This is a genomic window from Vibrio sp. 10N.261.51.C6 (assembly GCF_041471785.1).
Taxonomy (GTDB): domain Bacteria; phylum Pseudomonadota; class Gammaproteobacteria; order Enterobacterales; family Vibrionaceae; genus Vibrio; species Vibrio crassostreae_C.
The window spans coordinates 1-52,074 of record NZ_JBFRPB010000018.1; the positions used below are offsets into that span (position 1 = coordinate 1).

A 52,074-nucleotide genomic window follows, 5' to 3' on the forward strand; every position below is an offset into this window, starting at 1 on the left:
GAGATCTAAATTTAAACGATCTGATTATTTGGGATAGGAAGTGGAGAGGCTACTCAACAAGTACTAAAAAGGGCTGCGAGTGCAGCCCTTGTGATGTTTATTGGAATAGCCTATCTATGTGTTAAGCCGCTTTAATGTGCGTTGTAATGTACGGTTGCCATGCTTGTTGGTAAAGCTCTAAAGATTGGCGTCGTAGGCTATTGATTTGTGCCGCTTCGATATCGTTGATTGGGCGATGTTCTGCAATTGCGTGACGCTCAATACCTTGGATAATTTCGTACAGCTCGTGCTCAGGACCACTTTTCACATCAGCAATCGCTTTTAAGTGAAGTTGAACCTCTGCAATGATGTTGGTTTTAGGCAAACGAACCAACAAGTTAAGGTCACGGTAGCCAGAGTCAGCTGGTGATTTAAACTTGTTTTTCAGCTTAACAACGTCTGCTTCACGGCTTAACGCTTCGTAAACTTCAACCAAGCTCTCTACATCGTTCGCGATGATAGTTGCACGGGCTAAGTCGGTAATTTTTGTCACATCACCATCAAGCTCAAGGGCGATTTTTTCTTCTGCGCGAGCTTGAGATTTAACGCCAGCAAATAGCGCTTCAGAATTGGTGAGTAGGGCAGTACTTTTACAGATAGTTTCTAGTTCAGCTTGGCCTTGATGCGCTTTGCTGTACAAAATATCGAAGTCGGTGTAAGGCTGAGTCGGGCGTGAGTCGAAGGCTTTGATGCCGTAAAGGCCGCTCAAACTATGACGGAATACGTTTGAAGATACTTGGTTTTGCGCAGGAGTGCGCGTTTGATCTGTTGAACTTGTTGAAACAGGTGCTGCTGCGAATGCAGGCGCTCGGCTCAATACCAAAAGCATTAGGGCCGTCGTACGGAGAAATACACTCATTCAAACTCCAAAATACAAGGTTACAAAAAACGGGTAGTCAAAAGGGGTAACCAGTAACGCACAAGAGTAAAAACAGCTTAACTAATTTCACTACATATTAAATGAGGCTAGCTAAGACAGAAACCAATTCTAACGTTTAATATTGCTTTAAAATGTGAAGATATAGCCAAATAACCCAACCGTTAGTTCCGCAATTATCAGAACTTTGAACTTAGCCAGTTTCTGATTTTATCGAAATCAATTTAGTACTTTAAACCAAGCTAAGGTTGCTCTTACCTCTCTATACTGTACCCTTGCATTATGACTGTTTAACATGAACGAAAGATGAATAATCCTGAATTTTGGCACAATAAATGGGCAGCCAACCAAATTGGTTTCCACCTCGAAGATGTAAACCCACTTCTGATTAAATTTTGGGAAAAGACTGAGCCTAGCTACGAGAAGAGTGTGTTTGTTCCACTTTGTGGCAAAAGTGAAGATCTGATTTGGCTAGCTTCAAAGCATGAAGATGTTCAAGGTGTCGAGTTAAGCCAGATTGCGGTTCGCGCATTTTTTGCAGAGCACCTTTATACCCCGACTGTGACTCAAATTAGCGGTCAGCACGAGCTCTACCAATTCGATGAATTGAGTGTTTACACGGGAGACTACTTCACAGCGCCTATTCAGCCTGTTGACATTATTTATGACCGAGCTTCTTTAGTGGCATTGCCTGAAGAGATGCGAGTGCAGTATGTCGAGCGTTTGAAACAACTACTGAAACCGGGTGGTAAGATTCTTTTGGTAACACTGGATTACGACCAAAACGAAATGGCTGGGCCTCCGTTTAGCGTGCCTAAGCTAGAAATCGATCAGTTGTTCGCAGGTTATAAGATCACATTGTTGAATCAGGACATCGCAGACGATGAACATCCGAAGATTGCTAAGAAAGGCTTGTCTCGCTTCTGTGAAGAAGTGTATTTGATTGAGTCAGACGCTTAAGTTCAGTCTGCTTAGTTAAGCGAACAGATAACACCAACAAAAAGACGGGCTCGATAGCCCGTCTTTTTATGGTTCAGATTTGAACTCGTGATTGTTCAGAATTGAATAGCAGGTTAGTAAATCACTTTTACTTTTGACGCGCTCTCAATTGCATCTTCAATCGCTGTCTCAGTGCTGTTGCGACGAGTAAGCGCCACACCAAGACGACGGCGACCATCGATATCAGGCTTACCAAACAAGCGAACTTGCGTTTGTGGTGCGTCTAGCGCTTCTGCAAGGCCTTCAAAGCGGATATTCGTTGATGTGCCTTGACCAAGGATTACGGCAGAGGCACAAGGGCCGTATTGCGTGATGGATTTGATCGGCATACCCGTAAAGGCTCGTACGTGCAGTGCGAATTCCGATGAGTCTTGAGACATCAATGTTACTAGGCCTGTATCGTGTGGGCGAGGGGATACTTCGTTGAAGATAACGTGATCGCCTTTAACAAACAGCTCTACGCCGAAGATACCGTGACCACCTAGTGCATTAACCACTTGTTCAGCCGTGTATTGCGCCGCTTTAAGTGCGTTGTCTGACATCACTTGTGGCTGCCATGATTCACGGTAATCACCGTCTTCTTGGCGGTGACCGATAGGTGCACAGAAGTGAACACCGTCGACTGCGCGAACGGTTAGAAGCGTGATCTCGTAATCAAAGTCGATGAAGCCTTCAACGATCACACGACCCGCACCAGTACGACCGCCTTCTTGTGCGTAGTCCCAAGACTTCTGAATGTCTTCCTCTGTTTTGATAACGCTTTGACCTTTACCTGAAGAGCTCATTACTGGCTTAACAACGCAAGGCATACCGACGAATTCAACAGCGGCTGAGAAATCTTCAAAGGTGTCTGCAAAGCGGTAAGGAGAAGTGCTCAGTTTTAGCTCTTCTGCGGCTAGACGACGGATACCTTCGCGGTTCATCGTTAGCTTGGTCGCATTCGCAGTTGGAACGACATTTAAGCCTTGCGCTTCTAGCTCTACCAACTTGCTGGTGGCAATAGCTTCAATTTCAGGAACCACATAATCTGGCTTTTCTAGTTCAATGATCGCTTGAAGTGCATCGCCGTCTAACATGTCTAATACATGGCTACGATGCGCAACTTGCATTGCTGGTGCGTCTGCATAACGATCACAAGCAATAACTTCCAAACCTAAACGTTGGCACTCGATAGCAACTTCTTTGCCGAGTTCACCTGAACCTAATAGAAGTACACGAGTAGCATTTTCACGAGTAGCAGTACCAAACATAGAAATTCCTTCCGATCTTTTGAACGATTGATTGAAAACGGGGTGATCATACTTATTTCAATGACAAAAGCAAACGTTTGCGCAAGTTGTTGCGTTAATTACAGGCATAAAAAAAGCAGCCCTGTTAAATAGGGCTGCTTATTTAAATTTTTGTTAATCAGATGTACTTATATTGCTAAGTAAGTCACTGGAATGTCGGGATTAATCGCTTCTAATGTAGATTGCGTATCCGCTAGGTGACTGATGCTACCTTCTGCGATTTCAACCAAAGCAGCACTTTCAATTTGTTCGAAATCGAAGCCAGCCAGTTTAAGTTGAATTAACGCGACTTGCAGAGGTGGTAGGCTCGGGTTGAACGCTGCATTTTCAGCGTAAGCACCGGTGAAAACCTCACCCGACGTCAGTTGTAGTGAAACACCACTTAGGTTTTTGGTGTAAGGAGCATGGCTGCGGTTTAGTGCTGCTAGCGCTTCTACAACAATAGGCGTTGTTTCTTCGGTCGTGTATTTATGATCAAGCTTTGTCATTAAGCCCGTTGTCACACCTAAATCAGCAGGGCCGAACGAGTCTGGCAGGTACTCTTGCAGAGACATTTCATCACGTTGTGGAAGCTGAACTTTAAGTTCTTTTGCTGTTGTCAGTTCGTTCATGAATTGACGACAGTGACCACAAGGACTGAAGTTGATGGTGATATCTGAGATACCTAGTTCGCCTTTCATCCAAGCGTGGCTGATTGCAGATTGCTCAGCGTGAACGGTTTGACCAAGTTGAGCACCAGCGATTTCAAGGTTTGCACCAAAATACAGAGTACCAGACAAACCACGCACGATTGCACCAACATAAAAGTCAGATAACGGAGCGTAAGAATACGCTGCGGCAAAAGGAAGTAGCGCAATACGTAGTTCGTCATCCGCTAGACCACTTGCTTGCAGTAGGCTAGCAAATTGTTCTGGAGACAATGTCGCGTCAAAGTTGTCTGCTAATACGATGTCACTCAAAAGCGCTTTCATTGCTGATGGAGCACTTTCCAGCGCCAGGGTAATACGACTGTTCATGTTGAATCCTTAATTGACCTTAGGCTTTAAGTTTATGCATTGCTCAGGAATTTTCTGTGATAAAGGTCACTATTGAATTGTTGTTGTTACATTGGTTTGCATAATTAGAGTGAGGTCACACTTGAAATCGATTACAAGAGCCATTTATACAGCTGATATCGCACTTATTGCTCGTAAAAGACCGTGACTTGACTGCTATTGCTAAATAAATGCGAATAAAAAGCCCAAACAGACACTGTAATAAACAGCATTCTGGTTGGGCTGAATCGCGTAGTGATCGTTTAGGTTAAGAGTAGAACCAAACCACGAGCGAAAATATACTCGGTGCGATGATTGAGGTAATGACGCCACAAAGCACAAGAGCCAAAGAACTGAATGCTGCATCTTCCTGATTCTTTTCCGCACAAGTCGCGGTGCCTAAAGCGTGAGACACGGTACCCATGGTTAAACCACGGGCGATCGGGCTCTTAATACCAATGAGGTTGTAGATTGGGTAAGCAAAAATTGCCCCAAATAGACCCACAATCAATACCAGTATTGCCGCAATCGCTGCTTCACCACCTAAATGGCTCGATACTTCCATTGCAATTGGCGTGGTGACTGATTTGCCTAACAAGCTCGCAATCAAAGTTAAGTCCGCTTTAAATGCTACTGCGATCACTGCCGTTGTTGTCATCGACATCACACTGCCTAGCGTGCACGCAAAGGTAATGATGCGCCAGTTGGCTCTGATTTGAGGTAGCTGCTCATAAAGTGGGTAAGCAAGTGCAACAACCGCAGGCTGCAGCATGTAGGTAATCCAAGTGTTGTCAGCATAGTAAGTCTCAAACGGTACTCTAAAGAACGTGAGAATCGGAATGATGATACCAATGCTGATAAGCAGGGGGTTACACAGCGGCGAGTTTACTTTTTGACTTACCCAGCGAGCAAATAGGAATACCACGATGGTGAGTAGAATCCACATGATCAGTTACCTCTCGAAAGCAAGCGGTCTAAGAACCATGATAAGGATACTAACACCAATAATGTGCCACCAACGGCGCTCGCCATAATTGGCAATGCGTTCGCGATGAGCATGTCGAAATGATCCATCAACCCAACACTGATCGGAACAAACAGTAAGATCATTAGGCGGATAATCAAGCTTGCACCGGGCTGTACCCAGTGCGAAGGAACAATACCAATCACCATGGCGGCAAACAGAATCAACATGCCAAAAATACTGCCTGGAATTGAGGTATCCAAAAAGTGCTGTAACGCGTTACCTGCTGTAAGTGCACCTATGATTAAGGTGAAGGAGATTAAGCAGTAAACCAGTTGGATCAATCTTTCTTTCAAAGTGTTACGTCTCTTGATAATGGAATTAGCTAGCTAACTTTTCTACGTATTGATAAACCGCCTTCAAGATAGCCATTTTCTTCTCGTCACTTTCATGTTCGTGCGCGAGGTTTTCAAGGTTGAGCATGTACTCTTCTAAACGGCACTCATAAAACTCACGACAATGGTTCGCCCATTTCAATTGCTCAGCTTCGTCGAGCGTCCATGGGAAGTTACGCGCACGGTAACGGAACAGTAACGGTTTAATTCGTTCGTCACTGAAGGTGATATCCAAAGCCGCCAAGTTGTTCGGGTCAGTTTCGCGAATGATGTTCATCGCTGTTTTATCAGCAGGTGAAAAGAAACCGTCGTAAAGGTGTGTATCAACATCATCACTCTTTTCGTACTCGCGCTCTTGTGAATACAGGCCGATCAGTTTTTCGCGGATCTCTGGGTGTTCGCGCAGCAGTGCCAAGTTTTTCAGGCATTGTTGGCGATCGATACCGATGGTTTCAGCATTTTCAGCCGTTAGCGTTTTGGCTGGAGCAAGAATAGGGCACTTGTTTAGCTGAACCAATTTGATGGGTACGGGTAGTTCGTCTTCACCCAGTTCACTGCGTTTGGTATAGAGCCTTTCTCTGAGTTCATCAGCGTCCAGTTCTAACAGTGGGCTTGGATCTTTGGCTAAATCAACCACGATAACGGCATTTTGATTGGTTGGGTGCCAAGCCATAGGCACAATCCAGCTGGTGTAGTTGCAGTCACGGCCAAACATGCCTGAAACGTGCATTAATGGTGTCATGTTTACGATATCAACCAGATCATTCAGCTTACGCTTATGACGCATGTTGTAAAGGTAATCGAACATCTTAGGTTGCGCAGCTTTCAGCTTCTTCGCTAACTCGATGGTCGCAATAACATCGGCCATCGCATCGTGCGCGTTCTCGTGTTCAATGCCGTTTGCCACAGATAGGTGTTCCAGTTTGAAGCTTGGGTAACCTTCTTCGTTCTCTGGCCAAACAATGCCTTCAGGACGCAGTGCGTGAACAGCGCGCATTACATCTAATAAATCCCAACGAGAGTTGCCATTCTGCCAGCTCCACGCATATGGGTCGATGAAGTTTCGGTAACAGGTGTAACGCGTTACTTCATCATCAAATCGAATACTGTTGTAGCCAAGGCTTGTGGTGTTAGGTTTCGCTAACTCAGCATGGATCTTAGCGATAAACTCTGGCTCAGGGAGACCTTGTGAAGCCGCTTTTTGTGGTGTGATACGGGTGATCAGTGCAGCTTCAGGCGCAGGGAGGTAATCAGCGGGAGGTTGGCAATAGATAACCAGAGGCTCTCCAATAACATTGAAATCTTGGTCGGTACGAACACCCGCAAACTGACTCGGACGGTCTTTTGCTGGGCTAACGCCCCACGTTTCGTAATCGAAAAAGAAGTAGGTTGGCTGATTATCTGAACTCATTGAATTTCCTGAACAGCAAGCGCGGAACGTTTACTGTGGCTGAAGGTTAGTTTTGTTCAGTATCTGATAGTATGCGGTACGCGTGCAACCCAGATCACAAATAAATTGCTGGAAAACGGTGCTTTACTATTCAATCGAGTCAGTGGGGAAGGTTTTGAAACCAATTGAGGCGGTTTCTTAGTTAATACAATCTGTCTATCGTCCGTTTAATCCGATGGAGGCGAGAGTATCAACTGGATTTTATGCTTCATGGTTAGCTCTCGGTTCCTCAAATCTTTGAATATGGCCTTCCACTCTTGAAAGGTCACCGTTATCGGATTGAAACTATTTACAGGTTTGGTGACGCCGTAACGTACGGTTTCAACTTCCGGTTCGAACGTACTAAACAACTTATCCCAAATGATCAAAACACCGGCGTAGTTCTTATCGATGTATTGCGGGTTTTTGCCGTGATGCACACGGTGGTGTGATGGGGTGTTAAAGATGTATTCAAGTGGTCCTAAGCTTCGTATCCATTGAGTATGTACGAAGAACTGCAAACCTAGATTGAGAAGCACCACAAAGATGACCCATTTAGGGTCGAAACCTATGATGACGAGCGGCACCCAAAACAACCACATGCCTGCGAATGGGTACATTAAGCTTTGACGGAAAGCCGTACTGAAGTTCATCTGTTCTGAGCTGTGGTGCGCGACGTGTGCTGCCCACATCCAGCGAACACGATGGCTTGCTCTATGGAACCAGTAATAGCAAAAGTCTTGCAACATCATCAACACAATGAAACTCAGCACGCCCATTTCAATGTCCATTAAACGCCAACTAAACATCAAGAGATACAACTGCACGACCAATAACCCGGTGATCAAATCGGAGAGTTGATGCATTCCCGCAAGCGTGAAGTTACACATCACTTCTGAAAGTTTATAGCTGGAATTATCTGGCAATCGACCTTGCTTCTGACCGATAAAATACTCAGCCAACATGCACACCACGAATAAGGGCGCTAATACCAGCAGTAGCCATTCTGGGTGATTGATTAATGGGTCGATATTCATGTTTTATCCTTCTTGAGACGCCATACGCGTTCTTAGTATCAAGTTTACTTCGACTTGCTCGCCTGAGATTCAATCAGCAGAATTTCGCTACCAGCGGGCAAAGTGATCTTCAGTTAGGCCAAGAACACCATCGAGTTGATGTTTCACTCCATTGTTGTCTTCAATCGAGCCAGAAAAGTGACCAATGAACTGACGAAAGTTACTCTTTAACAGCCATAAATTGAGCTTTTCGCTGCGGTTATTGAGGGGTGTAAAGGTCAGGTCTATACGCCCATCTGGTGATGTTATCTGCCAAGGCAAGTTCGTGTCTTGGCGACTGAACGTAAACTGTACCGGGTTAAGCAAGTGTCTGGTTCCATTGACCCATAACACGTTTTCGCAGCCTCCGGTTTCATTCACGCCCGCCGCGAGGTTTAGGCCAATATCTGTGCCATTGGATTGCGTGTTGATGCTTGCCCAGCGCCAACTGGTTTCACGCCTCATGTAACCCGCTGAAAAGTCATATCCGGCACGAGCTTGTTCGAGACCGAGTGATTCTCCTTTGATTTGGATGTCGCCGCTGATGTGCAAAGCATTGTGCTTTTGGGTGTAAGTCCAACCTGAATACCCCGTTGGGCTGCACATCGCCAAGGGCAAGCTATCGGCTTCAGGCTCTAAAGCGATATCGGCCTTGATGAGTTTGGTATTCAATCGAACTTGCCATTGCCCGCCTTCAATATTAAAGGTGATGCTTTGGCCTGCAATGTTTGTCGTTCCGTCAAATGGCGAAGCGGTAACTTGTTTATCAAACCCTAATGGCCTCAACCAAGATGACTCTTCTAGATGGTTGTTTTCAATATCGTACAGATAACAAAATGCCGAGCCTAAGTAGCGAATATCCGCGATTGCCACGCCGATAATGTGCGTTTCGGTGACGATGCTGACAAATTGAAATTGCTTGTAGTGGAAGTGCTTTTGCCAAAGATTTGCTTTTGAATCCATCGAGTTTCGGTAGTCAAAGCTCTCGATGTTCAGGTGCTTGGGGATGCCATCGAAATGTCCAATGATCGGCTGACCATTAGAATCAATCAAACTGTGTGGAGCAGGATTCGTTTTTATCATTGCGATAGTTCACATAAATTTAACAACTAAAGCCATTGTGCGATGAGTAGCGTAGAATTGGGAGGTCATATTCGGACAAGAGCGCGTTACCAATCACGATTTTGTCAACGTGTGTTGCTGAGGCTGAGTAGCCAGGTTTATGGGAATGGGCTCGATATAAGGAGATACTATTGGAGATTATCGCGGAGTATAAGCCAACCGGACATAGGCATCAGTTGGGTACATTAGATATCGCGCTGCTGTTGAATACGTTAGAGCAACGAGGTCTCGATATTGAAAGGCTACTCAATGATGTGGGTTTGCCGAACATGGATTGGCGAGACCCGAATGGAAAGCTGACTTACGCTGATAAACTTGCGTTATTTAGCGTGGCGAATCAGAGCTTTCCTCACGATGGTTTGGGGCTTTGGTTGGGAGAGCACGCTAGCTTGAGCCACTTTGGTGTGTTGGGTTATGCGCTATCAACCAGTCAAAATGTCGGGGAGGCCATCAAGTCGGGCTTCAAGTATTTGCGCCTGAACGGTCCTATCTTCTCGGTTAAATTGTTTCTAGATTCCGAGCAAGCAGTGATTCAGATTGAGAACACATTGGAAGTGGGCGATCTGCTTCCTTTCTGCAGTGAATATTTCTTGAGTTCAATCGTCTCTTTATTCAAAGAGCTGACTGGTCATGAGTTGGATATTCATATTTTGGCTTTGCCTTATACACGCACTAATTACGCCAAGCTCTATGACGATCGTTTCCAGTGCCCTGTAGTTTTTGAGCAGAGCCATTGTGAACTGCGTTTTGATGTATCGGTTTTGTCGCAAACCTTATTGACTCATGATGCAGCGACACTGAAGCGCTATCTTGCGTCTTGCCAGTCGATAATGGAAACGTTGGACTCTGAGCATCTGCTGACTAACCAGATCAAAACGATCTTTTATCAAACCGCAGGCAGTTTCCCGAATATTGAACAACTCGCGGATGAGTTTGGTTGTAGCTCTCGTACACTCAGGCGAGAGCTAGTGACCCATGCATCCAGTTACCAAATATTGCTTACCGAAGTTCGAGTGGAGCTGGCCAAAGAGCTATTACTCGGCACAACCATGAGCATTGATGACATCGGTGAAAGGCTCGGTTATAGCGACCCAGCAAATTTCAGAAGGGCGTTTAAAGGTTGGCTCAATAAAACGCCCGCTCAGTTTCGTGATGGTTTAAGTTAAGGCGTTACTTGCTAAAGAACTGCTCCCTGAAATCGGTGACTTGCTGTTGATAATAACTGTCCCAATCTTGTTGAGTCCAAGTGGCATAACTTGATGAGTGCTGAGAGTCTAAGGTTGCTTTGAGCTGATCCAGTTGCTCGTGATAACTCATCACGGTTTGTTGCTGTTGTGCGACTTGTTGTTCTCGCGCGGCAATGTTGCTGGCCTGCGCTTCATCTAAGTAGGCATCTTGAAGGTCGGCTTTGACTGATGCTACTTCAGCAGGGCTATAGCTGCTGGGTATCAAAGATACTGCCAGTTCATATTTTTGAAGCTGTGTTTCGGCGTTTAACGTGCCCGTATTGTTTTGCCATTCACTAAGCAAATCTTGATAGTTGGCCAAAAACTGGCTCGCTTCGTTCTTTTCAAGGGTGTTAGCGTCAAGCGTAAAATCCAGATGAGCAAACTGGTCAGCGAATAACTGGTGGGCCAACTCTCCCCATACTTGTTGTGCAGATTGCTTGAATAAGGCAACACGATCTTCAAGAGTCTCTATGGATTCAAGTGGGATAGTGCTTTGTGTTAATTGCCAGTCAGCCGATAGCTGCGGATAGTCGCTCAGTAACTCAAACCATATGCCCGGCAATTCTGATTTCAATCGTGCGAGTTGCTCTGCGCAGTCATCGCGTTGTTGGCAAAGCTTCCAGAACCCATCGAGTTCATCGAACAAAGCCTTGCCTTCAAGCTCACTCAAGTTTTCAGCAAGAATTTTACCGTCCAGTGCTCCAGCTTGGGCTTGATTGCTGTGCGATGCGGAGTTTTCCGAACTAGCGGTTGCAGTAGGCGTGGAATTATCGTCATTAGTTGTCGTAGAAACACGCGGCTTAGGTTCTGTGTGTTGAGCAGAAGATAGCGCTGTTTCGTTCGTTTTTGATGACCACGAATAGCCAATAATGCTAGCCGTTAAGACGAGCATTAGGATTAATATAACTCGATGCATTATTGGTTCACCGAGTTACTTGATCACGGCGCTAACAGGGAAGTGGTCTGAAAGGTTGTAGTGCTTCCATAACTCACTGCTTGTTGATCTTGGGACATCCACGCGATTGTAGTTATGCGCTTTAGCGGCATACTCTGAGCTCACTACCACATAATCGAGATACTCAACGTTCTCGCCACCCGACATAGGCTCTCCCGCAAAGTTGTTGATGCGTGGGTCAAAGGTAGAAGCGGTGTAACCTGAGTAGGTTGGTTCGTCAGCTTGCAGGTTAGCGAACATCTGTTGGTAGTCGTCTGGGAACTTGAGCTTGTTCACGTTGAAGTCACCGCTGTAAACCACAGTTTCTGATGCCGGGATATTCAGAGACTGCGCCAGTGCACGCATCTGCTTGAATTGACGTTGTCGGTAATCACGAGCGGTGTCCGTATCGAATGATGCCGTGTGGGTACCGAAAACATGGTAAGCCTGACCATTCTTGATCACTTCCGCGTAGTTAACACCTTTATCAGCAAAGCAATCTGTGCCCGTGCAATCAGGGAAAACATACTGCGCTTCATTAACGATAGGATAGCGGCTGACAATGATCACACCACCGTCGTATATGTTAATCCCATCTTTATCGAGCATTTTAGTTTGATAAGGATACTCTTTCGCAAGCTCACGCAAGAACTCATCTCTGCCGTTAGCAAACACCTCTTGAAGCGCCAACACGTCATAGCCCTTTACATATTGAGGGAGTAGGTCATAGCGGTCACCAATATGTGAAGCGATGGCAGGCAGCGCCCAGATGTTGTAAGTCATGACCTTGAGTGTATTGGCATCCGGCTCTGGTTGCTCATCCACTTTTGGTGGGGTGATGGTGTAATAAATATCATCATAGCACGCTGTAGAATCGGCTTTGAGGGCTAGCTCTGCATTGACCCCGAACGCATCGGTTGTGCTGCGATGAATATTACGATCGTCATGCAATGTTAGGTTGACGTCTGCGGCACTCAAACCATGTTGCAGTGTCGAGTTATACCAATGTCCCTTCATGGTTTGGTTGAGCGTGACACTTTCGCCCACAGCGTTTGATACCACAGTGTCAAACTCATAGGTCTTCCCAGATTTCACACCAGTCCAGCGGTTGAAACTTATCAGCTTCTTCGTCTCCCAAGGACCAATCTGTTCAACATGCTGTTGCCACTCATCACCGAGTTGAAGCAGGTCGGTACCAGTGTGGTTGGCTTGAATGGTCATCACTTGATTGGTGTTATTGGTGAGATACACGTCGGTGTCTGCGATCGCAGAGGTCGAAGCGATTGATGTGGATGCCACAAGTGCAGCTAACCAAGTCCATTGAGTTTTCATCGTTTACGTTATCCTTATTGATTGATGTCTAGAATAACGTAGTCAAGAGTTATGACATTGGAGTTATAACTCTATGGCATTTATTCAAATATGAGATATATGCCAAGGTTTTATAAAATTGATTAACCATTGAAAATTAACATATTGTCTTATCGGAATGATAAGTGGTACGCGCGCGAATAATAGGGTCAGTTAATGCTTTCGAGTCGGTGGAACAGCCAATATTGGCGTGCTTAAGTGAAAACTGTGTGTCGCGGTAAAGTGGAGGTTGTGAGCAACAAGAAGGGAATATGGACACAGCTTAGAGCTATCAGCATAAATTTTGCGATTGTTCTGTAATTTACTCTTGTTCAGTAAACAGAAACCTCAAAAACAGGTATGATAGTGCCGTTTTTAATCCTGAACTGGGAAAGTCATGGCAAAGTTAACACTCCAAGAGCAGATGCTTAAAGCTGGCTTGGTAAATGAGAAAAAATTAAAGAAGGCGAAGAAAGGCTCTAAAAAGTCTCGCGTTCAGTCTCGTGAAGCAAAAGCGGCAGCTGAAGAAACTAAACTGGCGCAGCAAGCGAAAGACAAAGAGCTAAACCAACAGTTGAAAGAACAACAGTTGAGCAAAGAAATTAAAGCTCAAGTGAAGCAACTGATTGAGATGAACAAGATCGAACAGAAGAACGGTGAAATCAAATACAACTTCACCGACGGTACGCTAGTTAAATATCTTTACGTAGAAGAGCTGACTCAAAAGCAACTAAGTAAAGGCATTCTAAGTATTGCTCGTCAAGGCGAGAGCTACGTTGTTATTCCAACAGCAGTAGCGAACAAGATTGCTATGCGCGACGAAGAATCTATCGTTGATACGCAGGCAGGTAGCACAGACGAAGTAGACGAAGATGACCCGTACAAAGACTTCGTGATCCCAGATGATCTAATGTGGTAATCCGTTTTACCTAGCTCCATTTTAATGGTTAGCTAAGTTTACAGGATCTAAGAATGCAGCGAACAATCACTCGATTGGCGCTGCATTTTTTTTGGCGCGAAATGACTTCAACAAATCTTTAATAACGCTTAGTGTTCTGACATGCCGTAAACAAGGCTATCGTTGGCACTTGCATGATCGATAAAATCGGTATTAGCGCGCTGTTCGTGTTGGTCATAGCCATCGAAGTAACAGTCGCCAATTTCATTGCGCGGGCAAACGTGAATGTGGTCTTTGATGACCAGTTCGGTAGAGCAGCATGGGCAGTGTTTTACATGTCCAGTGAGTACCGTAGATCGATTTGGTTTCATACATCCTCCTGATAGGCACTGTAATATGATTGCCTATTTGCACCCTAAGTTACGCAAATTAGTGTGTCGTTATGATTTCATTTTTAAGTCAATAAAAAACGATTCGTAGAGTGAATGTTTAGGTATTAATGTAAATGTAAGAGCAAGAAAAAATAAAAGAACTAGGACGAGTAGGCTTGAAAGTAGATCGGCCATATAGTCGACTTTCACTGGTATCACATTCAGCCGAAGAGGTTGAAGTAGAGCTCGCTACGACGAATATGTTTGGCCAGATGAAACCAACAAGCCCTAGTGAGCTGTGCATCATTTTATCGACTTAAGCTTTCAAAGTAATTCTGAACAAATTTAACGAACACTTGGTGTTTCTTTGCCGGATAAATAACTTGCGGATAGAACAGATAAATACTGTTGCCTTGTTGCAGACATTCATCAGGCAGCACTCGCTCTAATTCTCCCAGTTCGACCTCTTTCGCAACGTAGTAACTTGCAATACGGATGATGCCACTGCCTGCCATAGCTTGTTGCTTAAGCAGGTGGTTGTCATTACTTGAAAGCCAGCCGGACACATCAATATTTACCGATTTTAAAGGCCACTCGGTTTGGTGCAGAGTTGCTAAGCATTGATGATCACTTAAGTCACTCACATTGGTAGGGCGACCAAATTGGTTAAGATAACCGGGAGTCGCGACTAAATCATGTTGATAGCTAATCAAGTGTTTCGCCACCATGTTGTCAGGTGGCGTATTGGTGGCACGAAACGCGATATCGATATCATCTTGATTGAGATTAAAGTTGGTGTAGCTACTGTTTATCTCGAAACGAATCTCAGGGTATTGCTGCCTAAACTGTTGGCAGATATCGAATAGATATACCTCAGTAAACATCTTTGGCGCAGTGAGGCGTAATAGGCCTTTGACGATGTCGTGTTGCTCAGAAACACTGCGTTCAAGCTGTAAGACTTGCGAGCGAATCGTTAAGCCTTGTTGTAACGCGCGTTCGCCTTCTTGGGTTAAACGAACACTGCGAGTGGTTCTGACCAAAAGCGGGCACTGTAAATCGTTCTCTAAACGTTTGATCTGTTCAGAAAGGTAGCTCTTAGAGATACCGAGCTTTTCGGCTGCCTTGGTAAAGTTGAGTTGCTGAGCAAGTTCTACAAACAGGATCAGTCGTTCAATTCTTTTGTGTTCGTTCATTCGCGCATTCCTACTAATCTATTGTTCGTCATATCAAACAATCATTTCGTTACTAGCATATTCTGTTTTTTAAAAAGAACAATATGATAGAGGCATATTTATTGGCATCAAACCTTCTAAGCGAGATCAGGTATGACGAACAGCATTGATTCAACGAACAAAAATGATAATCAAAAGAACATCCCACTATCAAACCATCTAGACGGTGTTGGGCAAATCGCCTACGGATGCATGGGGCTTGGAGGTGGCTGGAACGACAACCCGGTAACGAGTGCTGATGTTGCTCAAACACGAAGCGTAATCGGCACCGCACTAGAATCGGGCATTAACTTATTCGACCATGCGGATATCTATACCTTCAGCAAAGCTGAGCAAGCCTTTGGTCAAGCATTACAACAAGCGCCTGATCTGCGTGAACAGATGTTCATTCAATCTAAGTGTGGGATTCGTTTTGAAGGCGAGGGCAATGTTGGTCGTTATGATTTCTCGGCTGATTGGGTAGGCCAATCGGTAGACGGTATTCTCAATCGATTGAATACTGAAAAGCTTGATGTGCTGTTATTGCACCGCCCTGATCCTTTGATGGAACTCGATGAGCTAGCAAGAACGTTAGAGAACTTAAAAGCGCAAGGTAAGGTCGATTATTTTGGTGTGTCGAACATGAACAGCCATCAAATTCAGTACCTGCAATCTGCGCTTGGGCAACCCATCGTCGCGAATCAAGTTGAGATGAGCTTAGCCAAATTGGATTGGTTGAATGATGGGGTGATGATTAACTCGCAAGGGCACCATCAATCAGACTTCGCCGCAGGCACTCTTGAACATTGCCAATTGAATAACATCCAACTGCAAGCTTGGGGCTGTTTGGCACAAGGCCGATTTGCTGAGCAAGGTTTGTATTCAGAACATGAAAACGTGAAAAAGACAGCGCACTACGTGGCTCAGTTAGCGAACCAATATGGCGTAGAAAGTGAAGCGATTGTGTTGGCATTTTTGCTTCGTCACCCTGCTCGTATCCAACCTGTAATTGGCACCACAAATCTAGAGCGAATCAAAGCTTCGGCAGTCGCGACTCAGATAAACCTGTCTCGTGAAGAGTGGTACAACCTATACGTGTACTCACGTGGTCAAGCACTGCCATAAGGAATGAATATGTTGAATCAAAAGATCGCGCAACAACTGGTGTCTAACGCTCTAGACATTGCTGAGCGTAATCAACAAGCAATCGCGGTGAGCGTGTGTGATACGCACGGTGAGTTACTGGCGTTTATTCGCATGGATAATGTGAGTGTTCAAGCCGGATTGTTAGCACAGAACAAAGCTTATACATCTGCAAGAGATAGACAGCCAAGCGGTAACTTAGGTGCTTGGGCGAGAGAAACTGGTAAAGACTTAAGTTACTGGACTGACCCAAAGATCACTGGCTTTAAAGGCGGTGTTCCCATTGAATTAAATGGGCAGGTGATTGGCGCTATTGGTGTCAGCGGATTAAGTGAAGACGACGATGAAGCACTTGCCGAAAAAGTCATTCAACTTGTGTTCTAAGCTGTTGCTCGTGAAGTAATGGAAGTTAGAAGTAACAGATAATAAAAAACCGATGCATGTGCATCGGTTTTTTTGTTTAACGAGACTCAAGTGCTTGAATCAATCGAACCCATTAAGCGTTCGCTTGTTCCAGATCTTGTTGCTTGTCTTTCTTGCCTAATAGGCGGCTTGTGATCGTACCGGCTGTCATAGCACCAGATACGTTAAGCGCCGTACGTGCCATATCGATAAGTGGCTCGATAGAGATAAGCAGTGCTGCAATCGTTACAGGAAGACCCATAGCAGGAAGTACGATAAGCGCCGCGAACGTTGCACCGCCACCTACGCCAGCAATACCGAATGAGCTCACTGTGATAATAGCAATCAGAGACAGAATGAAGTTGATGTCCATTGGGTCGATGCCAACTGTAGGCGCAACCATGACTGCTAGCATTGCAGGGTAGATACCCGCACAACCGTTTTGACCAATCGTCGCACCGAAAGAGGCAGACAGGTTAGCAATCGCTGGTGGCACGTTTAGCTTAGTGATTTGAGCTTCAACGTTCAGTGGAATTGTTGCTGCAGAACTACGAGACGTGAAAGCGAACGTCAGTACAGGCCAGATCTTTTGGAAGTACTCTTTCGGGTTTACACCAACAAAAGAAACCAACACACCGTGTACGACGAACATCAGTAGAATCGCAACGTAAGATGCAACGATGAAACCCAGTAGGCTGAGGATGTCAGAAGCACTTGATGTTGCAACTACCTTCGCCATTAACGCTGCGATGCCGTATGGCGTTAGTGCCATGATCATCTTAACTAAGCGCATAACGATAGATTGTGACGCTTCAACGAAAGTACGGATTGGAGATTCTAGTTCTTCTTTCTCTGCCATCACTTTACGAGCAGCGATGCCCGTTAGCACACCAAAGATAACAACCGCGATGATAGACGTAGAGCGAGCCCCCGTTAGGTCTGCAAATGGGTTAGTCGGAATAAAGCTGATCAGCATTTGTGGAATTGTTAGGTCTGAAACGCTACCGATGCGGCTTTCAAGTGTTGCGATACGTGCTGTTTCGCGAGCGCCTTCTGTTAAACCTTCAGCAGACAGGCCGAATGCTTGCGTTACAACAATACCAACAATCGCAGAAATCGCGGTTGTTGCTAACAGTACAGAAATGGTGATACCAGAAATCTTGCCCAGTGAGCCGCCTTTTTCAAGCTTCACTACTGCTGCAATCATTGAAACCAATACTAATGGCATGATCACCATTTTCAGTAGGCCAACATAACCACGGCCAACAATATTTACCCAGTCTAGTGTTTCGTTGATGACCGGATTGCCTTCACCAAATAACAGCTGTAGACCAAGACCAAATGCGCTACCAAATACTAAACCGAGTAAAACGAGGCGAGAAAGTGTGTTTTCTTTTTTCTGCTGTCCGTAGAGAAAAAAGAGGATACCAGTGAATACCGCTAAGGCAGCGATAGCTGAAAATGACATTTGTTTTCCTTATGAATCTCTTTAAATCGATAGGGCGCTTAGATATATGGGCGCAAATACTGTTAGCTACAGTAGCGACCTGTAACAAAACTTAAAATAAGGAAAAGTAATTTATTAGAACGATTAGTAATATCCACTCAATAGGATGGGTGGATATTCAACATTGTGATGAATAGGTGAGCTTTTTAGCGATATTTTGCCAATAAATTGAGCATGTCACTTGACGAGTAAATTTCGATATTTTGGAAATTATTTTCGAATAACCGGAACAACATTGCTTTGGCTACGTCTTCCGACTGAATAGGGCGTAGGTTTTTGAACTTACCAAGCATAAATGGAGACAGCAGAGGAAAGACACTTTGCAGGAGTTTTTCATCAGCTCTAGGTTCATCACGCTCACCCACCAGAGGCCCAGGGCGTGCGATGAAAAGCTGCTTGAAGCCAATACGTTTTAAATTTTGTTCCATTTGTCCTTTACAGCGAAGGTAGTGCGAATAGGAATCTGGTGAAGCGCCATAGCTAGAAACGACCGCTACGCGTTGAACCCCAAGAAACTTCATCGACTGTGCGACTTGGCTAACCAGTTCCACATCGATTTTGCGAAGCGCTTCTTTTGATCCTGCCTTTTTCTTAGTCGTACCTAAGCAGATAACGCCAAGATTAGGCGTCGCATTCGTGTCATCCCAACTGGTAACTTGCAGGTCGCTGTGAATGAGTGTGTGGAGCTTGTTGGAATCAAACTGTGAATCTAACGCTCGGCGAGATAGGGCATAGATATGATCAACGGCGGGTTCATCGATGAGCAACTTCATCACATGATGACCAATTAACCCGGTTGCACCAGCCACCACGACCGATGTTTTGTCTCCAGAAATGCTCATTTTAATCCCTTCTTCACTCCACAAGTGCTTGTTTAATATAAACAGTGTTTGAATTTTAAGCGAATAAAAGTTTGTTAAACGAGTGGTCAGTAGTATGTGGGGAGTCGCCTGTTTATGGAAAAAGAGATGATTTAGTTTGGCTCGACGCATAAGTACGGCCTGAAGCATAAGTACGGTATGAAACATAATGGCGGTGGGAAAGATAAATGCGGTTTGAAACTTAAGTTAGGCGTTAAACATAACAAAGCCCGCTGGGCGACGGGCTTTGTTACTTTTCTTGCTTCTTACTAGGTAAAGGACAGTGGGATTTTCCTTACCTTTTTGCTAGCTTTCTTACTTGATTTATTTGGTTTTCTTTTACTTGAGTTTGGAATCATTACACCTCCTAAATCGTTGTTCTGTTTTGTCTTTCAATCGATTGTCTTTCTTTGTATAGCGTCAGTGTTGTAGGCATTCACTGTATGGGTACTTATCAATGGAGAGATTAACAAGTACTTTAGATAAAGCATAAACGATGCCAAAATGTAAGTTATTGATAAATCTATTATCAGTATTGTAGGTGTTTTAGGGTTCGTCAATTTGATTGTCAATTTGAGAAAAAACCAGTGTGATCTGTTTAAATTAAGAACACTCTCTACGGTTTCTGTTGATTAGGCATAGATACAGCATTGCTTAACACGTAAACTGAGTCGTAATTCACATAGACCAAGGACGTGCTATGAACCTCAAGCTTGATACTCTTGCTCCCACTCAGATTTATCACCTGATGACACAAACCGTTGTTCCTCGCCCGATTGCGTGGGCATTGACGGAATCTTCTGACCAAGAGTACAACCTCGCGCCTTTCTCTTATTTCACGCCTGTTTCTAGTAATCCGCCGTTACTGATGTTATCGGTTGGGAAGAAGCCGTCCTGCGAAATCAAAGATACCACTCGTAATGCCCTAGAAACGGGTAAGCTAGTGATTCACATTGCTTCTTCAAGTTCTGCCGAAACCATGACGGCGACAGCAGCTACCCTTGAACATGGTGATTCGGAAGTCACCGCGAATAACATTGAGCTGGTTGAATTTGAAGGCTTCTCTTTACCGAGAGTGAAAGAGTGCGCGGTCGCTTTTGGCTGCACCTTATACGAAGTAAAAGAGGTTGGAGAGGTGCCACAAAGCCTCATCTTTGCTCAAGTCGAAACCGTGTACATTTCCGAAGACGTGATCGATAAAGAGAGTGAACGTCTTAAGATTGATGCGTTGGCATTGGACCCTTTGTTTCGCCTTGGTGGCGGTGAATACGCGACGCTTTCCAATGTGTTTTCTGTCGCACGCCCTAAGTAACAATCCTTAAGTAGCAGTCCCTAAATCAACGTACCCAGAATAAGCGTTTTTAAAAACTATGTTAGATACCCAATACTCGCAGTACATCCAACACCGAATTGACCAAAAAACCAAGCCACTCGGTGCCCTTGGTTTACTCGAAAAAGTCGCACATCAACTGGCATTGATTCAGAGCCAAGGCAAAGAAGCGGCGGTTGAACACATCGAATTGAATAAGCCAAGTATCATCATTTTTGCTGGCGACCATGGCATTGCTGACGAAGGCGTGAGTATTGCTCCAAGCGCGGTAACACAACAGATGGTGTTGAACTTCTTAAGCGATGGCGCGGCGATCAATTGCTTCTGTGCGGTGAATAATATCGATATCACGGTAGTCGACACGGGGATATTGTTGCCTGTGGAATCAGACAGTGACATGTTGATCTCTCAGCGTTTGGGTACGCGAACCAATAACTTTGCCAATGAAGCGGCAATGAGTTTAGAAACGGTTGAACGTGGGATTGAACTGGGTACAGATCTTGTATCTAAAACCATTTCGAATGGCACCAATATCATCATGTTTGGTGAAATGGGTATCGGAAATACCAGCAGCGCATCAGCGATCTTAAGTGCATTAGCGAATCGTGCTGCAGCGGAGTGTGTTGGCCTAGGCACTGGCATCAACAATGAACAGCTTGCACGTAAAGTGGCTGTGGTTGAGCAAGGTGTCGCGCGTTGCAAAGGTTTAGAGCTTACAGATCTTAAAGATATTAAAGGGCTTAAAGATATTAAAGAGGTACTCGCACAAGTCGGTGGCTATGAAATCGTTCAAATGGTCGGTGCTTTCCTTGGCGCTTACCAAAACAAAACCCCAGTATTAGTCGATGGCTTTATCGTGTCGGTTGCGGCGTATGTCGCGACTTTAATTGAACCGAGTTGCCGAGACTATATGATCTTCGCCCATCGCTCTGAAGAGTCAGGACACAAAATTCTGTTAGAGCTGCTCGACGCTGAGCCACTGCTCGATCTTGGATTGAGATTAGGCGAGGGCACAGGTGCTGCGCTAGCTATGCCAATCATTCGTGCGGCAGCCGAGTTCTATAACAACATGGCGAGCTTCGAAAGTGCTGGAGTCACGGTTTAATGAGTGATGCACCAGAAAGATCGTTGAAAGATCGAGTTACTTATCAGTGGGAGCTTTTTGCGCTGGCGATGGGTTTCTTTTCTCGCTTGCCAATGCCGAAAAACACGCCCTATTCTACAGAGCGAATGAACCGTTCTGGTCGCTACTTTTCAACGGTTGGTTTGTTGCTTGGTGTTCTGTGTGGCGGTGTGTTCTTGCTACTTGATGTGATACTGCCGAGTGCAGTAGCGATCTTTTTGATGATGAGTTTTAGCCTGATGCTCACTGGCGCATTCCATGAAGATGGTTTGACTGATATGGCCGATGGCATTGGTGGCGGCATGACCCTAGAACGCCGTTTGACCATCATGAAAGACAGTCGAATCGGTACTTATGGTGCGTCTGCTCTGATTATGGCTCTGCTTGGCAAGTGGGTGCTGTTGAATGAACTCATAAGCATGACGGGACTGTTTATGGTAATCGTGACCAGTTATACCTTTAGCCGCGCGATTGCTGCATCGCTAATTTACGACATGCCTTATGTCAGTGATTTAGATACCAGTAAAAGTAAACCATTGGCCAACAAGCAAACCAAAGGCGAACTTGTCTTCTTGTTGCTGGTAGGCGTGCTGCCTAGCCTGTGGTTTGGTCTTGAATTCGCTTTGGTTTTATCTGTCGTCGCCTATCTGTTCAGAACAGGTTTTAAAACGTGGTTAACGGCTCGAATTGGCGGCTTTACTGGGGACTGCTTGGGTGCGGCTCAACAGTTAATGGAGTTGCTGACTTACCTTGTATTCATTACTGCATTTTACAATGGCTTTCTATAACGGCTTCCTATGACCAACACGAATGAAACTATTCAAGCTAATCAAATTAATCAAGCAAGCCAGCGAAACAGCCATTTGGTATTGGGCGGGGCTCGTTCTGGTAAGTCTAGTTTTGCAGAGCAACAAGCATTATGTGCGCTTGAAGCATGTTCAAATGGACGCCTCAATTATATTGCGACAGCGACATATCTTGATGATGAAATGCGAGAACGAATCGCGCACCATCAACAACGTCGTGGCGAGCAGTGGATTGAGCATGAAGTACCCGTCGAATTAGCCGAAAAACTGCAGTCTTTTGAGAAAGAAGATGTGGTATTGATTGATTGCCTAACCTTGTGGTTGAACAACATCATCTTTGAACTGGGTGATGACGCAACTAATGAACAGGTTGAAGCCGTGGTTGAAGTATTGGTCAAAAGCGTCGAGCAAAGTCCGGCGCAAATTATCATGGTCTCTAACGAAGTCGGTTTAGGTGTGGTGCCGCTGGGTAAAGTGTCTCGCTTGTTTGTGGACAATGCAGGACGAATGAACCAAGCGCTAGCTCGCGTCGTTGAGCGCGTCACGCTGGTTGCTGCCGGATTGCCGCTGCACTTAAAACCATCTAATCACTTGCTTGATACTCAAGGCTAGGTCGCACACATGGTCAATGGAACAACCAAAAACATCTACCTCCTAAGACATGGCAAAGTCGAAGGAAAAGCGGCGCTCAATGGTTTATCTGATGTGCTGGTCAACTCTGATCTTCAAGAACAGATATGTGAGGCACTAACTACACAAGACATTACCTTTGATAGCGTGGTTAGCTCTCCACTAAGACGATGTGGTGATCTCGCGAGCTTGTTTGCAGAGCGTATGTCTGTGCCTTTATCAGTTGCATCGGGTTTTCAGGAAATGAACTTCGGTGAAGTAGATGGTGTCCCATTTGATGAACTTGAAGACAAGTGGGGAATGTTAGAAACCTTTTGGAAAGACCCTGCTAATCATCAATTAACTGGCGCAGAAAGTTTACAGAGCTTCCACGACAGAGTAACTCAAGCTTGGTCGCAACTTTTGAATGATTCAAGTGACAACATATTGTTGGTTACTCATGGTGGTGTGATTCGCATACTGCTAGCGCACTGCCTTAATATTGATTGGAAAAACCCGAGTTTGTACTCGAAGTTATCGATAGAAAACGCATCGATAACGCATATTCAAATCACTCAGTTTGCGCAGAGCTTTATCAGCGTTAAATCGATAGGGATACCTGTTCTCTGAGTGTTCAAAAAACACAGTTTAAGAATTAACAATCTTTTAGATCTGTAAATAGAAACAGAAATATAAATAGAAGTATAAAGCGGCGTTCACAGCCGCTATACCTGATTGGTATTACTACCTACGTGAAAGGAATTTAGTCATGACAACACCAAGTTGGGATCTAAGCATTGCTTATAGCGATCTTAATGATGCAAAAATCGAACAGGACATTGAACTCATTCAGCAGTGCATTGAGCTGTTGAACCTACACGTTGAAAAGCGTCATATCATTCTAGCGATGCAAAACGCGATTCAGACTTCAGAAGCGGCAGGTACGCTACTGAGCACAATTAGCACCTTTGCTAACTGTCACGCTTCGGTAGACGCGACCCACACAGAAGCCAAAGCGTTGCTTGGCCGTGTTGCAAAGCTTAACTCTGAAATGTCTCAAGCGTTTAGCCCTTATGAAGACACGCTGATTCACGCAGAACCAGAATTTATTGATGCAGTATTAGAGCATGATAGTGCGGACGTAGCAGGGCAGCGCTTTGCGATTGAAAGCTCTCGTAAGTTATCAAGCAGCCGACTCAGTGTTGCTGAAGAGCAGTTATTGGCAGCGATGAAGGTTGATGGTCGTGACGGATGGGGTCGTTTATACGATAACCTAACCGGATCTTTAAAACTGTCGCTAAAGCTGGACGGTGAAGAGGAAGCCCTAGGCTTTTCACAAGCCGCGAGCCTGTTGTACGGCAGCGAATTCGACAAACAAGAACCAGCATGGCGCGCGGTTCAAGGTGCGATGAAAACGCACCAAGAGTCTTTTGCTTCGATTCTAAATGCATTGGCGGGTTGGCGACTGACTGAAAACAAAAAGCGTTCGAAGATTAGCGATGTGCATTTCCTAGATCCAAGCCTACACGGCAGCCGCATTGTGCCAGAAACGCTAGACACCATGATGTCGGTAGCGAAAGCTAATCGAGCTGTTGGTCAGAAAGCAGGTTTGTTAATGGCAAGAGTTCATGGCTTAGATGAAATGAAGCCATGGAACCACTTAGCTGCGATGCCGCCGCTTGGTGACGCTGAATCTAAGGTTTATCCATTTGATGAAGCGATTGAAGTGATCAAAACTGCCTTCGCTGAAGTGAACCCAGAGATGGCTGACTTCGTTGCTTTGATGGTTGAGAATGGTTGGATTGATGCCGCACCAGCAGCCAACAAGCGTTTAGGTGCTTACTGTACTAAGTTTGCCGCGACACGCACACCGCTTGTATTCATGACGTGGAGTGGCAGCCGCTCTGACTTAATGACATTGGCACACGAGCTAGGCCATGCGTTCCACAACTGGGTAATGAAAGACATGCCGTTGTGTCAAACACGCTACCCAATGACGCTAGCAGAAACCGCTTCTATCTTTGCTGAAAACATCGTTCGTGATCACTTGTTAACGCAAGCTCAAACACGTAACGAGAAACTTGAGATGTTATGGGAAGAGTTGTCTTCTTCACTCGCTTTAATGGTGAACATTCCAGTGCGTTTCGAATTCGAAAAAGCCTTCTACGAGCAGCGTGAAAAAGGCGAGCTAACGGCTCAGCAGCTGTGTGACTTGATGGAAACGACTTGGAAAGAGTGGTATGGCGATGCAATGACAGAAGCTGACCCTTACTTCTGGGCGAGCAAACTGCATTTCAGCATCTCTCAAGTAAGCTTCTACAACTACCCATACTTGTTCGGTTACCTGTTCAGTAAAGGTGTTTACGCTCAGCGCGATGCGAAAGGTGAGCAATTCTACGGCGATTACGTTTCGTTGCTTCGTGATACGGGCAGCATGATGGCGGAAGAAGTCGTTCAAAAGCACTTAGGAATGGACCTGACTCAAGCTGATTTTTGGCAACAAAGCATCGACATGGTCAAAGTTCAAATCGATGAATTTGAAAGATTGCTCGATCAGGAAGATTAATTGATCTCAATCTGTTCATAGCAGGTAAGAGCTGTGTTAGCTTACGTGGCTCTTATCTTGCTGGCATAACCTGAGATAAGCCGAAACAACCAAAAGTCTCTTTAAATAGAGAAAGTTATTTGGAACAGATGTCGGTTAGTAAAGTCAGCAGGTAATATAAAAATATATGGGTAGTATTTGTGAGTGATAACGGAGTTTCTGTTGATAAGTGCGATCCTAGCAACACAATTTCTATGTACAATTTATTAACATACGGCCGTGCAATTAAGGAGTAGCGCATGACGAAGACCCTCTTTCGCCAATCATTTCTTTTTGACAGCCTAGATCTTGAGCAAGAAGTGTTTGCAGGACAGACCGTACTGAGTAACGGTGTTCAAATTAAGCTTCATCAACGCGGTGTCTTGGAAGTGATTCCCGCGGATTTTAATTCTGAAACCAAGAACATCATTTTTTCAACCGGTGTTCATGGCGACGAAACTTCACCAATGGAGCTGATCGATAAGCTCATTGAGGATATTGAAACAGGTTTCCAAGTAGTAAACGCGAGATGCTTGTTTATCATAGCTCACCCAGAAGCCACTAACGCGCATACTCGTTTTCTTGATGTGAACATGAATCGTCTGTTTGATGAAAAGCAGTACGAGAGCAATCGAGAAGTGGATATCGCGAAGAACTTGAAGTTCTTGGTGACTGAGTTTTACAAAGAAACGGAACCTGCCACTCGTTGGCATCTAGATTTGCACTGTGCAATCCGTTTATCTAAGCATTACTCGTTTGCAGTGAGCCCTAAAGTTCGCCACGAAGTACGCAGTAAAGAGCTGTTTGATTTCATTAACAGTGCGCACGTGGAAGCAGTGTTGTTGTCAAATGCGCCAACCAGTACATTCAGTTGGTACAGTGCTGAAAACTTCGAAGCGCAAGCACTGACAATGGAACTAGGGCAGGTCGCGAGAATTGGTGAGAACCAACTTGATAAGCTAACGGCTTTTGACTTGGCGATGCGTAACTTGATTGCTGAAGTTGAGCCAGAGCATTTACCTAAGCGAACCATCACTTATCGCGTGAGCAGAACCATTGTTCGTTTACATGATGACTTCGATTTCATGTTCTCAGATTCTGTAGAGAACTTTACCGCGTTCAAGCACGGTGAAGTATTCGGTCATGATGGTGATAAACCGTTAATGGCTAAGAATGAAAACGAAGCGGTGGTGTTCCCTAATCGTAATGTTGCTATCGGTCAACGAGCAGCCTTAATGGTGTGTGAAGTTGAAACGCGATTCGACCATGGTCAGCTTGTGTACGATTAATATCGACTCGGGTTTAAACGACGAAAACAACCGCTCAACTGGTTGAAATATCAAGGTTCACATTACGGTGTGAGCCTTGAGTTTATTTGGGGATACAGGTAAGGTTACGCGAACATTTTCAAAGTAGCTTGATATGGATTTCCAACAACTTCTTCACCAAAAACAGCGCAAATGGACTAGAGCCATTTATCTGATGGCAGCACTGCTTGTCGCGCTGAGTGCAATTTACCTAATGGTTGGCGATCTCTTCATTTCCCCTCTGGACACCTTGTCCACGTTAGAACAAAAACTACTGATTGATTTACGCTTACCTCGATTATTAGCAGCTATTGCTATCGGGGCAGGGCTAGCAGTATCTGGCGCAAGCTTACAAGTCTTATTAGGCAACGTATTGGCTGAGCCTGGTGTGCTCGGCATTTCTGGCGGTGCAAGCTTAGCCATGGTTATTGTGCTGTTCTTCTTGCCGTTTGCTCCGACTCCAGAACTGTTCATGATTGCCGCCGTTTTAGGCTCGCTCTGTTTCACCGTGATACTGGTAAGCATGGTAAAAACGATGCGACTCACCACGGCTAAATTACTGCTGGTGGGTGTCGCGTTAGGCATTCTTTCTGGCGCGATGGTGACATGGGCGTTCTATTTTAGTGATGACTTAAGTCTACGCTTATTGATGTATTGGCTGATGGGCAGCTTAGGTGGCGTCACTTGGTATCAACACTCGCTCACGTTGGTGATGATCCCCGTGATTATTTGGCTGTGCCTGCAAGGTAGTAAGCTAGACAAGCTGATGATTGGCGAAACGCATGCCGCACAGTTAGGCGTAAACGTACCGAGATTGCGCTGGCGTCTAATTTTCGCCGTGTCTATTTTAGTCGGCTGCGCGGTAGCTTTAGGTGGCGTGATCAGCTTTGTTGGCTTGGTTGTGCCACACTTATTGCGTTTAGCGATTGGTACTGATAACAAATACCTTCTTCCTTTGTCTGCCGTTGCTGGCGCTGCGTTGTTGGTGTTTGCTGATATCTGTGCAAGAACCTTATTAGATTCCGCAGAGCTGCCTTTGGGTGTGATGACCACCAGTATCGGTGCGCCTATCTTCATTTGGATGTTAATTAAAAATCATGATTCAAATTAAGAGCCTGAGCGTCGGCGCTCGTTTATTACCACTATCATTTGAGCTCAAGCAAGGGCAGGTGACTCACGTTATCGGCCCTAATGGCAGCGGTAAAAGTACCTTGCTCGAAGGGATATCTGGAATTGGTGATGGTTACAAAGGCGATATAAAGATCGACGGGCAGGATTTGTCGGAGCTGTCTTTACAAGATTTATCATTGCATCGTGCTTACTTGTGCCAAAGCGCAAGGCCAGCCTTCAACTTAGAAGTGTTCCAATATCTTGCATTGTCACTGCCAAGCTCCTCACACGGCCTTGATGTTGAAATCAACGCAGCTTTGGAAGAAATCAGCCAGATGCTAGACATTGCAGACAAACTTCATCGCTCAATTCAGACACTGTCTGGTGGTGAATGGCAACGCGTACGTTTGGCGGGAATGTGCCTGCAAATTTGGCCGACACTTAACCCATACGCGAAGCTGCTGATCCTCGACGAACCCGCAGCTCCGTTGGATATTGCTCAAGAAGCCTTGTTGTACAAGCTTATCGAACGAGTGGCTGAGAAGGGCATCGCCGTGATCATGGCTAACCATGATTTGAACAGAACACTAAGACACGCAGACCAAGTGTTGTTGCTCGATAAAGGTGTACTTCAAGCATCAGGCTCAGCTGATCAAGTGCTTACCCCTGAGCAGCTAGAGTCCGTGTTCAACACCGAAGTCAAAAGTATCTCAGTCGACAATCAGACCTATCTGCTGTTTGGTTAACTTAAGCTCATCAATACAAGGCAATCTATATGTTTAGATATATTCAACGACGACGAATCAAGAAAGTAATCAAATCACTTTCTGCAAAGTTGGTGAAAGCGTACGGAAGCCGTGATTTCTTCTCTATTGGGCAGGTTGAAACAAGTTCTCGTGAGTTGAGTAAACGCCAACAACAGATTGCTTTAGCCTTGTTTGCGGATCCACAAGATCTTGCTGTTGAATTAGCTCCAACTATTCAGTTGCTGCGTAATGATGTGTCTAATGACTTCTTTGGCGGAGAAGACTACACAGCGCGAGATGTACTTAATCTATTGGGTGGCGGCGGTTGGAAGGGCGGTCGTATGGACGATGACATGTCGAATCGATTTGGCATGAATAGCCGCTATTAGTTTAGCTCGTTCAAATTAACGTTTAATGATTTATCCATTTATAAACGTATACGCTCAATAGCTTAGCGACTTTACAGCAGTCTCAACAACGTAATAATAATGATGATAAAAAGCACTCAATATCATTATTTATGCGAGCGTTTCACTCCAATTAATTCAATGAAAAAATACCTTCCTAGCGATCTATTTTCTTAGGGAATGCGTAATTTTTGTCGGTAAAAATTGATAATTCGAACCAATATCATCTATCTACAACGCATTTGTTTGAGTTGTGTGATGCTGATTCCTATTAATATAAAACCCGCTGTTATTGATAAAATTGACGTATATATTTTTCGTTGTTCTTTAAGTCGGAAACTATAAACCTTCGAATTACAGTGCTGGTTGGTTAGTAACCAATTGGTTTTGTGTTTAGGGTAAAATAATAGAGAGTGGGAAAGTGACAACAATAAATAATAATATTCTAAAAATAGCAGTGGGTATGGCTATGCTATCGAGTGTGCCGTCAGTGGCAAATGCTCATGGTTGGTCTGAGTTTCCAAGTGCGCGTCAGAACACGTGTTACGAGCAAGGCGGGATTTGGTCGGGTACACCACCTAATGCTGCGTGTGCTCAAGCAAAAGACATTTCGGGTTCATACCCGTTTGTTCAACGTAACGAGTACGCGAAAAATGTCCAAGATTTCAATAATATCAATGCTGTAAAAGCGGCGATTCCTGACGGCACGTTATGTTATGCCAACGATTCGCAAAAACGCGGCATGGGTGCGCCTCATACTGGTTGGACTCGTACCGAGCTAAATACTGGTACGTTTGAATATGTATTCAATGCGACAGCGCCACACAACCCTTCTTTCTGGGAGTTCTACCTAACGAAACCAAACGCGGACCTAAGCAAAGGCCTAGCGTGGGGAGACTTAGATCTTATCCAAGAAGAGGGTAACGTTCCGGTTAATGGCGGCAAGTACCGCATTAATGTCACTATTCCTTCAGACCGTTCTGGCGATGCGATTCTATTCGTTCGTTGGCAACGTGATGATGCTGCGGGCGAAGGCTTCTACAACTGTTCAGACATCACTATCGCGGGTGGCACAACCCCTCCACCAGAGCCTACACCTCAACCTGATCTAGTCCGTGGCGACCTGTTTGTTTCTGACCAGTTTGGTACGCCAGAAATTGGTGATACGGTTAAGTACGACATCATCAACAAGTACGGTGAAGTCGCGCGTAGCTTCGACATCGTTATCGACGCTTCAAACGTTAACGATTGGGCTCGCTTGTTGGCTTCAGAGATTAACGGCTGGCACGAAGAGTTTAAAGATGGCGCGATCTTCATTGGTGATTGGCACGCTGAAATGCAGCACTACATGTACTTCCAAAACGATCCTTCACGTAACTTCTTTAACTCAAAAGATAGCCGTGCTTCTGGTCAGTTAACGCTGATTGATGGTGGCGACGGTGGTGTTGAACCATTAAAAGGCGACATCTACGAGCTAGTGAAGAGTGACAACGTAGTGAATGCTGGCGACAAAGTTGTAATTGCAACAAGCGAAGCGGCGACATTGACTCAAACTCAAGGTACTTCTGTAAGCATTCAAAATAACGGCACGGCTTCTATCGTAGTTGATACCACTGGCATCACTGCAAACGAAACTTTATCGTTTATGGCTAGCTCGATTGAAAGCGACAGTGTTGAAACCTTCACTTTTGAAGTAATTGCTGATGACGGTGGCGTAACACCAGACCCAGATCCAACGCCGGATCCTGATCCGACTCCTGACCCAGACCCTACGCCAGATCCAGGTACGTGGGACTCATCAGCGACTTACCTTGGTGGCGAAGTCGTGACTTACTCGAACCAGTCATGGAAAGCACAATGGTGGGTTCAAGGTGGTACTAACCCTAAAGCGACTTACGAAAATGACAAATGGGGCGTTTGGCGTCCAGCCAACTAATCTTAACTATTGTTAGTTAATTAGCCTTGCCATAATAACCAAGACACCACACTTTTTGACGAGTGTGGTGTCTTTTTTAGCGTCTGCATTTGCGGTTTTGAATGTCATCAGCCTAGAAAAAGTGATTCAGGAACGGAGTCTTAATCACTCAGCACGGTTCTATAAGAAGATGAGAGTTATATAGAAAACAAGAGCTATATAACGTTTTGTAATGTGTTGAAGAATTATTCCAGAGTAAGGTTTTGCTTAATCTCATCGTTAAGATACCCCTGATCAAAATCTGGTGTCATGAATTCGACGAAGGAGGAGTCTAGATAGCTGGTTTCTAGATAACTCGGCTCTAGATAATGGGAGTCTAAGTGATCAGCACTTACGTAGGTGGGAATCGCAGAAAACAAAACGATACTGATCGCTGCAGCGATATTAATGGCTTTGTTACGTTGAGAAGTAATTTTCATAGTAGTGCCCTCGAAAGGTGGGCAAATCCATCTGCCTATGAGAATTGAATCTGAGATGTTTAGAAGTCGTAAGACAAACCAAGCGTAATGATATTGTCGTTGTCGATCGGGCCCATCGATTGGCCGTTCAAGTAAAGGTCACCTTCGTTGGTATTGAAGTAGGTGTATTTCACGTAGGGTGTCCAGTCGTCGATGCTTTTAGAGAGAACGACTTCGTGCTCATTGGTACGGTAGTCGCCTTGATGAAAGATTACGTTGTCATCGTTGTGGGTAAACCCGCCATTGGATCCATCACTGTTTTCGTGAGTGTATTGATAAGCTAAATCCCAGCCTGCGAGTGAGTACCCCGCACCGGCGATGAACTTATTGGTGTTGATCGTGGTGTCGCTTACATTCTCGAGTACTTGCCCTGACTGGTTATATCCCAATCCACCGAATACATTGAAGTTGTCGTTCACTTGATAATCGATAATACCTTCGATTAATAACTCTTCACCGTTGTCCCATTTACCGAGTTCACCGTATAGGTTGAACGTGAAGGATTCGCTGATGTGAAAGTCGTGTCCGTAACCCGCGGCTAGCCAACCCTGGTCATCAAAACCTATATAGACTTGTCCATTTTCTGAGGTATCGATTAATGCGCCAGCTTCTGTGGTGTAGACACCGTTATCAGCAGCATTAGAGGCAACGTTTTGTTCGATGTAAACTTGAGTCGAAGTCGCAAACGCTGCGCTGCTGAGTAACGTAAGTGGTAGAGCAATAAGGTTAAGTTTTTTCATGGATTCTCCAGTGTCGTTCTATTGAATTAACTTGCTAGAGAGTATGTGATTAAACTGAATTTATATTAATAGGGTTAACTTTAGTTAAAACCTCAGTTTCATTTATGTTTCCTTAATGCTGATTTGATTGCTTCACGGGTTTTGATGTGCTGTTCGTCTTTAGCGTAGCGGCGGTGATAGAGCATTCGAAACGTGATCGGTCTTAATTTGATGGGGATAGGGTGAACGCGTAAGCCAAGCGCTGGTGCAAGCATTTCTGCAAAAGAGCGAGTAGAAGCGGCGATATAATCTGTCGTGCTTGCCAAAATCAGCATGCTTGAAATTGAGCTGGTTTCAATTCTGACTTTTCTCGGCTCGATATCGCTCTCTGATAAAAACTCGACCGTGTTCATGTTGGCGCGTTTGATCTTGAGCGCAATATGTTCCTCTTGGAAATACTCTTCTTTACTTAGTGTCTCACCAATTCGAGGGTGGTTGATTCGAGTCAGACACACGGGCTCCTCATCGACGATGGTTTCTTCAATCAATGAGTGTTTCTTACTCGAAAGTACATCAATGACGATATCTACTTTTTGTGCAGTAAGCGCATCAAACAGTTCTTCCTCTTCGAGTGGCGCTTCCGTAAAGCTTACGCCTTCAACCTGGCTAACGAAATGAAGCAAGCTCTCTGTGCAATAGACTTTAAGGTCATTCTTTTGCTGCTCAACCGTTCCAATGATGTTCAATGGGTCTTCTATCTTATTAGCGAGTGATACCGCTGCTCCAGTGGGCGCGATACCTCGTCCTTCTCTCACAAATAAAGCCTTGCCCACGACACCTTCGAGTCTCTTAATCGCCGCGCTTACCGCGGGTTGAGAAATATCGAGCTGCTCTGATGCCACGGTGATAGAGCTGTGTTTGTAAACGGCCAAAAATGTCGTCAGTAGATTAAGGTCCAAATTCAGTTCCCTCTATTCTTATTGCCACTCATCCAAATCATGGTGGAGTCGTTATTAACTCATAAATGAAATGGAGGTTTTAAGTAAAGTTTACACTATATATCAAGGTTCTGTTTATTAATAAACTTGTTTGCATCGGAGTGAGGAAGGAACTTCATTCATTTACTAAATACTCAGACCGATAGGTGAAACTATGAGAACTTTCGCAAAATTATCAATCATCTCTACAGCAATGATCATCACGACAACCGCTTTTGCTGCTGACCCAATGATGCAATACAACACCAAGCAAACTAACTCTGATATTCAAAAACTCGAGAAATTTGAATATCACGAGGGTGAAACCCTTGAAGAGTATCTGAGCACTCAACCTAAGGGGAACTTGTACTCTTCAGAAGAAGAGGTGCTTTCTGTGTTAATGGGCGGTGTAAACAATGGTGACTATCGCAAAGAAACCAATTCAGGTTGGAAAGAAGGCCTGATGTTTGAGGGCATTGCACCTTATGGCGATCACATGGTGTCGGGCGCCAACTGGTTCCCACGCACTGAAGAAGTTCAACCGGATGAAATGCGTGTCACGTTCATGGGGACATCACCAATGATTCGCCCGGGGCAGGCAAACACCTCGATATACGTCGAATTGGGTAACGGCTCTAACTTTGTCTTTGATTTAGGTGAAGGATCAATTGCGAACTACGTAGCGGCGGGTGTCGCGATGAATGAACTCGACCATATCTTCATTACTCACTTACACGTAGACCATTACGGCTCGTTACCTTACCTGTATCAATTTGGTGGTTGGAATGGTCGCTGGGAAAAGCCGCTTAACATTTATGGTCCGAGTGGTGCGACTCCAGAATATGGCACTCGTCATATGATTGAAGGCATGCAGCAAATGTTGAACTGGCACACCGACGCATTTGATGTGTTTCCATCAGGCAACGACATAGTGGTACACGAGTTTGATTTCCGCGACGACGGAGGTGTTATCTATGACCAAGACAATGTGGAAGTGATTCACTGGCGACGCAGTCACGCAAAAGATGGCGCGTCTGGTTACCGCTTGAATTGGACTCAAGATGACGGTCGAGTGCTTTCGTTTGTTTGGACAGGAGACGGTCGCCCAACCGAGTTAGATTTGAAATACGCAAAAGGTGCAGACTTGTTCATTACTGAGCTGCAAACCGAAACGTTTGGTGTGTCTTCGATTATTCAAGGTGTGCCGCCATTCTTAGCACGTTACACCGTTGATACTCACCATACACCAGCGTACGCGGCGGGTTATGTGGCGAATGAAGTACAACCGCGCTTGTTCATGACAACGCACATGACATTCGACCCATATCTCAATGAGGAAACCGTTGCAGAGGTTCGCCACCATTGGCAAGGGCCTTACCACTTCGGTGCGCCAGATGGCATTGTCGTTAACATGACTAAAGATAATGCGTGGGTTCGTGAAGGTATTTTACCTGATTTCCCGAATGCGCGAGCGCCACAATTTGATATGGCCGATGGGTCTGACTTTAGAATCCCGCTGCCGAAAAACAGCCGTGAAGACATACAAGAACAAGAGATTCGTGATTTAGAGTTGGATCCAAAACTGTACTACCCAGAAGGCTACCACCCAGAGCTGTTAACTGAGTGGCCAGTCGACCGTGACATCGTGATCCCAGCTGAACAAGTACCAGAAGCAATGAAGCAAGGTATGAACACCAAGCAAGAATACATGGATAGAGTGCGTGCTCACCACAATCTTGAGCGCAAGTCGGTAAGTCGTCCAACTGAGCCTGGTGAAGGAGCAGGAACCGACAACAAATAGGGTATTTGTAGTGAGGGCTGATATTGCCCTCACATCCTAAAAAGTTAGGTAAATAAACCCATTCTCTTACTCAATCATAAAAACTATTGCTTACAACATCTTTGCTTAGAATATCTGGAGTTCATTATGAAAAAATCAATTTTAGCGGTCGTCATTCTATCTTTAGTGTCAGCGTCTGTTTTCGCTAACGGACAATCAAATGCTCACAACTATCAACCTGGTGCGACGAATAACTCAGAACGTTTAGCGGATATTGATCCTAACTACGAACTGACCTTACCTTCAGAAAAAGAAGGCTACACCATGTATGACAACCAATCCATGTCTGATGGCGGGACCTACACAACGTATGTCAAACCGAATCCTTCCGATGCAATGCATGTCGCCGATGAAGGCTCGCTAAAAATAACGCATGGAGAAGGTGGTGTCATTATGACGGAATACACCACAAAGAATGGGCAACACACGTTTTCAGTGATGTGCGGCTACACTTCGGGTCCATCATACTGGGCTGACGGAAAACCAGCGAAGGTATGTGAAGAGGCGCAAGCACTAGCGGTTGCATTGGAAGCAAAAGGTGAATGGGAGGTGAAGCCAATGACTTACACCATCGCACCAGCAAGAATCGTAGTTGATAAGTGATTTTTGTCTATAGAACGCTCGTTATATCGAGCCTCGTTATCCAATCATATTGATTATTTGTAGTGAGACAGAGGGGTACTCAGGCTGAAATGGTCTTGAAGTTCCCCTTAACTTAGCTCATCTCACAAGAAGCTAAGTCAGCCAACTAATCAAATTTGTATTCGAAAATACAGAAGGTCTATCCTATGAAAAATACCATTAAACTACTGGCTATCGCATGTGTTTTACTTACTCCAATGCTTGTAGCCGCTGCTGAACATAGTCACAGTCACAATCATTTCAACCCTGCACTAGAACAACTTGGCGACGACATTATTGGTCTAACCGTGTGTTACAAAAATGGTCATCTCTCTGATGAAAACCAAGAACCTGCTTTTATGAACCTTATCAACCACGCCAATGTTGAAGGAGAGGAGTTGGGGATGTTCTACATGGACAAATTGGGCCCTAAAGCCGAGCAAATCATGAGTGATGATGAGGCTCGACGTTTATGGACCGAAGAATATTGTGCTGATTTAACTGATACCTATTTGGACTCACACAAGTTAGCTCAAAGAGCAAATGAACACAAAGGTTATTCCCACGGACACGATCATGGTCATCACCATAATCATGACCACCATGGACATGGCGATTTAACGCCGGAGGTACTTGAGCAAGATATTGAGAGAGGGCGTTTACTCAGTATCAATTAAGCCCAATAAGATAAGTTCATCTAACCTATTGTTAAATATTCACTATTTGTTAGTGTGTTTAGGTGCACATTGAGGATGTGTTTCATATTTAGCGAAGAAATATTAGGAGTTGCGATGAGTATTATAGTGAGACGGTCTGAGCCGTCAGATGCGAAGGGAATAAAAGAAGTTTACGAATGCACTAATGCTTATACCGGTACGCTGCAACTCCCAAATCCATCTCTGGAAAGCTGGCAAAAACGAATCTCTAATATACCTGACAACGTGTACTCGTATGTCGCGATGATCGACGATGAGATTGTTGGCAACTTGGGAATGGAAGTGTGCGTGAATCCAAGAAGACGACATGTGGCTTCATTTGGTATGGGTGTTAAAGACGATGTGCTAGGCAAAGGTGTGGGTAGTCAACTGCTCGCGACCGCGATCGACTTGTGTGATAACTGGATTAACATCAAGCGAATGGAGTTAACGGTATACACCGATAATGAAAGAGCGATCAGCCTGTATAAGAAGTTCGGTTTCGTGATTGAAGGAGAGTCCGCAGGGTTCGCTTTCAGAAATGGCGAATATGTGGCGGCTTATCATATGGCTCGACTGGTATAGCATTTAGCTACGATTAACACAGTTAGAATTAACTGACAGATAATAAAACGCCACGTTATTTAAACGTGGCGTTTGCTATTTTGGTGCGCTGGTGCTTTAAAGAGCTACAGCCATAACCTTAGTTCAGTCGTAAACTTAGTTAAGCCGTTAGTGGCTCAAGGTTCGCAGGACGGTAGTGTACAGATTTTAGTACTTTACCTTGGCGAACTGTCTTGCCTTCCGATACGAAATCTTCCGCACACTTAGCGATGATGTATTCGCCTTTTTGAACCGCCATCAGCTTGATGTTCTGCTCAGCATAGAAAGCTTCTGTTTCAGCATATTCAGTTTCGTTGCGACATACTTTGCTCATGTTGCTTGAGTGTACTTCGTCCCAGCAAGGTAAGAAGTCAATTGAGCGGTTTTTAGAAACATTCAACAGTAGGTCGATCAGGTAGCTGATTGCTAGGTTGTCTTCAACCTTAGCTTGGCCAAGGTGAACCAGACGTCCCATCAAAACATAAACGCTGTCTACGATAGCGTCCGCTTGTTCGATTTTAGAGTCAGCTTCTGCAAGTTCTGTTAGTTCTTCGATCGCTAGAGAGGTATGTAGCGTATCGCCTTTTTCGTCCATTGTTTCAGGAGCAGCAACAGGCAGATCAAAAGTACTGCGGAACTCTTCAATGTCGCGGTAAAGGTGATCGTAGATTTCTTGGCTTAGTTGAGAAAGGTTCATTTTCCTATCCATTCTGTTTCGTTAATGGATTATTTTACCAAAGCTAGGAATAGGGTGCTAACGCAAAGTCGAATAAGTCGACTTTTATTCATTGGACCAATGAGGTATTTTGCATACAAACCAATTGATTATTATGTTTTTTTACACTTTACTCTTCTTAATATACCAAATATTAATGTTGCCATTAACTTCGGCTGCAGTGGGATCCCAGTTATGAACCAAGCCAGTGAAAGCGAAATTGTTATACGTCGCTTGTATCAAATCACCAATGATTACCGGAAGGGCTTCGATATTCAGATCGCTCAGCTGCTTATCATGGGGCTTGAACGCTTCAACCTTGATATCGGTATTTTATCTAAAGTCGAGGGTAATTCTTATTTAGTCGAGCACTGTGTTACGCCAGAAGGGGTTGAACTCAATAGCGGTGACACCTTCGATTATCGTTCAACCTATTGCGAAATTACATGTAAATCGATTGGTCCTATCTGCATTGAGCATTGTGGCAAACACGATAAGTATGCGAAGCATCCTGCTTACCAGTCTTTTGGCTTGGAGTCTTATATTGGGGTTCCCATTTTCGTTAATGATGAGCTTTATGGCACCTTAAACTTTTCAAGCCCAGCACCCTATCATCGTGAGTTCAAAGAGTTCGATGTCGACGTGATGAGACTAATGGCATCATGGATCGAAGTGGAGCTGGTTAGAAGACAGCAAGAACGAAAACTCAAAGAGCTGAATGAGAAGTTAGAGTACCAAGCTCTTTATGACCCTCTTACACACTTACCGAATAGACGTTGCTTGTTCAAAACGTTGAACGCAGAAGTGGAGCAGTTAAAAGGATCTTTAGGAAAGGGAACCTTAGCGGTTGTCGACATCGATTTCTTTAAGGTCGTTAATGATACTTACGGTCATCAAATGGGTGATGTTGTCTTAAAGAAAGTGGCGAACGTGCTGAGCAATAACACTCAAGAAGGTGAGTTTGTGGCGCGCTTTGGTGGCGAGGAGTTCATTCTTTGGTACCCAAATAAAACACCAAATTATGTTGAAGATAAGTTCATGACTCTTTTGCAAGAGATGAAGAAAATCACACTGGATAGAAAGCCTGTCACTATATCAATCGGTGCGTGTCATTTTGAGTTGAGTACAGGGGATACCAAAGGGGAAAGGATGTCGGCGTTAGATAAGCTCATCAAAGTTGCCGATGAATGCCTGTATATTGCGAAACAAAATGGACGAGATCAGTTCATTTCTCGTCCATATCATCAAGAACGCTCAGGAATATGAGCCATTTTGTTAGCGATTAACTGAACGATTAGCTGAACAGATAAGGGAACAGTTTACGACGCTCTTCTGGCGTTAAAGACTCAACTCTTGCGATGTTGGTGTCTGGGATCGCTTCAGGGTTAGGGTAGTGCTTCAGTACCTTTTCCATGCTTGCTTCACGAATCAAATGGTAAACAGGGTATGGAGAGCGATTCGTTAGGTTTTCATCGTCTTCTGGATCCGCACCACCAAAGCAATAGTCAGGATGGAACGTTGCCACTTGGTAAACGCCTTCCCAGTCTTGCTGTTTGATCAACGCTTCAACCCAATCAATGAACATGTTGTAGTCGAAGAAGTCTTGCAGCATGTTAGGAACCACCACTAAAGTCGTCTCTAATTCAGCGACTGGCGTGTTATCTAACTCTACGAAATGCGTCATGATGTCTTGCAACAACGCTTCTTCCGTATTTGCTTCACTCACAAAGATCTTAATCTGTTTATTACGTTGTGGCTTGGCTGCGAATGGACACAGGTTTAGGCCAATAACGACATCGTCTAACCACTGTTTTACTTGGTCGTGGATGGTTTGAAGATCTGTGCTTTGAGTGTTCGACATAACAGGTTCCGAAATGAAATTTTGCGTAGGATATCAGAACGGACGTCAATCAAAAGCAATAATTGAGTTACAACCTTAGTCGTACTTATGCTTGTGCGAGTTTAGAGGCCGATACTTGAAGTTGTTTTAATTGGTAGACCCAAGCAAATATCGCAACATAGAAGATTGAACCGCCCGCAATCACGCCATTCCAACCGAACAGTTGCCAGCAATACAAGAGTAAGAAACCACCTAAGCTCCCGCCAATATAATAGTGAACCAAGTAAAGTGCGGTTGCTGTCGCCTTAGCGCTCGGCGCTTTTTGACTTACCCAAGAGTAGGCAAGGGTATGGGCGAAGAACGCGCCGCCACTAATCAATAACAAGCCTGCTAGCATGAACGGGACTTTGTCGACGGCAGAAATTAGCATTCCGATTAAGCTAATACACACGCCCATCAATATACCGTTTAACGGATCAAAGCGAAGTGTCCATTTGTTGGATAGCTTAGAACTTACCGTTCCGGCCAGATAACATAGGAATATCAGTGAAGCTAAACCAACGGGTACCGAGTGAGGCGCAGATACTAGCCTGAAGCCCATTACTGAATACAAGTTAACGAACAGGGCAAAGTTAGCGCCACCAATCAACATCGCGAGCCACAAGGTACGGTTTCTTAAATGCATCACTACCGAGCGGTTATGATGAAAGAACAACCCTTTCTGAGGTTTGAAGTTTTGTTGGTCAGGCAGGCTATAAGCAATATAGAGTGCGCCAAGCAAAGAGCCGACAACGAAAAACAGTACAGTTGCATGCCAATCGAAATAGTCTGTAATTAAGCCGCCTAATACACGTCCGAAGATTCCACCCAATGAGTTGGCCGCAATATAACCTCCAATCGCGACAGCAAAGGCTTTGGGTGTTAACTCCTCAACCATATAGGCAACCGCCACACCAGCAAACGCCGCCACAGCGATGCCCATAAATGCGCGGGCAATAACGAGTTGCAACAAGGTAGTCGTGAACACCATGCTTAACCCTATTAATGGGATAGCGAACAGACTGAACAGAATAATGGGTTTACGACCAAAGGTTTCAGAGGCAATTGCCCAAGGTACCAAGCTAATCGAAAGGCCGAGTGTTGTAGCAGCAAACAGCCAGTTGATCTGAGTTTCAGATACTTGGAAGTGCTCCGCCATGTGCGGCAAGATTGGCTGAAAGAGGTAAAGGTTACAGAAAATGATAAACGAGCCAATCGCCAATGATTGGGTGATGCGTTTGTATTGAAGACTGCCTTTATCAAACATTTACGTTGTGCCTGCACGAGTTAGTAAGCTATTTGTGAACAAGTTATCAGCACAAGTGTGATTAAAGAAATATATTAAAAATATCACCTCTATATATTAAATATATCGCCATGCTTGAATCAAAACCTCTTCGACATTTTCTGGCTGTTGCGCAGTTTGGTAACTTCACTCAGGCCGCCAAAGCGCTGCATATCGCGCAGCCCGCATTGAGCATTTCTATTAAAAAACTAGAACAGACGCTTGAGTTGATTCTATTCCGTCGAGGAGATAAATCCGTCACCTTAACGGAAGAGGGAAAGGTACTGTTTGAGCATGCGAAGCGAATCGCCCAGCAGTTTGATGACGCTCAACTCGCGATGAATGAGCTAAAGGGGTTAGAGAAAGGCGAGGTTCGATTAGGCGCTCCAAGTATGATGGGCAGTTATTTTTTTCCCCAAGTCGTGATGGCCTTTAAAAGCCAATACCCAAACCTAAAGTTGACCTTGATTGATGCAGGCACCGCATCTATTCGTGAAATGCTGTTAAACGGCGAACTCGATATTGGCGTAATCAACCATGAAAACGTGCCTGATGATCTTGAAACTGACCACCTGTTAAGCTCAGAAATGTTAGCTGTAGTTGGCAAAGATCACCCACTGGCAACGCAACCATCCATCACCTTTGAAGAATTTTTTGCTCAAGAGCTGATCATGTTCAAATCGGGCTACTTCCACCGCGATTTTATCGATGCGACTTGTAAGAAGTACAATCTCGATATGACCATTGCGTTCGAAACCAATTTATTGCCAATGATTCTTTCTATCGTGAAGCGAGAGTTTGCCATCACCGCGTTGCTTAGCTTGGTGACAGAATACGAGGAAGATGTCGTAGGCGTGCCATTTAAAGACCCTGTGAAACTGAACCTATCTTTGGCGTGGAGAAAGGAAGGGTATCTGTCAAAAGCAGACCGAACCTTTATTGATTTCGTTAAGCGGTATGTGTGATTTAGTAAGATTTAAATAAACAAAGCCCGAACATCCTAGATTGGATATTCGGGCTTTGTTGTATAGAAGTATGACTGGCTCAGAGCACGTTAGGTGTTCTTTGAGTTATACATCTTATCGAAGTTCTTCTGATTCCAGCCGACCATCACTTGATCGCCGATTTTAAGCACGGGGATAGAACGAGCACCCATTGCTTGCAATTCTTTACGGCCACGCTGCATCTTTGCATTCGTCAGGCGGTAAACAATTTTCTTAGAGTCTAAATACCTTTGGGCATCTTTACAGTGCGGGCATTTGTCTGCGACGTACAATACAACACGTTTCATTTTTACAATCTCTTTTTGAGTGTAGCTCTTGGTGAATCTCGCTAAAGTGTAACGAATCCTAGGTGATTAGAAAAGTGTGATCAGTTACACTATGCGGCTCAATTTTCAAGACCACAACGTATTGTCGTGGTGTAACTTGTACGGTCTTTCAGCATGCATCCTTCTTTACGCTATATTCAAGGCTATCCTAAGCACATTCTTGATCCTGTTACTCAACTTGTAGAGTCGGGTAAATTGGTGCCTTGGTTTGAAGCTCGCTACCCAAAGAATCATGAAATAAAAAGCGAGAAAGCCCTGTTTGACTATGCGATTGAGATAAAAAATCGCTACATGAAAAAAACACCACCGATCAGCAAAGTGATTTACGACGGCAAGATACACCTAATCAATAATGCGTTAGGTCTGCATTCTTACGTTGCTAAGAATCACGGTGGAAAGATCAAATCAAAGAATGAAATTCGTATCGCCAGTGTTTTTAAAAATGCACCAGAACCTTTGCTAAGAATGCTGGTGGTACACGAACTGGCGCATATCAAAGAGAAAGAGCACGACAAAGCCTTTTACCAACTATGCTGTCACATGGAACCGGAATATCATCAACTTGAGTTGGATGCCCGTTTATTCATGATGTATTTAGATTTAAAGAAGTAGCCCAATGAGCCAATCACAAAATAGAACGACGCTAAGCCTGTCGAAAAACAGCACTTCATCAGCAAAAACAAAAGACAACCAAGCTGATGTTAAGCCAAGTACAGCTAAGCCAAGCAGCGACAAGCGTATTTCTACAAAGAACACATCTGATAAAAGCCGCAAGAATAGCGCACCTAAAGGCGCGGGCAATAACAAAGCAAAGCGACCTTTTGCAAAAGACAGTAAAGGGAAGCAGGGTGCAAATAAAGGATCATCGAATAAGGGTTCTTTCAATAAAACGGCTTTTAACAAGAACGCAGCTCAGAAAAGACGCTCGGCTGAAAAACCTCAAGGTGGATTACACCCAAGAAACCAGCACACTGGCCGCTATAACTTCGAGTTACTAGTTGCAGCCTTGCCTGAGCTAAAAGAGCACCTGACCAAGAACCCAGTAGGAGAAGACACCATTAACTTCTCTGATCCATTGGCCGTTAAGCTACTCAACAAAGCTTTGTTAGCACACCACTATGGCGTTAAACATTGGGATATTCCTGCTGGTTACTTGTGCCCGCCAATTCCTGGTCGTGCAGACTACATTCACAGAGTGGCCGACATCCTTAATAGCGATGGCCAAGGTGAACCCTATAACCACGCGTCTGTGAAAGCATTAGATATTGGTGTCGGTGCAAACTGTATCTACCCAATCATTGGTGCGACAGAGTATAAGTGGCGTTGTACAGGGACAGATGTTGATTCAGTCTCCATCAAAACAGCGAACTTCATAGCGGAAAGCAACCCTAATCTAAAAGGTAAGATCCGCGCTCGCCTACAAGCTGACTCTGAATCTATCTTTAAGGGCGTGATTAAGGATAATGAACGTTACGATGTCACTATTTGTAATCCTCCATTCCACAGCTCTCTTGAAGAGGCTGAAAAGGGGTCACAACGTAAACTGGATAATCTAGCGGCGAACCGTGCTAAGAAAGCCGGTCAGTCATTCAAGCCTGAAACGAACAAGAAGCCAGTTAAGTTAGATAAATCAACTAAGCAAGCTAAACCAACCTTAAACTTTGGTGGTCAAAAAGCCGAGCTTTGGTGCCCAGGTGGTGAAGCCGCTTTCATTATGAAGATGGCAAGAGAGAGTCAACTTTTTGCTACTCAAGTTTTGTGGTTTACGACATTGATTTCTAAGAAAGACAACGTCGATATGGTTCGTTCAGAACTGGGTAAGCTGCGAGCTAAACAAGTGAAAGTCGTCGAGATGTCACAAGGCCAGAAGGTAAGTCGCTTTATCGCATGGACCTTTATGGACGACGAGCAAAGACAAGAGTGGATCGCGCTAAAATAGTGGCTGTACTTAGTTAAGATACTAAGCAGAAATACGAACGGGCTTGTTGTTTACGCAACAAGCCCGTTTTTAGTGTTTTGCATATAAGCTAAGCAGAAAGCAACTCATCTAACTTACTCTGATATTTCTTCTCAAGAGCTCTGTTACCGGCTTTGTTTTCGAGATCGACCAAGATTTGAAGCGATGGAATTTGATAGCCATAACGCTGGTGGAATTTGAATAAACGAAGTCGAGCTTCGTTGTAATCGGCGTCACTTACTTCAATTTTTGATAACTGTAGTATTGATTTTACGCGGTTTGGATCGTGGTCAATCGCTCTGCTGAAGTAGTACTTCGCTTGGTCTGTATTGCCAGCCTTAAATGCACAAAACGCCGCGTTTTCATAACTTGCAGACACCAAGTAGTAGTAAGGTTGGTCGATAGCGCGATTAAAGTATTTATCAGCTTGCTCGTATTCGCCCTGTTTACACAAGAAGGTACCGTAGTTGTTCAATACATTACCGTTTCTTGAATCAAGACTGAGTGCTTTGCGGTAAGTGGTTCTCGCTTCGTCTACTTCGCCCACTTGTTCGTAGTAATGCGCCATTGAAAGCCGAGCACGGTAGTAGCTAGGTGCGTGTTTAATCGCGAGCTCAAGGTTTTCACGTGCTCTTACCATATTACCTTGTCCCATATAGCCCAAACCTAATTCGATTCGAGATTCAGACATCGCGATAGGATCACTTTCAATCTTTGGCGGTCCTTCAGTAACAGAGACACAACCGACCAACGAAAGCGAGGCAAGTAGTACCACACTTGATAACGAAAGAGGGCGGGACAACGAAATCGGATTTGAAAATGATAGCTTGGCAGGCATGTGAAGCTCCTTATGAACACCAACCCATCATATGAAATCAAACCCATTGAAGTCGTAAATCTATCATGGAATGCGACCCACACACCATAAAAAAACCGCGTCCAATTCGTCGTTTTATCAACAACATACTGAACACGGTTTATGTGTTTGTGAATCGGAAGAAAGAACTTAATCGTCTTTGGTAAAGTTGTCTTCGCTGAAATGATCCAGATCGTAAGGCGTTTGTTGGTAAACGCAGTAGTTTAGCCAGTTTGAGAACAACAAGTGTCCGTGGCTGCGCCAGCTTGCAACCGGTTTGTTGTCTGGATTGTTATTCGGGTAGTAGTTGATTGGTATCACAGGCTCCATGCCTTCACCCAAATCTCGAATGTACTCATTGTGAAGTGTGTGAGAGTCGTACTCAGGGTGACCCGTTACAAACACGTTTCGTTTATCTTTGGTCGCCGCTAGATATACACCCGCAACATCAGAAGTCGCAAGAACATCAAGGTCGGTATGCTCTGCTAAGTACTCTTGAGAGAAGTCCGCATAGCGAGAGTGCGGAGCTAAGAATGTATCGTCGAAGCCACGTAAAATAGGGTGGTATGGGTTATGTATCTCGTGATTATAAACACCAGACAACTTCTCTTTACGCGTGCGTTTTGGCAAATCATAGAGTAATTTCAAACCAGCCTGAGCTGCCCAACACACGTATAGCGTTGAAGTAACGTGCTTGTTTGCCCATTCCATGATGGTTTTCAGGTGATCCCAGTAGATCACATCTTCAAATTGAACCAAGCCAAGCGGCGCACCAGTGATGATCAATCCATCAAAGTTTCTCCCTTTGACCATTTCAAATTGGCGGTAGAAGTTATCAAGGTGTTCAGTCGGTGTGTTTTTACTTGGTCGGTCATCAATGCGCAGCAGCTCTACATCCACTTGCAATGGGCTGTTCGATAGTAGGCGTAAAAATTGAGTTTCAGTTTCAATCTTCTTCGGCATTAGGTTGAGGATCAAGACTCGAAGTGGACGAATTTCCTGTGTCGATGCTCTTGATAACGGCATAACGAAGATGTTTTCTTCACGAAGAACATCGGATGCTGGCAATTGGTCTGGAATGCGAATAGGCACAGCTTTCTCCCTAAGCTAGATATGTAGACGTCCATACATCTAAATCTATAGTAGTTTGATACGCTTGTCGATATGCAAAATGGATAGATGTAAATTATTTGTGTTTTCTATCAGAAGCCATCCCTGCGCTTCGAGGGGAGTCTCATTGTATTCAGTGGTTATCGGAGTCTTGTGTAAGTAGTTGGTTTTCGGATGCTGAGCAGAGGCAGTTATCAGAGCAACTCGTTACTATTTACGATAAACTCATGTTTTCAAATTAGCCTGTACAGTGACAGATGAAGTTAATACTCATTCGAGGGTTGCCCGGCTCTGGCAAATCAACAAAAGCAAAAACCTACGATGCATTGCATGTCGAAGCCGATATGTATTATGTGAATGAGCAAGGTGAGTACCATTTTGATCCTAGGCAGCTGCAACAAGCTCATGAGTGGTGTCAAAACACAGCTGAAAACGGCTTAAAGCAAGGGCTTGATGTGGTTGTTTCAAATACCTTTATTAAGCATTGGGAAATGAGAGCCTACCGCCAACTTGCACGCAAATATAAAGCAGAATTAATTATCGAAGTCTGCCGAGAGCAATATGGCACTATTCACGACATTGAACCTTCAGTAATTAAGCGTATGGCGAAAGACTGGCAAGAATAGCCTCGTTCTTCTTCTGCTTGCGTGGCTGAATGGCAAATAGAATTAAATTAATAGAACAACTTCAAGGTAACGATTGAAATGGCAAAGCGCTCAGTTGTGGTCGACATGACTTCTTATGGTATCTATTCCACGTGGGATTCCAAATCTAAAGACCTTCCAAAAATCCAAGAGTTCACCACCACCGTTGATGCTGAAATCGACGTAGAGTTTGGCTATATCCTGAATATCAAAAAAGCCAAAGGTGAGAAGATCCGTTACTGCATTTATCACCCAAACATCACCACAGACAAAGGTGAAGTGCTCGAACCGTTTGGTGGTGAGGAGTATGTCGGTAACAATGACTGGGATTTCTACTTAGGTGACACTATCTGGGCTCCTGTCTCGAACAAGCTAGGAAAGTGGCGCATGACGGTTGAGCTAAAAGGCAACATCATCGCCGACAAGACATTCGACCTAGTAGCAAAAGACGAAGGCCAATTCTGGAAGCGTAGAGGGTTTTAGATTCGACCTTCTATGTTCACCTAAACAACAAAAAGCCGAGCATCGTGATGATGTCTCGGCTTTTTTCATTGTGCTAGATAGAAGTGACTACCTAACTAATGGATTCGATTATTGCGTTACGTAAGCCACAACAAACTCAGTGATTGCGACCATGTCTTTCACTGCAATGTACTCTTCAGTGGTGTGAACTTTCGCCATACCAGTAGAAAGGTTAACTGTTGTCAGGCCTTTTGCGTTGAAGTTGTTTGCATCGCTACCGCCGCCAGTGCGTTTAGTGTTCGCTGTGACGCCAAGCTTCTCAAACGCCGATTTGATAGAAAGAATGTGCGGATGATCGTCTGCAATAAAGAATGCATCGTAAGCACGAGTTGATTCGATTTCTACTTCAGCGCCGAACTGCTTAGCACTTTCTTGGAATGTAGAGATCATATGTTCAACTTGAGCCGTTAGCTTTTCGCCGTTTAGAGAACGTGCTTCAGCCACGACTTTAAGCTCTGGCATTACGATGTTAGTTGCTTGACCACCTTCAACAATACCAACGTTTGCTGTCGTTTCTTCATCGATACGAAGTAGGTTCATCTTAGTGATAGCGTCTGCAGCAACTTGAATTGCGCTGATGCCTTCTTCTGGTGCTAAACCAGCGTGAGCAGGGCGACCTTTGATTTTAGCAACAATCTTCTGCTGGCCAGGCGCTGCGTTTACGATAGTGCCAATTGGACCGCCTGTATCAAGTACGATTGCGTGCTCAGATTGAATGTAAGACATATCGAAGTTCAAAGAGCCGAACAGACCGCCTTCTTCGAATACAGTAAATGCAATCTCGATAGTTTTGTGCTCTTGTCCTTCAGCTTTAATGCAACGAACCGCTTCCATGATAGCTGCGATACCAGACTTGTCGTCACCACCTAGAATTGTGTTGCCTTTTGAACGGATGATACCGTCTTCGATGATTGGCTCAATGCCGATGCCTGGCGTTACTGTGTCCATGTGGCAGCTGAACACTGTGCTACCTGGAAGAGTGCCATCTAGACGAGCGTAGATGTTGAAACCATTAGACACTTCTTCAGGAACCGCCAGTTTGTGAACTTCAAAACCTAGTTCACCGAGTTGCTCAGCCAAAGCTTCAGCAATCGCTTTTTCGTTACGAGATTCACTATCAATTTTCACTAGATCGCAGAAATGTTCTACAAGACGTTGTTCATTAATTTGGGTCATTGTTAATTCTCATTATGCTTCCGCTTGTTCAAAAAGAAGCCGCGGAGGTAGGAACAGGAAAATCACTATAACGCCAATGAGGTAGATGATTGTCTGAGTTAAATCAAGAAAGTTGCCTGATTATTCTAATTAATGAGAAAAACCCAATTCAGATCCACCAGTGCGCAGGATTTTAATCTGTATATCTGTCGGGTATAATGTTTGACCGCTCTTAAAAAAACGTCAATAAAATTGGAATTCAATCAATAATGGCCCTGATAAATGAATAGAAACAATGTGTTAGGTTCATTCCTTTTCGTGGTGCTGATGAGTATTGTGCTGGGGCTGTATTTGCTCTATCCAACTTATAACGACGATTTAAAGCATATTCGCCCTGAAAACCCGAGTGTTTATAGTCCAGAGAAAGAGTTATCACTCTCTCAATATGGATCTGCGTTGATCGATATTCTCGATGTATCTCGCGGTGACCCTAATTTAGCTTCCCAACAACTTGAGGCTCTCCAAGCCAAGTTCCCAGACCAAGATAAAGCCATCTATCGTGCTTACGAATTGATGATTTTGTCCAACCTCGCGCAACATAAGTTGGATACCGAAGCTGTTTCCGAATACGTCAGGCAGATTAAAGCACTCGCACAACACGAACATATGGGTTGGTTAAAGGCCCAATCTCTCGTTGAATTAGCGATCGAATACATCAGTACGGGTGAGCTAGCGGAATCTGAAATCCAAATCAGAGCTGCGATAGATATCGCAGAATCGCTTCACTATGAAGAGTTGTTGATTAAGGCCTATAACACGGCTGGTGTCATCAATAACATCCGCAATGACTTTCCTGAAGCTCAATACTTTTTCCATAAAGGTTTAGACCTTGGTAAGAAGTACCCTCATCACATCTACAACAGCAAGTTAGTGTCAAATATGGCACTGCTTTATATCTATTTGGAAGACTGGCCTAAAGCGCTCAAGCTGATTAAAAGAGCCAAAAAGCTCTATTACAAGAGTGGACTACTCGAAGCGTCTACCATCGGCGTGCTGCATGTGAATGAGTCTTTTGCTTATCTGCGCAGTGGTGATTTAGTCAAAGGCCGAGAAGCATATCAAAGTGCGGCTAAGCTAAATGGCGATAACGTGAGTGAACGATACAAAATCATCCTATTAAAAGCAGAGAGTGATGTGTTGTTGGCGGAAAAGAACTTTGAGTCAGCACGACAAGTCGCAAACTTGTGTCTTAGATACCCAGGCGTGGACAAATACACACTTCAATTGGGGCAGTGTTACCTAAATAGAGCCTTAGCGAACATTGGTTTGAACCGAGATAATTTTGTTTTTGCTGATCTAAAGCGATCGTCTGCAATGTTCGATGTTGTGGGGACTCGCAGCTGGAAGGTCCTCGGCTTAAGAACACTTGCTGAATACTATGATTCGAGAGGCGACAGCGAGAACGCACTTCGTTACTTCAAACTCTATTACAAGGGCAACAAAGCGCTGCTATTTGATAAGCGCCAGAGTGATATCTTTTTACTCGAGCAAGATTTCGCTACGGCATCATTAGCTCAAGAAAACGAACTGCTTAACGCAGAAAAAGAGTTGGGTGAGCTGACATTAGATAAGCAGCAATTACGGAATCGAATCGTCGTCGCTTTGGGTATCATGGTGATGATAAGCGCCACGTTACTATTGATAAGGTTACGCTCGATCCAGAAGACCAACAAAGAACTACTTAAGCAATCAACAAGATGCGAACTGACAGGCTTATACAATAGGCGTTACTTAGAGCAACGGTTAACTCAGCCGATGCCACATCATTTGTCGTCGTTTGGGTATACGCTCGCTATTCTAGATTTAGACCGCTTCAAACAAGTTAATGACACTTATGGGCATGATATTGGTGACCAAGTGCTGGTGGAAGTCGCTAAGCGTTTAGAGAAAATCTTATCAACAAACGATGTAGTGGCAAGATGGGGTGGGGAAGAGTTTGTTTTGTTGCTGGCTGGGAATCAAGATCCTAATAAAGAGCTTAAGCTTATAAGGCAAGCGATCGCTGACCGAGCGATTGAAACGCATTCTGGCCCATTAGAATTAACCACATCGATTGGTGCGACAACTCATCTAACGGGGCAACAGTTGAATAGCCGTACCTATAAGAAACACTTGAAATCGGCAGACGATGCTTTGTATCAAGCTAAGCAGTCAGGGCGCAATAAAGTCGTTATCATTTGAGTTCCTAAACTTAGTTAATCCCCTGCAATCAAGAAACCTGAACTTCAATAACTAAGCGAATAAGAGTGCTTATCTGAACTAATACGGCTATTTACTCTTATTCGCTTAATTCATACTGTGATTTGGCTTGGTGGGTTACTTAGCGACACCTTGAAGCATTTCAACCAATTCGCCTTCTGTCGCTGGTTCGCTAGCGAGTTCAATCACAGCCGAAGCTCCTCCCTTTAACATGTAGGCTTGGGTTCCGCAGTGGTCATAGTGGAACCATTTACCATCTACGCATACGTCGGTATAACATCTTGGGTCTTGTTTAAGTTCCATATCAATTTCCTTATTAACATTTACCTAACGTTTTTCAGACTAGTTGATCACAAATCTAGGTAAATTGATCTAAATCAATCTAGAGTGTAATTGATGATTTAATTATCAAAATAAGAGAGGTGTGTCTAGCGAAGGAGCGACCTCTCGTTGGGCACTGCGCTCAAAGGTCGTGATTCTGGTTGGCAACTCTCGCTCTTTTGCTTGCCAGGTGATGCTTTTCTACATACGCTAGCTACTCTCTTAATCCCTATACAGACTTGATTGTGTTGGAAAATGACTAATATCTTTATCGTTGTAATTGTTCTGGTTGTGTTCTTTTACTTTATTCAAAAGTATGTGGTGAAACACGATGACACCAAAGACCACGCTTATCAGAAGAAAGGCGCGTTGATGTCGGCGCAACAGGCGACATTCTATAATGCGCTAAAATCAGCTGTGGGCAACCATGGGGAAGTGTTTGCTAAAGTCAGCATGTCGAACGTACTTGTTCCTGCTAAGACGAACAATAAGAAGAATTGGTTTATCGCCAACAACAAGATCTCACGTAGTTACTTCGACTTTGTTGTTTGCGACCCGCGAACGCTAGAGCCCCGCGTTATTATCGAACTTGATAACGGCAAAGAGCTCAATAAAGGGAAAGTCGATCGCGAAAAGCTACTAATTCACGTGTGTAAATCGGCAGGTTTACCTCTGATTGGTGCATCTATTAAACACAGCTACCAAGTGAGCCGTTTGAAGAGGTTACTGGCAGCACACATCGATTTAATCGAGCCATCAAAAGAAGTGCGATTTTGTAAGAAGTGTGGTAGCCCAATGATCATCAAACTGGCAAGCCAAGGCGATTACAAAGGCCGACGCTTCTTCACTTGTAGCCGCCAGCCAAACTGCACCTATACCGAAAACTACAACGTTGTATTCGATGTTGAAGAATAGTTGGTATCGATAGTAATGCATCCGGTTGGACTCCATTCAATCGCTTAGATACGAATAAGTTATACAAACTAAAAAGCCGAGCATTGATTATGAACTGACCCCCAATAG

The 52,074-nt window shown here is 44.4% G+C and carries 53 protein-coding genes; 28 read left to right on the forward strand and 25 right to left on the reverse strand.

The window, feature by feature from the left end; translation table 11 throughout:
* Nucleotides 1-121: 121 nt before the first annotated feature.
* The gene (locus AB4375_RS04085; protein WP_017059130.1) at nucleotides 122-898 is read right to left on the reverse strand and encodes a RelA/SpoT domain-containing protein; all 777 of its coding nucleotides are present in this window, start codon (nucleotides 896-898) and stop codon (nucleotides 122-124) included.
* Between the two features lie 324 nt (nucleotides 899-1,222).
* On the opposite strand from AB4375_RS04085, the gene AB4375_RS04090 reads away from it, so the two are divergent.
* Nucleotides 1,223-1,876, forward strand: a complete 654-nt coding sequence (locus tag AB4375_RS04090; RefSeq protein ID WP_017069827.1) for a thiopurine S-methyltransferase — start codon at nucleotides 1,223-1,225, stop codon at nucleotides 1,874-1,876.
* A 113-nt stretch (nucleotides 1,877-1,989) separates the two neighbouring features.
* On the opposite strand, the gene purT is transcribed toward AB4375_RS04090, so the two are convergent.
* The 7 genes from purT to AB4375_RS04125 all read right to left on the reverse strand — a co-directional run bounded on the left by purT (nucleotide 1,990) and on the right by AB4375_RS04125 (nucleotide 9,164).
* A complete protein-coding gene (purT, locus tag AB4375_RS04095; protein WP_017069826.1) occupies nucleotides 1,990-3,165 on the reverse strand; it encodes a formate-dependent phosphoribosylglycinamide formyltransferase in 1,176 nt (391 codons plus the stop codon).
* 167 nt (nucleotides 3,166-3,332) lie between these two features.
* Nucleotides 3,333-4,220, reverse strand: coding sequence for a cytidine deaminase (cdd, locus tag AB4375_RS04100; protein ID WP_372051062.1), 888 nt, complete (start codon nucleotides 4,218-4,220; stop codon nucleotides 3,333-3,335).
* A 286-nt stretch (nucleotides 4,221-4,506) separates the two neighbouring features.
* Entirely contained in the window at nucleotides 4,507-5,184 is a 678-nt protein-coding gene (locus tag AB4375_RS04105; RefSeq protein WP_017059134.1) for an LrgB family protein, read from the reverse strand.
* A 2-nt stretch (nucleotides 5,185-5,186) separates the two neighbouring features.
* Nucleotides 5,187-5,558 carry a CidA/LrgA family protein gene (locus AB4375_RS04110; protein ID WP_004734867.1) on the reverse strand — a complete coding sequence of 124 codons (372 nt, stop codon included), beginning with the start codon at nucleotides 5,556-5,558 and terminating at the stop codon, nucleotides 5,187-5,189.
* A 25-nt stretch (nucleotides 5,559-5,583) separates the two neighbouring features.
* Nucleotides 5,584-7,008, reverse strand: a complete 1,425-nt coding sequence (gene sbcB / locus AB4375_RS04115) for an exodeoxyribonuclease I (RefSeq protein ID WP_017070926.1) — start codon at nucleotides 7,006-7,008, stop codon at nucleotides 5,584-5,586.
* Between the two features lie 206 nt (nucleotides 7,009-7,214).
* Nucleotides 7,215-8,063 carry a sterol desaturase family protein gene (locus AB4375_RS04120; protein WP_372051063.1) on the reverse strand — a complete coding sequence of 283 codons (849 nt, stop codon included), beginning with the start codon at nucleotides 8,061-8,063 and terminating at the stop codon, nucleotides 7,215-7,217.
* A gap of 87 nt (nucleotides 8,064-8,150) precedes the next feature.
* Nucleotides 8,151-9,164 carry a DUF2804 domain-containing protein gene (locus AB4375_RS04125; RefSeq protein ID WP_372051064.1) on the reverse strand — a complete coding sequence of 338 codons (1,014 nt, stop codon included), beginning with the start codon at nucleotides 9,162-9,164 and terminating at the stop codon, nucleotides 8,151-8,153.
* Nucleotides 9,165-9,334: 170 nt separating this feature from the next.
* Between AB4375_RS04125 and AB4375_RS04130 the strand changes: the two genes are divergently transcribed.
* Nucleotides 9,335-10,369, forward strand: a complete 1,035-nt coding sequence (locus AB4375_RS04130; RefSeq protein ID WP_372051065.1) for an AraC family transcriptional regulator — start codon at nucleotides 9,335-9,337, stop codon at nucleotides 10,367-10,369.
* Nucleotides 10,370-10,373: 4 nt separating this feature from the next.
* Here the strand turns inward: AB4375_RS04130 and AB4375_RS04135 are convergent, their stop codons facing one another.
* A complete protein-coding gene (locus AB4375_RS04135) occupies nucleotides 10,374-11,324 on the reverse strand; it encodes a chromosome partitioning protein ParA (RefSeq protein WP_372051081.1) in 951 nt (316 codons plus the stop codon).
* Nucleotides 11,325-11,363: 39 nt separating this feature from the next.
* Complete coding sequence (locus tag AB4375_RS04140; RefSeq protein ID WP_372051066.1) at nucleotides 11,364-12,698, reverse strand: sphingomyelin phosphodiesterase; 1,335 nt, start codon at nucleotides 12,696-12,698, stop codon at nucleotides 11,364-11,366.
* 415 nt (nucleotides 12,699-13,113) lie between these two features.
* Between AB4375_RS04140 and AB4375_RS04145 the strand changes: the two genes are divergently transcribed.
* The gene (locus AB4375_RS04145; protein WP_010441213.1) at nucleotides 13,114-13,635 is read left to right on the forward strand and encodes a DUF2058 domain-containing protein; all 522 of its coding nucleotides are present in this window, start codon (nucleotides 13,114-13,116) and stop codon (nucleotides 13,633-13,635) included.
* Between the two features lie 128 nt (nucleotides 13,636-13,763).
* Here AB4375_RS04145 and AB4375_RS04150 read toward each other — a convergent pair whose 3' ends face one another.
* Both AB4375_RS04150 and AB4375_RS04155 read right to left on the reverse strand, forming a co-directional pair.
* Nucleotides 13,764-13,985 carry a hypothetical protein gene (locus AB4375_RS04150; protein WP_017059142.1) on the reverse strand — a complete coding sequence of 74 codons (222 nt, stop codon included), beginning with the start codon at nucleotides 13,983-13,985 and terminating at the stop codon, nucleotides 13,764-13,766.
* A gap of 308 nt (nucleotides 13,986-14,293) precedes the next feature.
* The gene (locus tag AB4375_RS04155) at nucleotides 14,294-15,178 is read right to left on the reverse strand and encodes a LysR family transcriptional regulator (protein ID WP_102393873.1); all 885 of its coding nucleotides are present in this window, start codon (nucleotides 15,176-15,178) and stop codon (nucleotides 14,294-14,296) included.
* Nucleotides 15,179-15,310: 132 nt separating this feature from the next.
* Here AB4375_RS04155 and AB4375_RS04160 point away from each other — a divergent pair, with 132 nt between their 5' ends.
* Both AB4375_RS04160 and AB4375_RS04165 read left to right on the forward strand, forming a co-directional pair.
* Nucleotides 15,311-16,321 carry an aldo/keto reductase family oxidoreductase gene (locus AB4375_RS04160; RefSeq protein ID WP_372051067.1) on the forward strand — a complete coding sequence of 337 codons (1,011 nt, stop codon included), beginning with the start codon at nucleotides 15,311-15,313 and terminating at the stop codon, nucleotides 16,319-16,321.
* Nucleotides 16,322-16,330: 9 nt separating this feature from the next.
* Entirely contained in the window at nucleotides 16,331-16,723 is a 393-nt protein-coding gene (locus AB4375_RS04165) for a heme-binding protein (RefSeq protein ID WP_017066157.1), read from the forward strand.
* A 112-nt stretch (nucleotides 16,724-16,835) separates the two neighbouring features.
* Here AB4375_RS04165 and AB4375_RS04170 read toward each other — a convergent pair whose 3' ends face one another.
* Together AB4375_RS04170 and AB4375_RS04175 are read right to left on the reverse strand one after the other, a co-directional pair.
* Complete coding sequence (locus tag AB4375_RS04170; RefSeq protein ID WP_017059148.1) at nucleotides 16,836-18,209, reverse strand: L-cystine transporter; 1,374 nt, start codon at nucleotides 18,207-18,209, stop codon at nucleotides 16,836-16,838.
* Between the two features lie 185 nt (nucleotides 18,210-18,394).
* Nucleotides 18,395-19,090: an NAD-dependent epimerase/dehydratase family protein gene (locus tag AB4375_RS04175; RefSeq protein WP_017059149.1), complete on the reverse strand. Its 696-nt coding sequence runs from the start codon at nucleotides 19,088-19,090 to the stop codon at nucleotides 18,395-18,397.
* Nucleotides 19,091-19,808: 718 nt separating this feature from the next.
* Between AB4375_RS04175 and AB4375_RS04180 the strand changes: the two genes are divergently transcribed.
* The 11 genes from AB4375_RS04180 (at nucleotide 19,809) to AB4375_RS04230 (ending at nucleotide 31,066) form a co-directional block, all read left to right on the forward strand.
* Nucleotides 19,809-20,420, forward strand: coding sequence for a flavin reductase family protein (locus AB4375_RS04180; RefSeq protein ID WP_372051068.1), 612 nt, complete (start codon nucleotides 19,809-19,811; stop codon nucleotides 20,418-20,420).
* Between the two features lie 58 nt (nucleotides 20,421-20,478).
* Complete coding sequence (gene cobT / locus AB4375_RS04185) at nucleotides 20,479-21,543, forward strand: nicotinate-nucleotide--dimethylbenzimidazole phosphoribosyltransferase (RefSeq protein WP_372051069.1); 1,065 nt, start codon at nucleotides 20,479-20,481, stop codon at nucleotides 21,541-21,543.
* Nucleotides 21,543-22,349: an adenosylcobinamide-GDP ribazoletransferase gene (locus AB4375_RS04190; protein ID WP_372051070.1), complete on the forward strand. Its 807-nt coding sequence runs from the start codon at nucleotides 21,543-21,545 to the stop codon at nucleotides 22,347-22,349. Before cobT ends, AB4375_RS04190 begins: the two co-directional genes overlap by 1 nt.
* 9 nt (nucleotides 22,350-22,358) lie before the next feature.
* The gene (cobU, locus tag AB4375_RS04195) at nucleotides 22,359-22,979 is read left to right on the forward strand and encodes a bifunctional adenosylcobinamide kinase/adenosylcobinamide-phosphate guanylyltransferase (RefSeq protein ID WP_372051071.1); all 621 of its coding nucleotides are present in this window, start codon (nucleotides 22,359-22,361) and stop codon (nucleotides 22,977-22,979) included.
* A gap of 9 nt (nucleotides 22,980-22,988) precedes the next feature.
* Nucleotides 22,989-23,606 (forward strand): alpha-ribazole phosphatase family protein, encoded by a 618-nt coding sequence (gene cobC, locus AB4375_RS04200; protein WP_017059155.1) that lies wholly within the window; start codon nucleotides 22,989-22,991, stop codon nucleotides 23,604-23,606.
* 139 nt (nucleotides 23,607-23,745) lie between these two features.
* A complete protein-coding gene (locus tag AB4375_RS04205) occupies nucleotides 23,746-25,542 on the forward strand; it encodes a M3 family oligoendopeptidase (protein WP_372051072.1) in 1,797 nt (598 codons plus the stop codon).
* A gap of 278 nt (nucleotides 25,543-25,820) precedes the next feature.
* Nucleotides 25,821-26,849, forward strand: coding sequence for a succinylglutamate desuccinylase (locus AB4375_RS04210; protein WP_017059157.1), 1,029 nt, complete (start codon nucleotides 25,821-25,823; stop codon nucleotides 26,847-26,849).
* 133 nt (nucleotides 26,850-26,982) lie between these two features.
* Nucleotides 26,983-27,978, forward strand: a complete 996-nt coding sequence (gene btuC, locus AB4375_RS04215) for a vitamin B12 ABC transporter permease BtuC (RefSeq protein ID WP_017070911.1) — start codon at nucleotides 26,983-26,985, stop codon at nucleotides 27,976-27,978.
* On the forward strand, nucleotides 27,965-28,723 hold the full coding sequence (gene btuD / locus AB4375_RS04220) for a vitamin B12 ABC transporter ATP-binding protein BtuD (RefSeq protein WP_372051073.1): 759 nt from the start codon (nucleotides 27,965-27,967) through the stop codon (nucleotides 28,721-28,723). The genes btuC and btuD overlap by 14 nt, the downstream gene beginning before the upstream one ends.
* A gap of 29 nt (nucleotides 28,724-28,752) precedes the next feature.
* A complete protein-coding gene (locus AB4375_RS04225; protein WP_372051074.1) occupies nucleotides 28,753-29,112 on the forward strand; it encodes a DUF6559 family protein in 360 nt (119 codons plus the stop codon).
* Between the two features lie 487 nt (nucleotides 29,113-29,599).
* Nucleotides 29,600-31,066 carry a lytic polysaccharide monooxygenase gene (locus AB4375_RS04230; protein ID WP_371724527.1) on the forward strand — a complete coding sequence of 489 codons (1,467 nt, stop codon included), beginning with the start codon at nucleotides 29,600-29,602 and terminating at the stop codon, nucleotides 31,064-31,066.
* A 224-nt stretch (nucleotides 31,067-31,290) separates the two neighbouring features.
* On the opposite strand, the gene AB4375_RS04235 is transcribed toward AB4375_RS04230, so the two are convergent.
* The 3 genes from AB4375_RS04235 to AB4375_RS04245 all read right to left on the reverse strand — a co-directional run bounded on the left by AB4375_RS04235 (nucleotide 31,291) and on the right by AB4375_RS04245 (nucleotide 33,241).
* A complete protein-coding gene (locus tag AB4375_RS04235; protein WP_017068278.1) occupies nucleotides 31,291-31,524 on the reverse strand; it encodes a hypothetical protein in 234 nt (77 codons plus the stop codon).
* 59 nt (nucleotides 31,525-31,583) lie between these two features.
* The gene (locus tag AB4375_RS04240) at nucleotides 31,584-32,303 is read right to left on the reverse strand and encodes a hypothetical protein (protein WP_102393881.1); all 720 of its coding nucleotides are present in this window, start codon (nucleotides 32,301-32,303) and stop codon (nucleotides 31,584-31,586) included.
* Nucleotides 32,304-32,401: 98 nt separating this feature from the next.
* Nucleotides 32,402-33,241, reverse strand: coding sequence for a LysR family transcriptional regulator (locus AB4375_RS04245; protein ID WP_017068280.1), 840 nt, complete (start codon nucleotides 33,239-33,241; stop codon nucleotides 32,402-32,404).
* 193 nt (nucleotides 33,242-33,434) lie between these two features.
* Between AB4375_RS04245 and gntH the strand changes: the two genes are divergently transcribed.
* From gntH to AB4375_RS04265, 4 genes are all read left to right on the forward strand, one after another.
* Nucleotides 33,435-35,060, forward strand: a complete 1,626-nt coding sequence (gene gntH / locus AB4375_RS04250) for a guanitoxin biosynthesis MBL fold metallo-hydrolase GntH (RefSeq protein ID WP_017068281.1) — start codon at nucleotides 33,435-33,437, stop codon at nucleotides 35,058-35,060.
* A gap of 126 nt (nucleotides 35,061-35,186) precedes the next feature.
* Nucleotides 35,187-35,702 (forward strand): hypothetical protein, encoded by a 516-nt coding sequence (locus tag AB4375_RS04255; RefSeq protein WP_017068282.1) that lies wholly within the window; start codon nucleotides 35,187-35,189, stop codon nucleotides 35,700-35,702.
* A gap of 185 nt (nucleotides 35,703-35,887) precedes the next feature.
* Nucleotides 35,888-36,397 (forward strand): hypothetical protein, encoded by a 510-nt coding sequence (locus tag AB4375_RS04260; RefSeq protein ID WP_372051075.1) that lies wholly within the window; start codon nucleotides 35,888-35,890, stop codon nucleotides 36,395-36,397.
* A 114-nt stretch (nucleotides 36,398-36,511) separates the two neighbouring features.
* Nucleotides 36,512-37,000: a GNAT family N-acetyltransferase gene (locus AB4375_RS04265; protein ID WP_048658534.1), complete on the forward strand. Its 489-nt coding sequence runs from the start codon at nucleotides 36,512-36,514 to the stop codon at nucleotides 36,998-37,000.
* Between the two features lie 139 nt (nucleotides 37,001-37,139).
* Here the strand turns inward: AB4375_RS04265 and AB4375_RS04270 are convergent, their stop codons facing one another.
* Entirely contained in the window at nucleotides 37,140-37,715 is a 576-nt protein-coding gene (locus AB4375_RS04270; protein ID WP_017059167.1) for a nucleoside triphosphate pyrophosphohydrolase family protein, read from the reverse strand.
* A 213-nt stretch (nucleotides 37,716-37,928) separates the two neighbouring features.
* On the opposite strand from AB4375_RS04270, the gene AB4375_RS04275 reads away from it, so the two are divergent.
* The gene (locus AB4375_RS04275) at nucleotides 37,929-38,999 is read left to right on the forward strand and encodes a diguanylate cyclase domain-containing protein (protein WP_372051076.1); all 1,071 of its coding nucleotides are present in this window, start codon (nucleotides 37,929-37,931) and stop codon (nucleotides 38,997-38,999) included.
* Between the two features lie 28 nt (nucleotides 39,000-39,027).
* Here AB4375_RS04275 and AB4375_RS04280 read toward each other — a convergent pair whose 3' ends face one another.
* The gene (locus AB4375_RS04280) at nucleotides 39,028-39,594 is read right to left on the reverse strand and encodes a DUF1415 domain-containing protein (RefSeq protein ID WP_017066169.1); all 567 of its coding nucleotides are present in this window, start codon (nucleotides 39,592-39,594) and stop codon (nucleotides 39,028-39,030) included.
* An 85-nt stretch (nucleotides 39,595-39,679) separates the two neighbouring features.
* The gene (locus AB4375_RS04285) at nucleotides 39,680-40,879 is read right to left on the reverse strand and encodes an MFS transporter (protein WP_017068286.1); all 1,200 of its coding nucleotides are present in this window, start codon (nucleotides 40,877-40,879) and stop codon (nucleotides 39,680-39,682) included.
* 110 nt (nucleotides 40,880-40,989) lie between these two features.
* On the opposite strand from AB4375_RS04285, the gene AB4375_RS04290 reads away from it, so the two are divergent.
* The gene (locus tag AB4375_RS04290) at nucleotides 40,990-41,862 is read left to right on the forward strand and encodes a LysR family transcriptional regulator (RefSeq protein WP_017065533.1); all 873 of its coding nucleotides are present in this window, start codon (nucleotides 40,990-40,992) and stop codon (nucleotides 41,860-41,862) included.
* Between the two features lie 89 nt (nucleotides 41,863-41,951).
* On the opposite strand, the gene AB4375_RS04295 is transcribed toward AB4375_RS04290, so the two are convergent.
* On the reverse strand, nucleotides 41,952-42,188 hold the full coding sequence (locus AB4375_RS04295) for a glutaredoxin family protein (RefSeq protein ID WP_016786183.1): 237 nt from the start codon (nucleotides 42,186-42,188) through the stop codon (nucleotides 41,952-41,954).
* A 153-nt stretch (nucleotides 42,189-42,341) separates the two neighbouring features.
* On the opposite strand from AB4375_RS04295, the gene AB4375_RS04300 reads away from it, so the two are divergent.
* Both AB4375_RS04300 and rlmF read left to right on the forward strand, forming a co-directional pair.
* Nucleotides 42,342-42,839 carry a YgjP-like metallopeptidase domain-containing protein gene (locus AB4375_RS04300; protein ID WP_004734935.1) on the forward strand — a complete coding sequence of 166 codons (498 nt, stop codon included), beginning with the start codon at nucleotides 42,342-42,344 and terminating at the stop codon, nucleotides 42,837-42,839.
* 4 nt (nucleotides 42,840-42,843) lie between these two features.
* Nucleotides 42,844-44,166: a 23S rRNA (adenine(1618)-N(6))-methyltransferase RlmF gene (rlmF, locus tag AB4375_RS04305; protein ID WP_372051077.1), complete on the forward strand. Its 1,323-nt coding sequence runs from the start codon at nucleotides 42,844-42,846 to the stop codon at nucleotides 44,164-44,166.
* An 88-nt stretch (nucleotides 44,167-44,254) separates the two neighbouring features.
* On the opposite strand, the gene pilW is transcribed toward rlmF, so the two are convergent.
* A complete protein-coding gene (gene pilW, locus AB4375_RS04310; protein WP_372051078.1) occupies nucleotides 44,255-45,022 on the reverse strand; it encodes a type IV pilus biogenesis/stability protein PilW in 768 nt (255 codons plus the stop codon).
* A gap of 168 nt (nucleotides 45,023-45,190) precedes the next feature.
* Nucleotides 45,191-46,132 (reverse strand): homoserine O-succinyltransferase, encoded by a 942-nt coding sequence (gene metA, locus AB4375_RS04315; RefSeq protein ID WP_017059174.1) that lies wholly within the window; start codon nucleotides 46,130-46,132, stop codon nucleotides 45,191-45,193.
* Nucleotides 46,133-46,407: 275 nt separating this feature from the next.
* On the opposite strand from metA, the gene AB4375_RS04320 reads away from it, so the two are divergent.
* Nucleotides 46,408-46,776 carry an ATP-binding protein gene (locus AB4375_RS04320; protein ID WP_017068289.1) on the forward strand — a complete coding sequence of 123 codons (369 nt, stop codon included), beginning with the start codon at nucleotides 46,408-46,410 and terminating at the stop codon, nucleotides 46,774-46,776.
* Nucleotides 46,777-46,854: 78 nt separating this feature from the next.
* Nucleotides 46,855-47,277 carry a DUF3859 domain-containing protein gene (locus AB4375_RS04325; RefSeq protein WP_371721610.1) on the forward strand — a complete coding sequence of 141 codons (423 nt, stop codon included), beginning with the start codon at nucleotides 46,855-46,857 and terminating at the stop codon, nucleotides 47,275-47,277.
* 108 nt (nucleotides 47,278-47,385) lie between these two features.
* Here the strand turns inward: AB4375_RS04325 and AB4375_RS04330 are convergent, their stop codons facing one another.
* Nucleotides 47,386-48,492 carry a M20/M25/M40 family metallo-hydrolase gene (locus AB4375_RS04330; protein ID WP_372051079.1) on the reverse strand — a complete coding sequence of 369 codons (1,107 nt, stop codon included), beginning with the start codon at nucleotides 48,490-48,492 and terminating at the stop codon, nucleotides 47,386-47,388.
* A gap of 261 nt (nucleotides 48,493-48,753) precedes the next feature.
* On the opposite strand from AB4375_RS04330, the gene AB4375_RS04335 reads away from it, so the two are divergent.
* Nucleotides 48,754-50,712: a diguanylate cyclase domain-containing protein gene (locus AB4375_RS04335; protein WP_372051080.1), complete on the forward strand. Its 1,959-nt coding sequence runs from the start codon at nucleotides 48,754-48,756 to the stop codon at nucleotides 50,710-50,712.
* A 135-nt stretch (nucleotides 50,713-50,847) separates the two neighbouring features.
* Here the strand turns inward: AB4375_RS04335 and AB4375_RS04340 are convergent, their stop codons facing one another.
* The gene (locus AB4375_RS04340) at nucleotides 50,848-51,033 is read right to left on the reverse strand and encodes a hypothetical protein (protein ID WP_017059179.1); all 186 of its coding nucleotides are present in this window, start codon (nucleotides 51,031-51,033) and stop codon (nucleotides 50,848-50,850) included.
* 273 nt (nucleotides 51,034-51,306) lie between these two features.
* Between AB4375_RS04340 and AB4375_RS04345 the strand changes: the two genes are divergently transcribed.
* Nucleotides 51,307-51,966: a DUF2726 domain-containing protein gene (locus AB4375_RS04345; protein ID WP_017065541.1), complete on the forward strand. Its 660-nt coding sequence runs from the start codon at nucleotides 51,307-51,309 to the stop codon at nucleotides 51,964-51,966.
* Nucleotides 51,967-52,074 lie beyond the last annotated feature (108 nt).

Excerpts from the sequence above, each read along its gene's own strand:
- AB4375_RS04275 (WP_372051076.1), top strand. The coding sequence starts at position 37,929 with ATGAACCAAGCCAGTGAAAGCGAAATTGTTATACGTCGCTTGTATCAA.
- AB4375_RS04235 (WP_017068278.1), bottom strand. The coding sequence starts at position 31,524 with ATGAAAATTACTTCTCAACGTAACAAAGCCATTAATATCGCTGCAGCG.
- AB4375_RS04265 (WP_048658534.1), top strand. The coding sequence starts at position 36,512 with ATGAGTATTATAGTGAGACGGTCTGAGCCGTCAGATGCGAAGGGAATA.
- purT (WP_017069826.1), bottom strand. The coding sequence starts at position 3,165 with ATGTTTGGTACTGCTACTCGTGAAAATGCTACTCGTGTACTTCTATTA.
- btuC (WP_017070911.1), top strand. The coding sequence starts at position 26,983 with ATGGATTTCCAACAACTTCTTCACCAAAAACAGCGCAAATGGACTAGA.
- cobC (WP_017059155.1), top strand. The coding sequence starts at position 22,989 with ATGGTCAATGGAACAACCAAAAACATCTACCTCCTAAGACATGGCAAA.
- AB4375_RS04175 (WP_017059149.1), bottom strand. The coding sequence starts at position 19,090 with ATGAGCATTTCTGGAGACAAAACATCGGTCGTGGTGGCTGGTGCAACC.
- AB4375_RS04135 (WP_372051081.1), bottom strand. The coding sequence starts at position 11,324 with ATGCTCGTCTTAACGGCTAGCATTATTGGCTATTCGTGGTCATCAAAA.
- sbcB (WP_017070926.1), bottom strand. The coding sequence starts at position 7,008 with ATGAGTTCAGATAATCAGCCAACCTACTTCTTTTTCGATTACGAAACG.
- AB4375_RS04320 (WP_017068289.1), top strand. The coding sequence starts at position 46,408 with ATGAAGTTAATACTCATTCGAGGGTTGCCCGGCTCTGGCAAATCAACA.
- AB4375_RS04325 (WP_371721610.1), top strand. The coding sequence starts at position 46,855 with ATGGCAAAGCGCTCAGTTGTGGTCGACATGACTTCTTATGGTATCTAT.
- AB4375_RS04340 (WP_017059179.1), bottom strand. The coding sequence starts at position 51,033 with ATGGAACTTAAACAAGACCCAAGATGTTATACCGACGTATGCGTAGAT.
- AB4375_RS04160 (WP_372051067.1), top strand. The coding sequence starts at position 15,311 with ATGACGAACAGCATTGATTCAACGAACAAAAATGATAATCAAAAGAAC.
- AB4375_RS04085 (WP_017059130.1), bottom strand. The coding sequence starts at position 898 with ATGAGTGTATTTCTCCGTACGACGGCCCTAATGCTTTTGGTATTGAGC.
- AB4375_RS04225 (WP_372051074.1), top strand. The coding sequence starts at position 28,753 with ATGTTTAGATATATTCAACGACGACGAATCAAGAAAGTAATCAAATCA.
- AB4375_RS04150 (WP_017059142.1), bottom strand. The coding sequence starts at position 13,985 with ATGAAACCAAATCGATCTACGGTACTCACTGGACATGTAAAACACTGC.
- AB4375_RS04335 (WP_372051080.1), top strand. The coding sequence starts at position 48,754 with ATGAATAGAAACAATGTGTTAGGTTCATTCCTTTTCGTGGTGCTGATG.
- AB4375_RS04165 (WP_017066157.1), top strand. The coding sequence starts at position 16,331 with ATGTTGAATCAAAAGATCGCGCAACAACTGGTGTCTAACGCTCTAGAC.
- AB4375_RS04230 (WP_371724527.1), top strand. The coding sequence starts at position 29,600 with ATGCTATCGAGTGTGCCGTCAGTGGCAAATGCTCATGGTTGGTCTGAG.
- AB4375_RS04180 (WP_372051068.1), top strand. The coding sequence starts at position 19,809 with ATGAACCTCAAGCTTGATACTCTTGCTCCCACTCAGATTTATCACCTG.
- AB4375_RS04300 (WP_004734935.1), top strand. The coding sequence starts at position 42,342 with ATGCATCCTTCTTTACGCTATATTCAAGGCTATCCTAAGCACATTCTT.
- AB4375_RS04345 (WP_017065541.1), top strand. The coding sequence starts at position 51,307 with ATGACTAATATCTTTATCGTTGTAATTGTTCTGGTTGTGTTCTTTTAC.
- cdd (WP_372051062.1), bottom strand. The coding sequence starts at position 4,220 with ATGAACAGTCGTATTACCCTGGCGCTGGAAAGTGCTCCATCAGCAATG.
- AB4375_RS04190 (WP_372051070.1), top strand. The coding sequence starts at position 21,543 with ATGAGTGATGCACCAGAAAGATCGTTGAAAGATCGAGTTACTTATCAG.
- AB4375_RS04330 (WP_372051079.1), bottom strand. The coding sequence starts at position 48,492 with ATGACCCAAATTAATGAACAACGTCTTGTAGAACATTTCTGCGATCTA.
- AB4375_RS04270 (WP_017059167.1), bottom strand. The coding sequence starts at position 37,715 with ATGAACCTTTCTCAACTAAGCCAAGAAATCTACGATCACCTTTACCGC.
- AB4375_RS04295 (WP_016786183.1), bottom strand. The coding sequence starts at position 42,188 with ATGAAACGTGTTGTATTGTACGTCGCAGACAAATGCCCGCACTGTAAA.
- AB4375_RS04285 (WP_017068286.1), bottom strand. The coding sequence starts at position 40,879 with ATGTTTGATAAAGGCAGTCTTCAATACAAACGCATCACCCAATCATTG.
- gntH (WP_017068281.1), top strand. The coding sequence starts at position 33,435 with ATGAGAACTTTCGCAAAATTATCAATCATCTCTACAGCAATGATCATC.
- AB4375_RS04140 (WP_372051066.1), bottom strand. The coding sequence starts at position 12,698 with ATGAAAACTCAATGGACTTGGTTAGCTGCACTTGTGGCATCCACATCA.
- AB4375_RS04260 (WP_372051075.1), top strand. The coding sequence starts at position 35,888 with ATGAAAAATACCATTAAACTACTGGCTATCGCATGTGTTTTACTTACT.
- rlmF (WP_372051077.1), top strand. The coding sequence starts at position 42,844 with ATGAGCCAATCACAAAATAGAACGACGCTAAGCCTGTCGAAAAACAGC.
- AB4375_RS04205 (WP_372051072.1), top strand. The coding sequence starts at position 23,746 with ATGACAACACCAAGTTGGGATCTAAGCATTGCTTATAGCGATCTTAAT.
- cobT (WP_372051069.1), top strand. The coding sequence starts at position 20,479 with ATGTTAGATACCCAATACTCGCAGTACATCCAACACCGAATTGACCAA.
- AB4375_RS04155 (WP_102393873.1), bottom strand. The coding sequence starts at position 15,178 with ATGAACGAACACAAAAGAATTGAACGACTGATCCTGTTTGTAGAACTT.
- cobU (WP_372051071.1), top strand. The coding sequence starts at position 22,359 with ATGACCAACACGAATGAAACTATTCAAGCTAATCAAATTAATCAAGCA.
- AB4375_RS04090 (WP_017069827.1), top strand. The coding sequence starts at position 1,223 with ATGAATAATCCTGAATTTTGGCACAATAAATGGGCAGCCAACCAAATT.
- AB4375_RS04145 (WP_010441213.1), top strand. The coding sequence starts at position 13,114 with ATGGCAAAGTTAACACTCCAAGAGCAGATGCTTAAAGCTGGCTTGGTA.
- btuD (WP_372051073.1), top strand. The coding sequence starts at position 27,965 with ATGATTCAAATTAAGAGCCTGAGCGTCGGCGCTCGTTTATTACCACTA.
- AB4375_RS04290 (WP_017065533.1), top strand. The coding sequence starts at position 40,990 with ATGCTTGAATCAAAACCTCTTCGACATTTTCTGGCTGTTGCGCAGTTT.
- AB4375_RS04255 (WP_017068282.1), top strand. The coding sequence starts at position 35,187 with ATGAAAAAATCAATTTTAGCGGTCGTCATTCTATCTTTAGTGTCAGCG.
- AB4375_RS04125 (WP_372051064.1), bottom strand. The coding sequence starts at position 9,164 with ATGATAAAAACGAATCCTGCTCCACACAGTTTGATTGATTCTAATGGT.
- AB4375_RS04105 (WP_017059134.1), bottom strand. The coding sequence starts at position 5,184 with ATGTGGATTCTACTCACCATCGTGGTATTCCTATTTGCTCGCTGGGTA.
- AB4375_RS04210 (WP_017059157.1), top strand. The coding sequence starts at position 25,821 with ATGACGAAGACCCTCTTTCGCCAATCATTTCTTTTTGACAGCCTAGAT.
- AB4375_RS04280 (WP_017066169.1), bottom strand. The coding sequence starts at position 39,594 with ATGTCGAACACTCAAAGCACAGATCTTCAAACCATCCACGACCAAGTA.
- AB4375_RS04240 (WP_102393881.1), bottom strand. The coding sequence starts at position 32,303 with ATGAAAAAACTTAACCTTATTGCTCTACCACTTACGTTACTCAGCAGC.
- pilW (WP_372051078.1), bottom strand. The coding sequence starts at position 45,022 with ATGCCTGCCAAGCTATCATTTTCAAATCCGATTTCGTTGTCCCGCCCT.
- AB4375_RS04120 (WP_372051063.1), bottom strand. The coding sequence starts at position 8,063 with ATGAATATCGACCCATTAATCAATCACCCAGAATGGCTACTGCTGGTA.
- AB4375_RS04170 (WP_017059148.1), bottom strand. The coding sequence starts at position 18,209 with ATGTCATTTTCAGCTATCGCTGCCTTAGCGGTATTCACTGGTATCCTC.